General features: G+C 61.7%; 56 protein-coding genes and 4 pseudogenes (2 of these 60 cut by a window edge). 32 read left to right on the forward strand and 28 right to left on the reverse strand.

All coding sequences use genetic code 11. The features are described from left to right. The 3 genes in view from MET49242_RS19375 to MET49242_RS19385 are tightly spaced (at most 52 nt apart) and all read left to right on the forward strand, a layout consistent with a single transcriptional unit that may run on beyond the window. Positions 1-1,206, forward strand: partial view of an ethanolamine ammonia-lyase reactivating factor EutA gene (locus tag MET49242_RS19375; protein WP_036285462.1) — the 3' portion only. It extends 225 nt beyond the left edge of the window; the window shows 1,206 of its 1,431 coding nt (coding positions 226-1,431); its start codon lies off the left edge, out of view; its stop codon occupies positions 1,204-1,206. A gap of 52 nt (positions 1,207-1,258) precedes the next feature. Beyond that, the gene (eutB, locus tag MET49242_RS19380; protein ID WP_036288798.1) at positions 1,259-3,454 is read left to right on the forward strand and encodes an ethanolamine ammonia-lyase; all 2,196 of its coding nucleotides are present in this window, start codon (positions 1,259-1,261) and stop codon (positions 3,452-3,454) included. A 40-nt stretch (positions 3,455-3,494) separates the two neighbouring features. Next, the gene (locus tag MET49242_RS19385) at positions 3,495-4,064 is read left to right on the forward strand and encodes a L,D-transpeptidase (protein ID WP_084679228.1); all 570 of its coding nucleotides are present in this window, start codon (positions 3,495-3,497) and stop codon (positions 4,062-4,064) included. 110 nt (positions 4,065-4,174) lie between these two features. Here MET49242_RS19385 and MET49242_RS19390 read toward each other — a convergent pair whose 3' ends face one another. The 3 genes from MET49242_RS19390 to MET49242_RS19400 all read right to left on the reverse strand — a co-directional run bounded on the left by MET49242_RS19390 (position 4,175) and on the right by MET49242_RS19400 (position 6,272). Beyond that, entirely contained in the window at positions 4,175-4,924 is a 750-nt protein-coding gene (locus MET49242_RS19390) for an SDR family oxidoreductase (RefSeq protein WP_036288804.1), read from the reverse strand. A gap of 145 nt (positions 4,925-5,069) precedes the next feature. After that, positions 5,070-5,888, reverse strand: a complete 819-nt coding sequence (locus MET49242_RS19395; protein WP_036285464.1) for a sugar phosphate isomerase/epimerase — start codon at positions 5,886-5,888, stop codon at positions 5,070-5,072. Positions 5,889-5,915: 27 nt separating this feature from the next. Further along, positions 5,916-6,272 carry a hypothetical protein gene (locus MET49242_RS19400; RefSeq protein ID WP_144259703.1) on the reverse strand — a complete coding sequence of 119 codons (357 nt, stop codon included), beginning with the start codon at positions 6,270-6,272 and terminating at the stop codon, positions 5,916-5,918. On the opposite strand from MET49242_RS19400, the gene MET49242_RS19405 reads away from it, so the two are divergent. Next, the gene (locus MET49242_RS19405) at positions 6,271-8,316 is read left to right on the forward strand and encodes a M3 family metallopeptidase (RefSeq protein WP_036285467.1); all 2,046 of its coding nucleotides are present in this window, start codon (positions 6,271-6,273) and stop codon (positions 8,314-8,316) included. The two genes, MET49242_RS19400 and MET49242_RS19405, sit on opposite strands and share 2 nt — an antisense overlap. Before the next feature lie 88 nt (positions 8,317-8,404). Here MET49242_RS19405 and thpR read toward each other — a convergent pair whose 3' ends face one another. Then, a complete protein-coding gene (gene thpR, locus MET49242_RS23565) occupies positions 8,405-8,950 on the reverse strand; it encodes an RNA 2',3'-cyclic phosphodiesterase (protein WP_244452950.1) in 546 nt (181 codons plus the stop codon). On the opposite strand from thpR, the gene MET49242_RS26270 reads away from it, so the two are divergent. Then, a complete protein-coding gene (locus tag MET49242_RS26270; RefSeq protein ID WP_244452960.1) occupies positions 8,837-9,124 on the forward strand; it encodes a hypothetical protein in 288 nt (95 codons plus the stop codon). The two genes, thpR and MET49242_RS26270, sit on opposite strands and share 114 nt — an antisense overlap. A 24-nt stretch (positions 9,125-9,148) precedes the next feature. Here MET49242_RS26270 and MET49242_RS19420 read toward each other — a convergent pair whose 3' ends face one another. Together MET49242_RS19420 and MET49242_RS19425 are read right to left on the reverse strand one after the other, a co-directional pair. Beyond that, positions 9,149-9,475, reverse strand: coding sequence for a hypothetical protein (locus MET49242_RS19420; protein WP_036285470.1), 327 nt, complete (start codon positions 9,473-9,475; stop codon positions 9,149-9,151). Between the two features lie 511 nt (positions 9,476-9,986). Further along, a complete protein-coding gene (locus MET49242_RS19425) occupies positions 9,987-11,108 on the reverse strand; it encodes a LuxR C-terminal-related transcriptional regulator (RefSeq protein ID WP_036285472.1) in 1,122 nt (373 codons plus the stop codon). A 391-nt stretch (positions 11,109-11,499) separates the two neighbouring features. On the opposite strand from MET49242_RS19425, the gene MET49242_RS19430 reads away from it, so the two are divergent. Continuing rightward, entirely contained in the window at positions 11,500-11,823 is a 324-nt protein-coding gene (locus tag MET49242_RS19430) for a hypothetical protein (RefSeq protein WP_144259704.1), read from the forward strand. 76 nt (positions 11,824-11,899) lie between these two features. Beyond that, complete coding sequence (locus MET49242_RS19435) at positions 11,900-14,359, forward strand: TonB-dependent receptor (RefSeq protein ID WP_036285477.1); 2,460 nt, start codon at positions 11,900-11,902, stop codon at positions 14,357-14,359. Positions 14,360-14,609: 250 nt separating this feature from the next. Here the strand turns inward: MET49242_RS19435 and MET49242_RS25630 are convergent, their stop codons facing one another. Continuing rightward, positions 14,610-14,783: a hypothetical protein gene (locus MET49242_RS25630; protein WP_158497337.1), complete on the reverse strand. Its 174-nt coding sequence runs from the start codon at positions 14,781-14,783 to the stop codon at positions 14,610-14,612. 166 nt (positions 14,784-14,949) lie between these two features. Here MET49242_RS25630 and MET49242_RS19440 point away from each other — a divergent pair, with 166 nt between their 5' ends. Next, entirely contained in the window at positions 14,950-15,762 is an 813-nt protein-coding gene (locus tag MET49242_RS19440; protein WP_036279258.1) for an IS5 family transposase, read from the forward strand. Positions 15,763-15,980: 218 nt separating this feature from the next. Here MET49242_RS19440 and MET49242_RS19445 read toward each other — a convergent pair. Then, positions 15,981-17,167, reverse strand: a protein-coding gene (locus MET49242_RS19445) for an IS3 family transposase (RefSeq protein WP_371212557.1) whose coding sequence is annotated in 2 segments (ribosomal slippage) — positions 15,981-16,915 and positions 16,915-17,167 — 1,188 coding nt in all. Because the reading frame shifts where the segments join, the coding sequence is not laid out codon by codon here. Positions 17,168-17,607: 440 nt separating this feature from the next. Next, entirely contained in the window at positions 17,608-18,201 is a 594-nt protein-coding gene (locus MET49242_RS23570; protein ID WP_144259705.1) for a DUF5681 domain-containing protein, read from the reverse strand. Here MET49242_RS23570 and MET49242_RS19460 point away from each other — a divergent pair. From MET49242_RS19460 to MET49242_RS24475, 4 genes and pseudogenes are all read left to right on the forward strand, one after another. Further along, positions 18,200-18,505: a hypothetical protein gene (locus MET49242_RS19460; protein WP_036285481.1), complete on the forward strand. Its 306-nt coding sequence runs from the start codon at positions 18,200-18,202 to the stop codon at positions 18,503-18,505. The two genes, MET49242_RS23570 and MET49242_RS19460, sit on opposite strands and share 2 nt — an antisense overlap. Before the next feature lie 229 nt (positions 18,506-18,734). After that, the gene (locus tag MET49242_RS19465; protein WP_036285482.1) at positions 18,735-19,457 is read left to right on the forward strand and encodes a thermonuclease family protein; all 723 of its coding nucleotides are present in this window, start codon (positions 18,735-18,737) and stop codon (positions 19,455-19,457) included. Between the two features lie 94 nt (positions 19,458-19,551). Continuing rightward, complete coding sequence (locus MET49242_RS19470; RefSeq protein WP_036285484.1) at positions 19,552-19,767, forward strand: SlyX family protein; 216 nt, start codon at positions 19,552-19,554, stop codon at positions 19,765-19,767. A gap of 248 nt (positions 19,768-20,015) precedes the next feature. Next, positions 20,016-20,294 (forward strand): annotated as a pseudogene (locus MET49242_RS24475) (type I restriction-modification system subunit M N-terminal domain-containing protein); the annotation flags it as partial. 20 nt (positions 20,295-20,314) lie between these two features. On the opposite strand, the pseudogene MET49242_RS19475 reads toward MET49242_RS24475, so the two are convergent. Both MET49242_RS19475 and MET49242_RS19480 read right to left on the reverse strand, forming a co-directional pair. Continuing rightward, positions 20,315-20,748 (reverse strand): annotated as a pseudogene (locus MET49242_RS19475) (DUF932 domain-containing protein); the annotation flags it as partial. 161 nt (positions 20,749-20,909) lie between these two features. Beyond that, a pseudogene (locus MET49242_RS19480) lies at positions 20,910-21,212 on the reverse strand (ATP-binding protein); the annotation flags it as partial. 81 nt (positions 21,213-21,293) lie between these two features. Between MET49242_RS19480 and MET49242_RS24480 the strand changes: the two are divergent. Beyond that, a protein-coding gene (locus MET49242_RS24480) for an IS630 family transposase (RefSeq protein ID WP_144259706.1) occupies positions 21,294-22,242 on the forward strand; the annotation gives its coding sequence in 2 pieces (ribosomal slippage) (positions 21,294-21,629 and positions 21,631-22,242; 948 coding nt in all). Positions 22,243-22,251: 9 nt separating this feature from the next. Here MET49242_RS24480 and MET49242_RS19495 read toward each other — a convergent pair. The 3 genes and pseudogenes from MET49242_RS19495 to MET49242_RS19505 all read right to left on the reverse strand — a co-directional run. Continuing rightward, positions 22,252-22,800: pseudogene (locus MET49242_RS19495) on the reverse strand (ATP-binding protein); the annotation flags it as partial. Further along, positions 22,797-24,335 carry an IS21 family transposase gene (istA, locus tag MET49242_RS19500; RefSeq protein ID WP_051134150.1) on the reverse strand — a complete coding sequence of 513 codons (1,539 nt, stop codon included), beginning with the start codon at positions 24,333-24,335 and terminating at the stop codon, positions 22,797-22,799. The gene istA and the pseudogene MET49242_RS19495, both read right to left, overlap by 4 nt. 392 nt (positions 24,336-24,727) lie before the next feature. After that, on the reverse strand, positions 24,728-25,153 hold the full coding sequence (locus tag MET49242_RS19505; protein WP_036285488.1) for a DUF3617 family protein: 426 nt from the start codon (positions 25,151-25,153) through the stop codon (positions 24,728-24,730). Positions 25,154-25,329: 176 nt separating this feature from the next. Between MET49242_RS19505 and MET49242_RS19510 the strand changes: the two genes are divergently transcribed. After that, positions 25,330-25,962 (forward strand): pentapeptide repeat-containing protein, encoded by a 633-nt coding sequence (locus MET49242_RS19510; protein ID WP_051134329.1) that lies wholly within the window; start codon positions 25,330-25,332, stop codon positions 25,960-25,962. A gap of 157 nt (positions 25,963-26,119) precedes the next feature. Continuing rightward, positions 26,120-26,947 (forward strand): c-type cytochrome, encoded by an 828-nt coding sequence (locus MET49242_RS19515; protein WP_244430855.1) that lies wholly within the window; start codon positions 26,120-26,122, stop codon positions 26,945-26,947. 1 nt (position 26,948) lies between these two features. Here the strand turns inward: MET49242_RS19515 and MET49242_RS19520 are convergent, their stop codons facing one another. Next, positions 26,949-27,758 carry a serine protease gene (locus tag MET49242_RS19520; protein WP_036288824.1) on the reverse strand — a complete coding sequence of 270 codons (810 nt, stop codon included), beginning with the start codon at positions 27,756-27,758 and terminating at the stop codon, positions 26,949-26,951. Between the two features lie 349 nt (positions 27,759-28,107). Between MET49242_RS19520 and MET49242_RS19525 the strand changes: the two genes are divergently transcribed. The 12 genes from MET49242_RS19525 (at position 28,108) to MET49242_RS19580 (ending at position 38,500) form a co-directional block, all read left to right on the forward strand. Further along, positions 28,108-29,982, forward strand: coding sequence for a methanol/ethanol family PQQ-dependent dehydrogenase (locus MET49242_RS19525; protein ID WP_036285491.1), 1,875 nt, complete (start codon positions 28,108-28,110; stop codon positions 29,980-29,982). Positions 29,983-30,079: 97 nt separating this feature from the next. Next, complete coding sequence (gene moxJ / locus MET49242_RS19530; protein WP_036285492.1) at positions 30,080-30,997, forward strand: methanol oxidation system protein MoxJ; 918 nt, start codon at positions 30,080-30,082, stop codon at positions 30,995-30,997. A gap of 36 nt (positions 30,998-31,033) precedes the next feature. Next, positions 31,034-31,606 carry a cytochrome c(L), periplasmic gene (gene moxG / locus MET49242_RS19535; protein WP_144259707.1) on the forward strand — a complete coding sequence of 191 codons (573 nt, stop codon included), beginning with the start codon at positions 31,034-31,036 and terminating at the stop codon, positions 31,604-31,606. An 81-nt stretch (positions 31,607-31,687) separates the two neighbouring features. Then, positions 31,688-31,978 carry a methanol dehydrogenase [cytochrome c] subunit gene (locus tag MET49242_RS19540; protein ID WP_036285493.1) on the forward strand — a complete coding sequence of 97 codons (291 nt, stop codon included), beginning with the start codon at positions 31,688-31,690 and terminating at the stop codon, positions 31,976-31,978. Positions 31,979-32,109: 131 nt separating this feature from the next. Then, positions 32,110-33,141, forward strand: coding sequence for a MoxR family ATPase (locus tag MET49242_RS19545; RefSeq protein ID WP_036285494.1), 1,032 nt, complete (start codon positions 32,110-32,112; stop codon positions 33,139-33,141). Next, entirely contained in the window at positions 33,138-33,983 is an 846-nt protein-coding gene (locus MET49242_RS19550) for a DUF58 domain-containing protein (protein ID WP_036285495.1), read from the forward strand. The genes MET49242_RS19545 and MET49242_RS19550 overlap by 4 nt, the downstream gene beginning before the upstream one ends. Positions 33,984-33,991: 8 nt before the next feature. Further along, the gene (locus MET49242_RS19555; RefSeq protein WP_036285496.1) at positions 33,992-34,873 is read left to right on the forward strand and encodes a hypothetical protein; all 882 of its coding nucleotides are present in this window, start codon (positions 33,992-33,994) and stop codon (positions 34,871-34,873) included. After that, on the forward strand, positions 34,870-35,871 hold the full coding sequence (locus tag MET49242_RS19560) for a vWA domain-containing protein (protein ID WP_036285498.1): 1,002 nt from the start codon (positions 34,870-34,872) through the stop codon (positions 35,869-35,871). Before MET49242_RS19555 ends, MET49242_RS19560 begins: the two co-directional genes overlap by 4 nt. After that, positions 35,868-36,458: an MxaK protein gene (locus tag MET49242_RS19565; RefSeq protein ID WP_036285500.1), complete on the forward strand. Its 591-nt coding sequence runs from the start codon at positions 35,868-35,870 to the stop codon at positions 36,456-36,458. The genes MET49242_RS19560 and MET49242_RS19565 overlap by 4 nt, the downstream gene beginning before the upstream one ends. After that, on the forward strand, positions 36,458-37,447 hold the full coding sequence (locus MET49242_RS19570) for a vWA domain-containing protein (protein WP_036285502.1): 990 nt from the start codon (positions 36,458-36,460) through the stop codon (positions 37,445-37,447). Before MET49242_RS19565 ends, MET49242_RS19570 begins: the two co-directional genes overlap by 1 nt. 11 nt (positions 37,448-37,458) lie before the next feature. Further along, positions 37,459-37,983 (forward strand): SRPBCC family protein, encoded by a 525-nt coding sequence (locus MET49242_RS19575; RefSeq protein WP_036285504.1) that lies wholly within the window; start codon positions 37,459-37,461, stop codon positions 37,981-37,983. A gap of 1 nt (position 37,984) precedes the next feature. Then, entirely contained in the window at positions 37,985-38,500 is a 516-nt protein-coding gene (locus MET49242_RS19580) for a hypothetical protein (protein WP_036285507.1), read from the forward strand. A 9-nt stretch (positions 38,501-38,509) separates the two neighbouring features. On the opposite strand, the gene MET49242_RS19585 is transcribed toward MET49242_RS19580, so the two are convergent. Next, complete coding sequence (locus MET49242_RS19585) at positions 38,510-39,142, reverse strand: response regulator transcription factor (RefSeq protein WP_036285509.1); 633 nt, start codon at positions 39,140-39,142, stop codon at positions 38,510-38,512. Between MET49242_RS19585 and MET49242_RS19590 the strand changes: the two genes are divergently transcribed. Further along, on the forward strand, positions 39,141-40,640 hold the full coding sequence (locus tag MET49242_RS19590; RefSeq protein WP_244430856.1) for an ATP-binding protein: 1,500 nt from the start codon (positions 39,141-39,143) through the stop codon (positions 40,638-40,640). The genes MET49242_RS19585 and MET49242_RS19590 overlap by 2 nt on opposite strands. A gap of 208 nt (positions 40,641-40,848) precedes the next feature. Here the strand turns inward: MET49242_RS19590 and MET49242_RS25255 are convergent, their stop codons facing one another. Both MET49242_RS25255 and MET49242_RS19600 read right to left on the reverse strand, forming a co-directional pair. Continuing rightward, positions 40,849-41,340, reverse strand: coding sequence for a hypothetical protein (locus MET49242_RS25255; RefSeq protein ID WP_144259708.1), 492 nt, complete (start codon positions 41,338-41,340; stop codon positions 40,849-40,851). Positions 41,341-41,588: 248 nt separating this feature from the next. Further along, positions 41,589-41,939, reverse strand: coding sequence for a hypothetical protein (locus MET49242_RS19600; protein WP_036285513.1), 351 nt, complete (start codon positions 41,937-41,939; stop codon positions 41,589-41,591). A 638-nt stretch (positions 41,940-42,577) separates the two neighbouring features. On the opposite strand from MET49242_RS19600, the gene MET49242_RS19605 reads away from it, so the two are divergent. The 3 genes from MET49242_RS19605 (at position 42,578) to MET49242_RS19610 (ending at position 44,776) form a co-directional block, all read left to right on the forward strand. Beyond that, positions 42,578-43,135, forward strand: a complete 558-nt coding sequence (locus tag MET49242_RS19605) for a L,D-transpeptidase (RefSeq protein WP_036285515.1) — start codon at positions 42,578-42,580, stop codon at positions 43,133-43,135. Between the two features lie 156 nt (positions 43,136-43,291). Beyond that, complete coding sequence (locus MET49242_RS25260; protein WP_144259709.1) at positions 43,292-43,504, forward strand: hypothetical protein; 213 nt, start codon at positions 43,292-43,294, stop codon at positions 43,502-43,504. A gap of 459 nt (positions 43,505-43,963) precedes the next feature. Beyond that, on the forward strand, positions 43,964-44,776 hold the full coding sequence (locus MET49242_RS19610) for an IS5 family transposase (RefSeq protein ID WP_036279258.1): 813 nt from the start codon (positions 43,964-43,966) through the stop codon (positions 44,774-44,776). 254 nt (positions 44,777-45,030) lie between these two features. On the opposite strand, the gene MET49242_RS19615 is transcribed toward MET49242_RS19610, so the two are convergent. The 9 genes from MET49242_RS19615 to MET49242_RS19655 all read right to left on the reverse strand — a co-directional run bounded on the left by MET49242_RS19615 (position 45,031) and on the right by MET49242_RS19655 (position 54,559). Beyond that, positions 45,031-45,285, reverse strand: a complete 255-nt coding sequence (locus MET49242_RS19615) for a hypothetical protein (RefSeq protein ID WP_144259710.1) — start codon at positions 45,283-45,285, stop codon at positions 45,031-45,033. A 214-nt stretch (positions 45,286-45,499) separates the two neighbouring features. Beyond that, a complete protein-coding gene (gene epsC, locus MET49242_RS19620) occupies positions 45,500-46,438 on the reverse strand; it encodes a serine O-acetyltransferase EpsC (RefSeq protein ID WP_051134555.1) in 939 nt (312 codons plus the stop codon). A 118-nt stretch (positions 46,439-46,556) separates the two neighbouring features. Then, a complete protein-coding gene (locus MET49242_RS19625; protein ID WP_084679231.1) occupies positions 46,557-48,803 on the reverse strand; it encodes a family 2A encapsulin nanocompartment cargo protein cysteine desulfurase in 2,247 nt (748 codons plus the stop codon). Positions 48,804-48,886: 83 nt separating this feature from the next. Further along, positions 48,887-49,834 carry a family 2A encapsulin nanocompartment shell protein gene (locus MET49242_RS19630; protein WP_036285521.1) on the reverse strand — a complete coding sequence of 316 codons (948 nt, stop codon included), beginning with the start codon at positions 49,832-49,834 and terminating at the stop codon, positions 48,887-48,889. Positions 49,835-49,999: 165 nt separating this feature from the next. Continuing rightward, a complete protein-coding gene (locus tag MET49242_RS19635; protein WP_144259711.1) occupies positions 50,000-51,142 on the reverse strand; it encodes an acyl-CoA dehydrogenase family protein in 1,143 nt (380 codons plus the stop codon). Positions 51,143-51,144: 2 nt separating this feature from the next. After that, the gene (locus MET49242_RS19640; RefSeq protein ID WP_036285523.1) at positions 51,145-51,696 is read right to left on the reverse strand and encodes an OsmC family protein; all 552 of its coding nucleotides are present in this window, start codon (positions 51,694-51,696) and stop codon (positions 51,145-51,147) included. A 25-nt stretch (positions 51,697-51,721) separates the two neighbouring features. Next, positions 51,722-52,555 (reverse strand): ABC transporter permease subunit, encoded by an 834-nt coding sequence (locus MET49242_RS19645; protein WP_036285525.1) that lies wholly within the window; start codon positions 52,553-52,555, stop codon positions 51,722-51,724. Next, complete coding sequence (locus tag MET49242_RS19650) at positions 52,552-53,787, reverse strand: ABC transporter substrate-binding protein (protein ID WP_036285527.1); 1,236 nt, start codon at positions 53,785-53,787, stop codon at positions 52,552-52,554. Before MET49242_RS19650 ends, MET49242_RS19645 begins: the two co-directional genes overlap by 4 nt. 13 nt (positions 53,788-53,800) lie before the next feature. Next, the gene (locus tag MET49242_RS19655; RefSeq protein ID WP_051134332.1) at positions 53,801-54,559 is read right to left on the reverse strand and encodes an ABC transporter ATP-binding protein; all 759 of its coding nucleotides are present in this window, start codon (positions 54,557-54,559) and stop codon (positions 53,801-53,803) included. A 136-nt stretch (positions 54,560-54,695) separates the two neighbouring features. On the opposite strand from MET49242_RS19655, the gene MET49242_RS19660 reads away from it, so the two are divergent. Continuing rightward, positions 54,696-55,379: a TetR/AcrR family transcriptional regulator gene (locus MET49242_RS19660; protein ID WP_051134333.1), complete on the forward strand. Its 684-nt coding sequence runs from the start codon at positions 54,696-54,698 to the stop codon at positions 55,377-55,379. A 40-nt stretch (positions 55,380-55,419) separates the two neighbouring features. Here MET49242_RS19660 and MET49242_RS25265 read toward each other — a convergent pair whose 3' ends face one another. Further along, positions 55,420-55,433, reverse strand: the 3' end of a protein-coding gene (locus MET49242_RS25265; protein WP_144259712.1) for a hypothetical protein. Its footprint extends 250 nt past the window's final position; only the last 14 of its 264 coding nucleotides appear in the window; its start codon lies off the right edge, out of view; the stop codon is at positions 55,420-55,422.

The following is a 55,433-nucleotide window of genomic DNA, read 5'->3' on the forward strand; positions in this document are numbered from 1 at the left end:
CTCACGGAGGCCGGGACTGCGCGCGAGGATATTTTCGCCGGCGGCGCGATCGTCACAGGATTGGCGGCGGAGCGGGAGAACGCCGACGCGCTGAGGGCGACCGTCATTGACTTGCTTGGCGACGCGGTTGTTGCGACAGCCGACGATCCGCGCCTGGAATCATGGCTCGCCTTCATGGGCGCGGGCGCGGCGGTTTCTCGCGCCCATCCGGAACAACCGATACTCAATATGGACATCGGCGGCGGCACGACGAATCCGGCCCTTGGGCTGGCCGGCGATGTCAAGGCTGTCGGGTGCTACTTCATTGGCGCGCGTCATTTCGAGTTCGAGCCGGAAGGCTATCGTCTGGTAAATGTCTCGCGTTTCGGCGCAGCGATGCTCGAGAATTTCGGTTTTGAACATTCGGTCGGGTCCGATCTATCCAGCAAGGCGGTCGCTCGTCTGACGAAATATCTGACGGATGCGTTAGTGGCGATCGTCGAACAAGATCATGAGTTCTTCGACAATCCGCTTGGTCGTCTCATTGCGCCCGCGCCTTGCGTTTACGATGCGTCGATTGCGCCGGCGGTGACATTCTCCGGCGGCGTCGGCGAACTCGTTTACGCTATCAGCGCGGGAGAAGCGTCGCCGGCGACAACCGCCTATGGCGATCTCGGCGTCAACCTTGCTCAGGCTATTGTCGCCGATAAGCGGCTCGCGGCGGATATTCAGCGTTTCGTTCCGGAACATAGGGGACGCGCGACGGTACAGGGCCTCACCTATAACAACACCGAAATTTCCGGCACGACATTATTCCTCGGCGCCGCCGCCCTTCCGCTTCCCGATCTGCCGATCGTGGCGTCGCTCTCCTCGAGGGTTGACGCCCGCACACTGTCGAGAGCGCTGAAACTCGCCGGAGGTTCTCGACGCGGTGTTTGCATCCAGCTTGCCTGGGACGAAACGTCGCCCTGTTACGGCGATGTGAAGAAGCTTGGGTTGACGATTTCGGAAGCGCTCAATGAAGCTAGTCTTCCATCCGACGCGCCGCTCGTGATTCTGACGAACGCTAATGTAGGCAAGGCTCTCGGCAATTACGCGACCGCCTGGAAATCCTCCGCTCGGAGACTGATCGTCATAGACGAAATTCCGACGCGAAAAGCGCAGTTCGTAAATCTCGGAGCAAGGCGAAGCGGCGTGGTTCCGGTTTCCTTCTATGGTATGAACTGAAGTTCGCGCGCGTTGGCGCAAAAGGGTGGAATGGAAGCGGAGGACGCGGGAGATGATTGCGCTTAAGCCATTGTCCGAAATCCATGTCCCGACGCCGATGCCGGACGAGGCGTATGAAATCGGTCTGTTCGACAGGTCTTTCAGGTTCGTGGGATTGAAAGCGCTTTTGGGCGCTGCGGATTTCGACAAGGCTGGCGATCGACTTGCCGCGCTCGCCGCGCAAAACGACGTCGAGAGAGAAGCGGCGCGAAAAATTCTTTCAAATCTTAAATTGAGGCATCTCTACGATCGCCCATTGACCGACGGCCAAGGGCGGGTCGATCAGGTCATGCGGGTAAATTACGATATCGATCTCCCCGTCTTCGCCGAATTCGCCGATCTGACTGTCGGGGAAGCCAAGGATTTCATCCTGCGAAACAAGGCACCGGCAATAAAGCGCTTGGGGACCGCATTGACCGGGGTGATGGCCGCCGCGATCGCAAAGCTCATGGATGTCCACGAACTGGTCTATTCGGCGAAGAAGCTGAAACGCTCCGCGGCCGCGCGAACGACGGTCGGACTTACCGGAACCTTGTCCTCCCGTCTGCAGCCCAATCACCCGACCGACGATCTGTCCGCCGTCACCCTCCTCGTTTATACGGGTCTGAGTCTGGGCGCCGGAGACGCTCTCATCGGTCTCAATCCCGCAATAGACACGGTCGACAACGCCAGCGCAATTCTAAACCATCTCGACAAGCTTCGGCGACAAACCGGCGCGCCGACGCAGATTTGCGTTCTGGCCCACATAAAGACGCAGCTCGCCTGCCTGGAAAGGGGCGATCCGGTCGAAATCATGTTCCAGAGTCTTGCAGGAACGGATCGGACGCTGATCGAGGAGTTCGATTGCACGGTCGATCTTCTCGATCGCGCATATCGCGTCATGCTGGAGCGCCGACCGATTGGCGATGGCGCGAAGCAGTTCATGTATTTCGAGACCGGACAGGGGAGCGAAGTCAGTTACGGAAAGCACAATGGCGCGGACATGACGACGACCGAAGCGCTCTGCTATGGTCTTGCGCGCCGCTACGATCCGTTCATGGTCAATAATGTGACCGGTTTTATCGGGCCGGAAACGCACCGTACAAATGTCGAAATGATCCTGTCCAATCTGCAGGATCATTTCATCGGCAAGCTCCTCGGAATTCCGATGGGGATGGCGCCCTGCTACACCCTTCATTCCGAGATCACCATGGAAGGGCAGCAGATCGCCGCCCAGCTTCTTTCGGCCGCCGGCGCCAATTATTTCATGGATGTCTATCTTGGCGTCGATCGGATGCTCGCCTATTTCGACACCTCGTCGCACGACGATCAGACGATGCGGGAGACATATGGCCTCGAACCGGCGCCGGAATTTGCGGCATGGGCCATGGAGCTCGGAATTTTTCAACGGGACGCCGAAGGCGCGCTCGAACGTGGACCGAACTGGGGCAATCCCCGCATATTTTGCGATTCCGACATGGAATTGCAGAGACTGCGAGAAAATCTACCGGCGGCGTATGGCTGGGAGAATGCAGGGCCACGGCCAGCGAACGCGGTTTCGCGCGACATCAAGGCAAACATCGCGGCCGCCCGCGAAGCAATTTACACCGATATATCGGCGGAGAAACTTGGGTCTTTCGACTTCCGCCGAATTTCGACAAAGGCCGGTTCGAAGGCCGATCATCTGAATAACCCGGACCTCGGCGCGCGACTCGACGGGCAACTGCGCGCAAGGCTTCAGCCCGAAGAGTTTGATGTTCAGATCGTCATTTCAGATGGACTGAGCGCCGAGGCGATTCATCACAACATTGCCGAGTTGTTGCCGGTCCTGATGGATGGACTAGCTCAGCAGCAGATTACCGTCGGAACGCCTATCCTCGCGCCCTATGGTCGCGTAAAACTTGCCGAGGAGATCGGCAATAGCCTGAAGTCGAAGCTGGTGATTATTCTGATCGGGGAGAGGCCCGGCGGCGACGCCATGGCCGCGCGCAGCATGTCCGCCTATCTCGCTTATCGACTCGAAGACGACGAAGTTCGCAATGCGGCGCGCGCCTCGAGCGGGCATGGCGACATCCGCTACGAATATACGGTCATCTCCAATATCTATCGTCAGGGTTTGCCCCCTGTTGAAGCTGGCAGCCTGATCGCCGAACGCGCCGGGCAGATATTGCATCATCGCGCGGCCGGCAACCGTTTGGAGCGTGTGCTGGGGGAAAAAGTCGGGACGTAAATGTGTCGCATTTCCCATCAATCGAGAGGGTCGAACAGCCATGAAATGGCTATGTGCGCTTTGCGCCCCGCGGATTCGTTACAGGCGCCGCTCAGCGAAGACTTGGTCGGTCCTCATTCTTGCATCGTTGATCGCTGGCGCCGTTATCTTCCCTGACATCGGTCGCGCACGGGAAGTCGTCGGGTTTTCGCCGTCAGCGTCGGCAGGCGCGATTATCATAAAGGTCAGGGAGCGCGCGCTGTTTTTTGTTGTCGGCGACGGCGTTGCAATCCGTTATCGGATCGCCGTCCCGAAGCGGGGAAAGGAATGGGCGGGCGCAGCTCATGTCAGCGGAAAATATATCAATCCTGACTGGAGTCCGCCGCCTTGCGTCAAGGCCGACCATCCTGAATTGCCGGATATCATCCCCGGAGGCGCGCCGGGAAATCCGATGGGCGCACGCGCAATCACGCTTGATCGACTTCATATCGCCATTCACGGGACGAGCAGAAAAATGCGCCGGTCGATCGGAACGGCCGCGTCCTATGGCTGCATTCGCATGTTGAACGAGGATGTCATCGACCTCTTTGATCGGGTCAGAATAGGCGCGCCTGTTTTGATGATTCCCTGATCGCGAAAGGATTTCATGTCTGCAAGGAACGCTGGAAGTCGAATGATGCTAAAAACGGTCCCTGTCCGACACATCGTCTTCTCGGAGATTAAAATCCGAATCTCGCCTTGCTAGCTCCTTTTGACAGCAAGGCCAGCGCTGGCCTGACAGGTCGGCATCATTTCAATTCGGTTGATGTTGACGTGATGTGGAAGCGAAACGATCCATGACGCCGTCTCCGCGATATCTTCGGCCGTCAATGGCTGGGTGCCTTCATATACTGCCGCCGCCTTCGCGTCGTCGCCTCCGAAGCGCACCTTGCTGAATTCCGAGCCGCTGACGAGACCCGGCTCGATGTCTGTCACGCGGATATTCCGCCCCACGAGATCTGCGCGCAAATTGAGGGAGAATTGTCGTACGAAAGCCTTGGTCGCGCCATAAACATGCGCGCCGGGATATGGATATTCGCCTGCCGTCGATCCTATATTGAGAATGATCCCGTCATTGCGCGCGACCATCCCGGGCAGGATCGCGCGCGTCATATGGACAAGGCCGGAGATATTGGTGGCGATCATCGTGTCCCAATCCTCTGGCGAGGCCTCCCATGCCGGAGATAGCCCCAGCGCAAGCCCCGCATTATTCACGAGCACGTCGATGTCGCGCCAGCCTTCCGGGAGCGCCGCCAGAAAATCGGTGATGGCGGATAAATCCGTGACATCCAGCTTTGCGGTAAATAAATTCCCGCCGACGTCCGACGCCAATTCCGCAAGACGCTCGGCGCGACGCCCAGTAGCGATGACGCGATGTCCGTCTTTGACGAAGCGGCGAGCGAATGCGGCGCCAAATCCGGAGGTGGCGCCTGTAACGAGGATTGTCTTCATGACGATTCCATATCTGATCTTCGCGATTCCGTCAGCTGCCTTGTCGTCGCGGCGCAAATTGCGTGGAAAGCGTCATTGAGGAATTGGTGGTGCGCAACGATTGCGGTCGTCGCCATTGACGCGACTCGAGATGCATCAGCGCTATTCATATCTCTCGGTAATGCCGCACGGCGATCGACAGAGAACGGACGACGGCGCTTTCGTGCGGTTCATTTTCCGTCGCCAGAAATTCGACGGTCACGACTTGCTCAGGTAAATGCCGCGCGAGGGCCCGCGCCGTCCCGGCATGATCAGCGTCGCCTGCGCCCAAGGGAGCAAGATCCGGCTCACTCGCATGGACATGTCCGATGATGGACGCAAAATCGCTCACTACGGCCGCAGGATCCTCTCGGTTGACGGCGATCGTTCCGGTGTCGAGTTGAAGCCTTATCGCTCGCTCGTTCACCGCGAGGACCATGCGTGCAGCCTCCACCGTCGTTGTAAGAAAATTCGATCCATACCGTGAAGGAATGGGCTCCAGACATATGAATACGCCCCAGGATTGCGCGATCATAGCCAGACGACGGAAAAAGCTGACGGCCATATCGAAAGCCGCTTGATCTCCGAGATGCGCGCGATTTCGATTTCGTATGGAACCAAACACGAGTCGCGTTGCGCCGAGGCCCGCAGCAATGCGGCTCACGGCCGATAAACGCTCCATCGTCGCCCGTTGGCTTTCCGCAGCGCCGAAAATGTTCAGATTCGGTGCGCCGAAAAGCAAGGCCTGCGCGCCAATGATTTCGACGCCATGATCACGCCAGAAATTGCGCAGACGCGAGATGTCGGCGTCAGAGGCTCTGCCGGGATCGGAAAAATATTTGCCCGGCGCGATGTCGATCGCGTCGATACCGAAGCGCGCCAGCAGCGGGGCTATGGGATCGTCTTCGTCGGCGTCCCAAGCAAGGTTTGAAATCGCGACGCGCATGGGTATGTCACAACGTTGAAAGCGGCCTCATGCAGGTTTCCATAGGTCAGCGATGGATTCAATATCGATGGCCGTCGGCGGTATTACGGGGATCGCCTTCTCGAACTTGCGGTCGCCGTCGTCGTGGCTTGCCGTGACCTTGGACTCGAGGCCGTGGTCATGGCCGCAGGATATGTCACGGACACGGCCGCTTCCGTATGGACGACGGGGGCGGAGATCGAACAGATAGCCGAATAATTTTTCCCTCGAGCGGCGCAGATTTACCAAGGTTTGCTGCTTGTGGTTTTTTCGACCGCCGCCGGATTCGATCGTCCGCCGCTCTGGCAAGGAGCGCGACGAGGCAATATTCTTTATGAATCCTATCCCGCTTCGAGGAAAATCCATGTCCCTTGCGCCCAACCCTCTCCTTGCCGTCTGGAGCGCCCCTTTTGGGCTTCCGCCTTTCGGCATGATACGCGGCGAGCATTTCAGAGCCGCGTTCGACGCCGCGCTTTCCGAGCATCGCAAGGAGATTGCGCGTATCGCCGATGATCCGGCGCCCCCCGGTTTCGATAACACGATCGCTGCCCTCGAACGATCAGGCCGGTTGCTGAACGACGTCAGCGCCGTCTTCTGGAACCTGACCGCCACTGACACAAATCCGGAGCTTCAGGAAATCGAACGCGAGGTCTCGGGCGCGCTTTCCCGGCACGCGAGCGAAATTTCCATGAATGCGGCGCTTTTTCGCCGGATCGACGCCCTCCATGCGCAGCGCCAGAGCCTCGCGCTGACGCCGGAGCAGGCGCGCGTGCTGGAGCTTGTCCACAAAAACTTCGTGCGCGCCGGCGCGAAACTGGGGGAAGCAGAAAAAGAACGGCTGGCTGCGATAATGGAGCGGCTCGCGGTTCTTTCGACCCAGTTCTCGCAAAATGTCCTCGCCGATGAGTCGAGCTATTTGCTGTTGCTGGACGAGACCGATCTCGAAGGCCTGTCGCCAGATTTTCGTTCGGCGGCCGCGCGCCTCGCGGCGGATCGCGGCGCGGCTGGCAGATATGCGGTGACACTCGCCCGCTCGAGCGCGGAACCGTTCCTGCAAAGCTCCGCTCGCCGCGATTTGCGTGAAGCTGTCTTCCGCGCCTGGGCGAGCCGCGGCGAAAGCGGCGGCCCTACGGATAATCGCAAGATCATCGCGGAAATTCTCGAACTGCGCGACCGCCGCGCCAGGCTCCTTGGCTATGAGAGCTTTGCCGACTACAAGCTCGACGACACTATGGCCCGGACGCCCGCCGCCGTGCGCGAGCTGCTGGACCGCGTGTGGGAGCCGGCTTTGGCGCGCGCGTGGGAGGAACGCGCTGATCTTCAGGCGATCGTCGACGAAGACGGCGCCAATTTCGCGATCGCGGCGCAGGACTGGCGATATTACGCCGAGCGACAAAGGAAGAATTTATACGATCTCGATCAGACGGCGCTGCGTCCCTATTTTCAACTGGAGAAGATGATCGCGGCGGCTTTCAGCGTGGCGGGGAGGCTTTTCGGGGTTCAGTTCAGGGAGCTGCAAGGTCTGGAGCTCTATCATCCGGAAGTGCGCGCCTTCGAGGTTTTGGATGGAGAGGGCGAGCATGTCGCGTTGTTCCTCGCCGACTATTTCGCGCGGCCATCGAAACGTAGCGGCGCCTGGATGTCGGAATTTCGGTCACAGCATAAGCTTGACGGCAATGTTCGACCGATCGTCGTCAATGTCATGAACTTCACGAAAGGGGCGGAAGGCGAACCGACCCTGTTGAGTCTAGACGACGCGCGCACATTGTTTCACGAATTTGGTCATGCACTGCATGGCATGCTTTCGGATGTGACTTATCCGCTTCTTTCGGGAACGAACGTCGCGCGCGATTTTGTGGAGCTGCCGTCGCAACTTTTCGAGCGCTGGCTGCTGGAGCCCGCCGTGCTTCGCGAATTCGCGCTGCATGCGGAAACCGGCGAACCCATGCCGGACGACCTGCTCGAACGCATCGTCAGATCGCGTCACTTCAACCAGGGTTTCGCAACGGTGGAGTTTTGCGCCTCGGCATACGTCGACCTCGATCTGCATGAGCGCGATACACGAAGCGAACTGGATGTTGGCGCTTTTGAAAAACAGTGTTTGGAAAAGATTTCCATGCCCGAGGAAATCGTGATGCGCCACCGCACGCCGCATTTCAGTCACATCTTCTCGGGCGACGGCTACTCCGCGGGCTACTATAGCTATTTGTGGGCCGAAGTCCTCGACGCCGACGCCTTCGAGGCCTTCAAGGAGGCGGGCGACCCGTTCGCGCCGGAGGTTGCAAGGAAGCTTCGTGATTTCATTTATGCGGCCGGGAGCAGGCAGGATGCGGCGCAGGCCTATCTGGCCTTTCGGGGCCGGATGCCGACCGTCGAACCGCTGCTGCGCCAACGCGGCTTCGCCGACTGAATTCGTCACATGGCGTCAAAGCATGGGTCTCGCCTTGTCTGGTTCCGATGATGGCGCAGATTTCCGCCTGTCCCGGAAATCTGCGCCATCAGGCCTCTGACGCCGCGCGGCGGCCTTCCGTCAGCGGCAGAGACGCGAGGATCTCGTAACCGGTTGCGCCGGGCGGCGGCGAGCGGAAGATCTCGATTGAATCGACCCGCTGCGTGAAGGAAAGCTCCCGATCGATCGGATGTCGCCGTGCGATCGCTCTTCCGTCGCCGCGCAGGCGGGCGAGCGTGACGTGCGGCCGGAATGGCCGCTCGTCGCTTGCGCCGCACGTGTTAAGGAGCTCGGCGCGCAATAGCTCGACTTCGTTCGGTACAACACATTCCGCCCATAACAGACGGGGCCGCTCGGGCCGGGGGCCATAACAGAGGCGCCGAAATGTCAGCGTGAATGGCTCAAAGCGATTTATTGTCGCCCGGATCTTTTCGGCTATCTGCGAGAGTGACGTCTCATTCCATGGCGGCACGAGCGTAAGGTGAATATCGGCGATCCGCACGAGCCGAACGGCGGCATGCTCGAGTTCTCGCGCCAGACCGGCGAGGTCGCCAGCGATCCCTGGCGCGACCTTTACGCCCACGAATATGCGCATTTGCTGGGCAGTCGCGGCATTCTCGCCGGATTTCGCGATGTCGGTTTCCTTCAGCGGCGTCACCATCCGGGGGCCGATCAGATTACAGCTGCGACAAAGACAGCCAGCGGGCGGACGTCGCCCGCATTCCAGTTGGCGAAGACGCCCGGCGCGCCCTTGTCTCGGCCGGGGTAGATCGGCTCGTGCCGGCGTACCGCGTCAGTAAGTCTTATAAACTCTGTGACCGTCGATTGTCTCCGCCGTTCCCAGGGCCCTGCCGTCCGCGTCGGTGAAATACATTGTGCCGCCGATGGTCGTAACACTTCCCAGTTGTCGGCCGGTCGCCGTGGTGTATTCGGTGGTGCCGCCGCCGTAGCTCGAGGTGCCTGACTGTTTCGTGGGCGGATTGGGGTCCGCCTGCTGCGCCTCAACCGCGGGACTGCAGGCGAAGAAAGCGACGAAAAAAGCCACCCATTTCATTTTGCTCGTCTCCATCGCATCGGATTTTGTCGTGTTCGCGCGATCGAGTTGCAATAACCGGTCCATGCGCTGTGGTTATTTAAAATCAGATATTTGTGCGGGGAGGAAACAAGCCGGAAACGCTGAGGCGCCACAAAAACAGGCATTCAGATGCTGTAGCCGTCGCTGGCAGAGCGGAGTGGGCTGACGCCTCATACGCCCGGGGCCGGGGGAAAAGCGACGCCGCGTCCGCGCCTCCCGGCGCGAGGGAGACCCTGACAATGCGGCGTCGATCCCGACGTTCTCTTTCTCGGCTAGCCCTGCCCTTACGTGGCCAGGGCTAGCTTCGTCCGAATCCTCGAAAGCCGAGTGTCCCCTTCAGGTCAGAGTCTGGGGCCCAGCGAAGCTCTGACTGACGCATTTCCAACAGCAACAGGTGGGACGGTCTTACCGAGGCAGTTGCTCAACACGGAGGCCGCACCGTTTGTCAAAGTAACTCGTACATTGTCGATGGACAGCATTGTGTCGTCGAGATTTGGAGCTTGAGTGAGACTCTGAGGCTGGCGGACAGGCTTGGGCGATCGGCGGACAGGGCCATTCACGCGGTCAACTTCTCCCTTGCGCCCGCCCGGAACGGCGATTCGAGCGCAAGTACGAGTTTGACGAGATCGGCCTGACGCGTCGCGCCGGTCTTCTGGAAAATGCTTTTCAGATAGCCTTTGACCGTGCCCTCGCTGAGGCCCAGCGCCTTTGCGGTCGCCGGAACGCCGCCGATCTCGGCGATCGCCAGAAGCACGCTGCGCTCGCGCGCGGTCAGGCCGTATAGATCGGAGACCACGCCGCCGCCGTGGACCGCTCCGAGAGCAAGGCTACGCACGAAGAGTGCCGCGCCACCGTCATGCAAGCGCAAGACATGAATCACGCAGCACCGCTCGTCGCCGCTCCTAAGCATGATTGCAAGGCTTTCGGGGCTCGTCTTGCCGTCGCCGCTCGCGCCGAGCGCCGCCTCTAGCGCTTCCTTTGCGCGAGGGTCGACGATCGTCATCACGCCGTTTTTCGCGTTGAGCGCCGGATGATTTTCGAGCATCTCTTCCGCGCTGCGATTGCGATAGAGGATTCGCATCCCGGCGTCGACGACGAGGACTGGAGCGGCAAGCTCGCCGAACAAATCCAGAAGTTCGTCGCCGAGCGAAGCGCTCGCCGGCCCCTCCTCACTTGCGCGGGCCAGATGCGGAAGGAGGGCGTTCAGGCGAGTTTTGGAAATCTCGTCCGCCGCGCCGCTCGCCTCGTCGCGAAAAGCGACGAACAGGCAGGCGCCGTTCTTTGAGCGATGCAGCACCGCGCCGAGAAAATCCAGGAGCCCATGCGGCGCCATCCATCGATGAAAGGCGGCGCTGCGCTGAAAACGCGCGCTCGACACGAGGTCGGAAGACGAAAAGGCGCGACCGACGCCGATGTCGGCGAAGGCGCGCGCGCGCAAGGGATCGAGCTTCCGATAATGCCGCAGAAATTCAGTGATCCACCCTTTCTCGGCGTGCGGCGAATATTTCAGCTCCAGAAGCGCCGAAGCGCTGTCTTCGAAGATCAGCGCGGCGAAAGAGGCGTTCAGATATTGCGCGATTTCGTTCAATGCGCCCGGCCAAAGGCTCGGGTCTGCGCGCGCGTCATCGATGTTTTTGACGATCGCGGCGCACGCCGCCTTGTCCTGCGCCTGTGTCATGAGATTCTCACCGCATCGTCGCGCCGCGTTTTCGGGCCATCAGACCGGCGTGGCCACGGTCCATGCACGAAAACGCGCGCCTTTCTCCATGGCCTCCAGAAGACAAGAAAAACATCGCCTGTCTCTGCCTTGACAGGATAATCGAACCGTGGCGCCGCTGCAACATCGTGGAGAAATATCGAGATAAGCCGCTCGGCCCCTCCCGATCGGGAGGGGCCGCCGAACGCATTGCACAGCTACACTCATTGTGCATTTGAGGATTCGTCAGCCACGCTGCGAATTTTGCAGGAAATCGTCGAGAAGGTTCTCCAGGATCATGCGGCGCGGAGAAGCAACAGCTCGCAAGCGGTGGAGGGCAGGGCCCGGTCGAGTGACGTTCAGCGCGCTCTTCATGGCTTTTTCGCTCTTCGCGCATCTTGCGCTCACGACTGTGCGCGCGCCTGTCGTCGCAGGCGAATGGTTCTGCATCGAATCCCGAACCGGCGCGCAAACCGCCGATCGCCCCGAGGCGAATCCCGGTCACGCGGACGCGGCTTTCGACCATTGCAGCGATTGCGCCATTGCGACGTCGCCGACGCTGCCCGGCAAAGAGCCGTTCCACTGCGCGCCTCTTTTCGAAGGCCGTCTCGTCTTTTTCCAGCCCAACTGGATCGATCCGTTCAAACCGCGCGGCGCCGGTGAAAAGCGCTCGCGCGCGCCGCCTGTCGCCTCCTGACGCTCTGGCCAAGAAAGTCCCTCGTCACCCAGTCGCTTCGCCGCCACCGTTCCGGCGGATCAGGAGAGCTTTACCCATGTCCCGTTACGCCCTCATGCGCGGCGCCAGCGCCGCCGCCCTTACCCTCGCCTGTATCGCAACAGCGCAGGCCCAAACCCCTCTCCCGAACATCACGATCGGCGCGGCGGCGCGATCCGCGGTGCGGTCCGGGCCGTCGACAGCGGCGCCCGCCCAGGTCGCGGCGCCAACGCCGGCGCCGGCGCCCGAACCCGAGCAGAAGCCGACGCCTGATGAAAAGGTCGTCACGCAGCGGGAGATCCAGCCGGAGAAGCCGCGCTTCACCGACACGGCGAGAGTCATCGCCGAGCAGCCCGGCGTCAGCATGTATACGATGGGCGGCGTATCGGGCCTTCCCGCGATCCGCGGACAGGCCGATGAGCGCATCAAGGTGATTGTCGGCGGCGTGCAGACGACGTCGGCCTGCGCCAATCACATGAACTCGCCGCTGAGCTACACCGACCCCAACACCATCAGCTCCGTCGACATCGTCTACGGCGTTTCCTCCGTCAGCAAAGGCGGCGACTCGACGGGCGGCTCGATCATCGTCTCGCCGCGCGCGCCGATGTTTGCGACCTCGGGCATTCCCGGGCCGGTCTCGCCCATCGTCACGGCCGCCGGCGCCCCGCTTCAGCCGATGCCGTTACTGCCGTGGGACGCGCCGGGCGCGCTGCGTTTCGGCCCCAACAAGGAAGTGCTGGCGACGGGGAGCCTGTCCAGCTTCTTCCGGGGCAACAACAACGGCTGGGGCGTGTCCGGCGTCCTCAACATGGCGACGGATCACTGGAGCGTCCTCTACAACGGCTCCTTCCAGCGCGCCGGCAATTATCAGGCCGGCGGCGGCGCGGGTCAGGTCTATTCGACCAATTTCCAGTCTGAAAACCACGCCGTGACCCTCGGTTATCAGAACGAGGGCCATCTGGTCACCGTGCGAGGCACGTATCAAAACATCCCCTATCAGGGCTTTCCAAACATGCGCATGGATATGACGCGCAACAAGGCCTATTCGATCGAGGCGAACTACAAGGGCGCGTTCAACTGGGGAACGCTCGACGCGCGCGTCTACTGGGCGCAAGTCTATCACAAGATGGGCTTCCTCGACGACCGGTCGACGCTGAACCATGGCATGCTCAACGACGGACGCGACTTCGGCTATTCGATCAAATCAGAGATACCGTTGACGGACAAGGATCTGCTCCGCGTCGGAAACGAGTTCCACGGTCAGCGCCTGCAGGATTACTGGCCTTCCGATTTGACCGGCTTCCCCGGTCTGATGACCCGCCCCTTCAATTTTGTCGTCATCAACGGCGGCCAGCGCAATCGCATGGGCACATATGCCGAGTGGGAGCGCGCATGGAGCCGGGAATGGTCGACGGTGCTCGGCTTCCGGAATGACACCGTCTGGATGGACACCAATAACGTCCAGCCATACGATCCCTTCTCCTTCCGCTATGGCACGCCCTTCGCGCGCGCCAACGCCTTCGCTTCGGTGCTGTTCAACGCCCAGGGCCATGCGCGGACGGACGCCAATTTCGACATGACCGCCATCGCCCGCTACAAGCCGGCGGAAGGCGCGCTTTACGAGGTCGGCTATTCGCGCAAGACGCGCTCGCCGAGCCTTTACGAGCGCTATGTCTGGCCCGTCGCCGGTCCGTTCATGGGCATGTTCAACTGGTTTGGCGACGGCAACGGATATACCGGCAGCCTGAGCCTCGCGCCCGAAGTCTCCCACAATGTTTCGGTCACCGGCACATGGAAGGACATGTCCGGCGAGAACAGGTGGGAGGCGCGGGTTTCGCCGTTCTACAGCTATGTCGAGAACTACATCGCCGGCGGACGGACGGGCGGGACGTTCAACTTCCCGACGGGCATAACGCCCGCCTATATCTTCCAGATCCTGCAGTTCAGAAACTACAACGCCCAGCTCTATGGCGTGGACGGCTACGGAAAATACAAGCTCTTCGACTCGCCGGACTATGGCCGCCTGACCGCGTCCGCCACCGTCAGCTATGTCTATGGCGAGAACCTCGACATCGGCAATCCGACCGGCTGTCTGCCGGGGTCCGGCTTCTGCTCGGTCGCCTCATTCCTCTGGAACAAGGGCGACGGTCTGTGGAACATGATGCCGTTGAACAGCACGATCACGCTGGAGCATCAGATCGGCGGACTGACGCTCGCCGCGGAGGCCAACCTGGTGAACGCCAAGAACCATGTTTCGGCCAATCAGGGCGAGTTCCGCACGCCGGGTTACGCCCTGCTCAACTTACGCAGCTCCTACGAGTGGAGTAATTTCCGGATCGACGCAGGCGTCGATAACATCACCGACGCGCTCTACTCGCTTCCGCTCGGCGGATTCGACCTGACGCAATATTACCGGGCCGCCGCACTGTATGGAAATCCCGCCGCCGGCCTGCTCTATGTGCGTCAGGTGCCCGGTATGGGCCGAAACTTCTATGCGGGACTGACGGTGAAATTCTGATCCGCGCGAGCCTCGCTTGAAAACAGGGCGGCGCTGCGTTGCGCCGTCCTTTTTTCACGAGGCGTTTCGCCTTTTCCATTCAGCGGCCCTGCGTCAGCGCTTTCAGGTCGCGACGGGTTCCGACTTTTGGCGCCGTCACGTCAGCCGACAACTTTCCTGCTGAATAAATATCGATCCATTCGGCGTTCGGATTTCCCGCGCCATCGTCCTTCGAAAGCGGGGGCGAGGAAATTGAAGTCCAGCGGGCGACTTAACCGGATTTGTGGGCCGGGCTGCATTTGACGCAGATGACGACCAGAAGCGCGCCCAGCACCAGAAGGCCTTTTGTAGCTGGGCTCCCCTCGTTGGCGCCGATGAGCCCATGCAGCAGCAAGGCCAATCCGCCCAATTTCCCTACGAAGAGAAGTTTAGGATATGGAAGCATGTAACGGCGCCCGGACGCAGGTTCAAGTCTTCAACATGGCGCGGTTCCATGACATGCGTTTGACCAAAGCTTTTTTGATCGCCGCCAAATTAGCCATTCATTTTCTGACGCGATTTGGCTAGAGGGTGTTATGTACTTTGGTGATTGATTGTCTTAGTAGAATCGGATGTCTCCGATTCGCAAACCTTATCCGTCTGACGTCAGCGACGAAGAATGGTCGCTGGTTGCGCCTTATCTGACGCTCATGGACGAAGGCGCGCCGCAGCGTCAACATTCGCTGCGCGAGCTGTTCAACGGCCTGCGTTACGTGCTGCGCTACGGCATCGCCTGGCGCGCCATGCCCAACGATCTGCCGCCATGGTTCGCCGTGTATCAGCAATCGCAGCGCTGGCTGTCGGCGGGCGTGTTCGAGGCGCTTGCGCAGGATCTGCGCGCCCAGTTGCGCGTCGCTTCCGGGCGGGCGGCGGAGCCGACGGCGGCGATCATCGACAGCCGCACCTTGCGCTCGACCCCTGAGAGCGGCCCACGAGCGGGCTATGACGGCGCGAAGCGAAAGCGCGGCTCGAAGCTGCACATGGCAGTCGACACATTGGGCCATTTGCTGGCGTTGCATGTCACGCCGGCGAATGTCGATGACCGCGCCGAGGTCGGCAAGCTCATCGCAGCCGTGCAGGATGTGACAGGCGAAAGCGTCGAACTCGTTTATGTCGATCAGGGCTACACCGGCGAAAAGGCGTCCGAGGCGGCGAAGGCGCAAGGCGCCGAACTGTGCGTCGTCAAACTTGCCGAAGCGAAGAAGGGCTTCGTGCTGCTGCCCAAGCGATGGGTGGTCGAGCGTTCATTCGCCTGGGCGACGCGATGCAGGCGGCTCGTCAAAGACTACGAGCGCTATGCTCAGACCCTCGCAGGACTCCACGTCGTCGCCTTCGCATGTCTCATGCTCAAGCGCGCAGCAGATTTCATGATCCAAGGTGCATAACACCCTCTAGAAAATCCGGGTCGTAAAGGAGTAGGAAGATGCTCGAAGCCCAGAAAATGTTGATTTCTGCCTGGATTTGACCCGGGGAAGGAGAATTTTCTGCTGAGAATTGACCCATGTTTTGAACCCGCCCTGGCTGTTTTCAGTGGGGGGCAACGGAGTGATAGACATGGGGTTGTTGAGCGTTATTCGCCGCTGGGTGACCTGCCCCTGAACTTTCATCCAGCGGCGGGTTGAGTCCTTCCGGTTGATACGCCCGAGGGCGCGAATGGAGCAACAGGCGATCGGCGGAGTTGGTCCGGGTTGCGCAGCCGATCGCCTGTTGCGGTGAGATTGGCCGCGAAGGCGGCGGGCGTCGCATAGCCGAGGGCCGAATGCGGGCGGCGGTGATTGTAGTCCTGGGCCCAGGCGCTGATCTTCTCCCGGGCATGGTCGAGCCCGAAGAACCGCGTCTCGTTCAGCAGTTCGTCGCGCATGCGCCGGTTGAAGCTCTCGCAGAAGCCGTTCTGCATCGGCTTGCCCGGCGCGATATAGCGCCACTCGATCCTGTTCTCGCTCGACCACGACAGCACGGCGTTCGAGGTGAACTCCGTGCCGTTGTCCGAAACGATCATGCCGGGCCTGCCGCGCCGTGCGATCAGCGCCGACAGTTCCCGCGCCACGCGTTGGCCCGAGATGGATGTGTCGGGGATCGCCGCGAGGCATTCACGCGTCACGTCGTCGACGATGTTCAGGATGCGGAACCGGCGTCCGCAGGCGAACTGGTCATGCACGAAGTCCAAAGACCAACGCGCATTCGGCCGCGCCTCGACAGGAATGGGCGCCCGCGCGCCGACAGCCCTTCGGCGGGCGCGCCGCTTTCTCACCGTCAGCCCTTCCTCGCGATAGAGCCGGTAGATGCGGTTCTTGCCCGACGTCTCGCCCTCCTGCCGCAGCAGCACGAACAGCCGCCGATAGCCGAAGCGCCGGCGCTCGTTGGCGAGTTCCCGCAGCCGCTCCCGTAACGGCTTGTCGGTCGGCCGCTTCGAGATGTAGCGGACGGTCGCGCGATCGACGGCGACAATCTGGCAGGCCCGACGCTCCGACAGAGCCATGGCGGCTCGCAGATGCACAACGGCTGCGCGCTTGGCGGCGGGCCCTACCATTTTTTTGACAAAAGCTCCTTCAGCGCCGCGGCTTCCAGCATCTGATCGGCCAGAAGCTTCTTCAGCCGCGCATTCTCTTCTTCGAGCGCTTTCAACCGCTTGGCCTCGGAGACGTCCATGCCGCCATATTTGGCCTTCCAGTTGTAAAGCGTCGTCTCCGACACAGCATATTTGCGAGCCAGATCCGCCGCCTTCGCGCCCGCCTCGTGCTCCCGCAAAATCCCGATGATCTGCTCTTCCGTGAACCGCTTCTTCTTCATCTCGTCCGTCCCGATATGGCCGGACTCTAATCGCATCTGGTCGAGTTTCTCAGGGGCAGGTCAGCGCCCTGCGTCTCCATGTCGGAAGGACCGACGGCTACGGCTGTCGGCTACACGCGGTTTGGCGCGGTATGGTCCGGCAAGGCGTGGCCGGGCATGGCGCGGTCTGGCGTGGCATGGCATGGGCGGCTTTTTGGCCGCACGGAACGGTTCTCCACTTTTTAGGTGGGGAGCCTTTCCGCATTTGGCGTCCCGTAATCGTCCGCCCCGCCCTTCAGAAGCCCCGCCGGCGCGTCCGGCGGCTGTCCGGGCCCCGGGCAAGGCGTCAAGCTGCTCCAGCGCCGATCGCAAGCCCGCCATGCCGCGCCCGATGCGAATTCCGCTCGGCCCGGCGCGTTCGGCCTCCAGCTTCCTGATTCGTCGGTCGAGACTTCGCAGCCTCACGCCGAACGCTCCGCTTCGAGCTCGGCGACGCGCGCCTCCAGCTTCTCAATACTGCAAAGTTCGAGATAGTTGCGGGCCAAGCGGCTCATATGTTCCGCTTCCGCGCGCGTCAGCTCGCCCAACGTCGCCAGATCCAGCGCCCGAGCGGCGGCCAACTGCGCCGACGCGACGCTGGTGACTTTCGGCATGTCGGCGGCAACCAAGCGCTCCCGCGGCAGCCAACGGTCCAACACGAGTCGCATGGCCTGCACGTCGCCGCCGAGCGCCGCTTGAATGGCCGCCATCAGCACTTTTTTGCCGTCGCGGTCCAGAAGCCGTTTCAAGGCCCCCGTCTTGCGATTAATCGAGCCCGGACGCCGCCCTTTCGGGTTCCCTGACTGGCCCTTTTTCCAGCCGGGGTGTTGCTTTTGTATTGGCGGATTGGCCATTGGCGGCGTTTGACGGACAAGCACGCTGTAGACTGAATTTTCATTGCTTTCAAACATAGTGAGCCTGTTGCCAAATTGTTGATTTGCGTATCGGCCAAAATAGGTTAACCTGCACTTACAGGCAAATTTTACCCATCCGGTAGTGTGTGTCTGTCGCACCATGCGTCCCTCTCCTGAAAACGCCGAGCTGCAAGCCGTGATCGACAAGCTGCGGGCCGCCGGCGAAGCCGAGCGCCGAAAGGTCGAACATCGCCGAGTCCAAGCCGGTTATCGGCAAGCCGGGCGCGAGCCCGTCGATTCCGAAAGCGCGCGCATTGTCGCCGAATACAGGCGGCGCGCGGCCATCATCCGCGCCGCGCGGCCGCCCTATTCGCGGACACAGCTCATCGCCATCTTCGTCCAATACAAGCTGTTCTTCGCTGAGCGCCGGTTGCCGGACGAGCTCGAGACCATTCGTGATCGTTAGCAAATCCAACTTTTTCGGATCGTCCGTGGGATCGAATACTGCCCGACGCCGCGTCAGCCGTACCGCCGTGCGCGCTGAAGCGCCGACCAAGCCGCGGAGGCTGATGATCGACGTTGCACTGGTCGGCCGCTCTGTTGCCGCGACGGTCTGTTACTGCTTATGAGACTGGACGCCAGCGCAAAAAGTTTCTGGGACGACTTGTCAATCCCGGCGCATATGGAGCGAGCCGATGAAAGCCCTGGCTGCCCTGCTACTGTTCCTCGGCTCGGCGGCAATCGCTCAGGAGGCCATGCCGTTGCCGGGCGGTGAGTTCGTCATCCAAGGACGGATCACGCGGGCGCTTACCGGCGCGGACATCGTCATCAACGGAAAGAGCGTTCACCTTGCGGGCGTGCGCGCGCCGAAACGGGGGCGGATTTGCATCCGGGGCGGCGAGAGCGTCGATATCGGGTCTGAGGTGGCTGATGGGCTGGAACATAAGCTGGCAGCCGCTGAGGCCATTATTCAGGGTCGCCTCGACGAAGGTGGGAGGATTGTTGGCCGCGGGACCGTCAACGGTCAGGACATTGGTGAGTTGGCTGTCATGAATGGCTTCGCCGTCACCAAGATTGGGGATGTCACCTACGCCAAACCGGAGCGCGAGGCGCGTAACACGCGTCCCGGCCTTTGGTCATGCAACTCGTTCCCGAAGACGGAGACGCTGCCGGAAGCGGCTGCAGCGGCTCCAGCGCCGCAACTGCCGCCGCCGGTTCAGGTAAGGCCTTGGCCTGAGCCAAAATCCCGCGCTAGCGTCGACTATGCTCCTCCGGAGGCGCGGCCATCCGCGCAGCCTGTCGACCCGGAAGATGACTTCGACATCGTCCTGGATGACGTGGGAGGGTTTTTCGAGGACGTATTCAACGGGATAGATCGAACGATACGCGACATATTCGGCGCCCCGCCGCAGCGATGAACAGGCAGCGTCGGAGGTATCCGAGGCGCGGGCGGGCCCCGCTCGCCCGCGAATTCGCAGCCGATCGAAATCGAAACCTTGACGGAAGGTGGATATGAATGACGCCGGTTCAGAGTTTTCCTCCCGCCTCGATACGCTGGAGGCAAGCGTCGCGCATCAGGAGAAGATGCTCGGAGAACTGAACGAGGTCGTCACCTTGCAATGGCGCAAGATCGACGTGCTGGAACGGTTGGTCGCCCAACTGCGTGAGGAGCTCCAGAACATTGCGCCGCAACGCGAGGCGCCCGAGCCGCCGCCGCCTCATTACTGAGGGATTTGGCCGCGAGGGCCAGCCCGCGCCCTCGAAGCTTTCGCCGCGCTGGGGGAAGAGTTGGCGGGTGTGGGCCTGACAGGCTTTTCGGGTTGAAGGCGCCGGGCGTCGCCAATGGAGCATGCGCCCGCCGGCGCCGTGGCGAGGAATGCGGTCCACCTGACGACGGCTAAGGCTGGCGATATACTACCCGCCAGCGGTGATTTGCCGCCCACCTGGCCCTCCTATTCCGAGAACCCCGCCCACCCATGCTCACCGGCGAAATCCGCCACCAAATCGACCATATCTGGAACGCCTTCTGGTCCGGCGGCGTCTCTAACCCGCTCTCGGTGATCGAGCAGATTACCTACCTCCTTTTCGTCAAGCGGCTGGATGACCTCCAGACGCTGGAGGAGAGCAAGGCCGAGACCCTCGGACTCCCCATGGAGCGGCGCATCTTCCCGGCAGGCGTGGCCGAGCGCGGGCGGGCTTGGGCCGACATGCGCTGGTCGCGGTTCAAGAATTTCGAGCCGCGCGAGATGATGGAAGTGGTCGCCGACCATGTCGTCGTTGGCGCGACAATGTGCTTCCGCGCCGCCTTGAAGCCGTTGATGAAGGTCAAGGGCGAGGAATTGGCGAAGCGGGTTAATTCTCATAGGCCAAGCGCGCGGCGGCGTATTTGGAATCGCGGATCGTGATCTCGTCGAAGTCCTCCACGCCCCAGAGATTGCGGTTCTGGCAGACGGCGCGAAGATAAAAGCTCGCAATTCCGAGAGCCTTCGCGCGGACCTCCGAATTCCAGCAATAGAAGCCTCGAATGAAGAGGTCGGGCGAGCCATCCGGCCGCCGGCCAGTTTCAATCGGGTTCAGATCGTCGACGAGAAAGAGGAAGACGTCACGGTCCGAGGCGTAGAGCGCCGTCGTGTCCTGCTTGACGTCGACATTGGGGTTGAAAATTCCCGTGGACCAGCCGAGCACGCCCGGGACCTTCCAGCGGATGTCGCTCGCGTGTCAATGGCGGGGACAAAATGTGCATGAAGGCGGGGTAAAAGTGTACCGGTCTGGTTTCGAGAAAAGGGCCGCACGGCCCTTGTAGTTTAGTTGACGCGGGCGTTGAGGCGCGCGGAGCGTAGCGCAGCGCGGTTCAACGCGCGCGACGGCGATCAGTTCGTCGTGTCGGCGCCTCCTTTGTCGATTGCGGGCGCGTCGGGGAGATCGCGGTTTCGCCGTTGCGCTTTCTTTGCGGTCGCCAGCCGATAGCTCTCGCCGTTCATTTCCAGAATGTGGACATGATGGGTGAGCCGGTCGAGCAATGCGCCGGTGAGACGCTCGGAGCCAAACACCGACGTCCATTCATCAAAGGGCAGATTGCTGGTCACCAGCGTCGCGCCGCGTTCATAGCGCTGGCTGAAGACCTCGAAGAGCAGCTCTGAGCCGACCGCCGTGAACGGCACATAGAGCATTTCCCTGTATTTCTGAATCGGGAGGGATTCCTGTTTTAGCAGGAGTGTGATTCAAGATGCTGGCTGGGCGGAGGCCAGCATCCAATGGTTCGACCTCTCTCCAATGATCTTCGAGAGCGTGTGGTTGCGTCGGTTTTGGCTGGCGAGAGTTGCCGCGCCGTGGCTTTGCGCTTTGGCGTGGCCGTGTCATCGGTCGTGAAGTGGTCGCAGCGCCAGCGCGAGACGGGCTCGGTCGCGCCGGCAAAAATGGGCGGCTATCGCAAGCGCGTGCTGGAGCCGCATCGCGCTTTCATTGTCGAGCGTCTGGCGCAGACGCCGCATTTGACGTTGCATGGCCTCAAGGACGAGCTGCTGGCGCGCGGGGTCAAGGTTTCGCACAACGCCATTTGGATGTTCCTGCGCCGCGAGGGGCTGCGGTTCAAAAAAAACGCTGCTGGCGCTCGAACAAGGCCGCGCTGACATTGCGCGACGGCGCAAGCGCTGGCAATCGCTGCAAGCGCGCCTCGATCCCAGGCGGCTGGTCTTCATCGACGAGACCTGGATCAAGACGAACATGACGCCGCTGCGCGGCTGGGACCCCAAGGGCAAGCGCTTGCGCGGCCTCGCGCCGCACGGCCATTGGCGCACGTTGACCTTTCTCGGCGCGCTGCGCTGCGATCGTCTCGACGCGCCCTGCGTCTTCGACGGGCCAATCAACGGCGCGTGTTTCCGCGCCTATGTCGAACAACAACTCGTCCCCGCGCTTAAGCAGGGCGATATTGTCATTATGGACAATCTCGGCAGTCACAAGGGCGAGGCGGTGCGACGCGCGATCCGCTCCGCCGGAGCCAGACTGTGGTTTCTGCCACCCTATTCGCCCGACCTCAATCCAATCGAACAGACCTTTTCCAAGCTCAAACACTGGATGCGACAGGCGCAGCAGCGAACCATCGATGAAACCTGGCGACAGATCGGACGCCTCGCAAAAGACATCCAACCACAAGAATGCAGCAACTACTTCACAAACGCAGGATACGCTTCCGTCAAAATATGAAACGCTCTAGCCCAGCTCGTCGACGATCAGCAGTTTGACGGTGTTGAGATGCTTTTGCAGCGCGCGCAGGCGGCGCTCGTCGCGCGCCTCCATCAGTTCGTGCACAAGAGCCGCGGCGGTCGTGAACGCGACGCTGAACCCCTTCTGGCAGGCGGCGAGCCCCAGGGCGAGCGCGACGTGGGTCTTCCCCGTTCCGCTTGGCCCAAGGGCGATGCAGTTCTGTCGCTTCTCGATCCATTCGCACCGCGCCAGCTCCAGCACGAGCGGCTTGTTGAGTGAAGGCTGGGCGGTAAAGTCAAATGTGTCGAGGCTTTTGACCTGCGTAAAGCGCGCCAGCCGGATGCGGCGCTCGACATTGCGCCGCTCGCGATCAATGCGCTCCAGTTCGCACAGGCGTAGCAGATAGCGCGGGTAATCGGCGCGGTCCTGCGCCGACTCCAGCGCCACCTTCTCATATTCGCGCGCGAAGGTGGGAAGCTTCAGCGCCTTGAGATGATTACCCAGCAGCACCTGCGGCGCGACGATCGTCTGCGAACCTGGCTCATGCGAGATGGTCATGCCGGACCTCCCGCGGTCGTCTCCATGACGCCCGCGATGACGCTCGCGCCGGCGACGAGCCCGAGATAGGCGCGCGGATCCGTCGCGCCGACCGTAGCCGCCGGCAGGTAGGGGTAGAATGTCAGATCGAGCCGGGCTGGCCGGTTCTCCAGCCTGGCCAGCAGCAGCATCTTCACTGCGTCAAAGCTGATCGCGCCAAGACGCAGCGCCTCCGCGACCGCCTGTTCGACCTGATGCTGATGAAAGTCCTCCATCAGCCGCAGCACCTGGATGAACTCGCGGCGCCCGCTATTCCCCATGCGCGCCTCCATCAGCCGCCGCAGACGATGCACGCAGTCGGCCAGACGCCAGTCGTCGAGCGGCGCGGCCTGATCGAGCGCGCGGCTCTTGTGTTCGAGCAGGGCGAGATAATGCAGCGGGTTGTAGATGAACTCGGCCTTGCCGTAGCTGCGCGCATGCACGGCGATGGTCTCCCCGCCGCAGACAATCTCGACCCGATCGACATAGCCCTTGGCCAGCGCCTCCCGATGGCCGAAGCGCGTCGGGACCGAGTAATCGTTGTTGCGGTAGCGCACCAGCGCCATCGACGACACGCGCGTCGCGACCTTGTGACAGGCGTCATAGGGAGCCGGCGGCGCCGGCAGGAATGCCGCCATATCCGCCTGCATGCGTTCGCCGATCGGCGTCGACTGGCCGCGCAGGATCGCCCGCCGTCGTTTCGTGCAGGCGTCCAGGAACCTCGCGTTCAGCGCCTCGAAACTCTCCGCCACGGGCAGTGGCGTCATGAAGTTGCGCCGGACATAGCCGACAAGCCCCTCGACCTTGCCCTTGTCATTCCCCTTGCCGGGCCGGCCAAAGCGATCAGCAAAAAGGTAATGGCTCTGGAGTTCCGCAAACATTTGCGAACGCAGACGCTCTCCACCCTTCACGATCCTGGCGACCGCGAGACGCGTATTGTCGTAAAGAATGGACTGGGGGACGCCGCCAAAGAAGGCGAAGGCCGCGACATGGCCGTCGCAGAAGGCTTCCGCCGTCTCCGCCGGATAGGCCTTGACGAAGCAGCCGTCCGAATGCGGCAGGTCCATGCAAAAATAATGAAAGCGGACCTTCCTGCCGGCGATATAGGCGTCCGCCTCGCCAAAATCCGCCTGCGCATTCCCCGGTCGATGGCTGAGTGGAATAAACATCTCGCGCGACCGCAACTGCGCCTGCGCGACATATTCCCGGACGATCGTGTAACCGCCGGAAAACCCTTCTTCGTCCCGCAGCCGTTCGAATATCCGCTGTGCCGTATGACGCTGCTTGGCGTGAACAAGCCGATCATCCGCCAGGACCTTGTCGATCCAGGCCATATACGGCCCCAGCTTCTTCGAGATCGGCCGCTCCCGACGCCGATACCCCGGCGGAACCGAATATTGAAGCATCTTCGTGATCGTATTGCGGTGCACGCCGAAGCGCCTGGCCGCTTCCCGCCGGCTCAGCCCTTCCGCCATCACCGCGCGTCTCACCCGGGCATAGAGTTCCACTGTGAACATCCTTTCGGCCTCTCCATGCCAGTCGATGACATAGAGTTCGGCCTATCAGGACCGGTACACTTTTGCGCCGCCGTCACAGCAGCCCCCAAAGCCGGTTCAGTGGTACACTTTGCCGCCGCTGTTCATAGCTCCGCTCGGTCCGGTCTCGCGAGCGCCTGCAGCGTCGAGAATTTCAACCTGGGTCATGGGGCTTCTCCAAGGCGCGCGCCGAATGCCTCTCTCTCTCTCGATCCTTGATCCGTCACTGAACAAAAACGCGAATTTCCTCTTAATTTCGTCATTCCAGAAATGAGGCCTTTTCGATTAGCACAATTGCCCCCTGATATTCGCATTGATCCCGACTGACGAGGACAATGTTTAGAGCAGGGACCCCTGCTATTTTGCGCCTAGAATCAAGGAGAGCAATCGCCTCCAAGAAATTTGGCGTCAATCGAAAAGCCAGAGCGTTTACCGCCCGAGCTGATCTTGGATTGAGCGCGGTACCATGACTTGAAATCGCCCGTGAACAGGAGACTTTCGACATTACGTCTGTCGCCGACGCCACATTCGATCGTCACGATCACTTGATCCCCTGCGCGCTTGACCGATGGTTGGGAGCAGTCTGCCGCCTGATTTCCAATGATGCTGTCTCCTTCGGCGATGCAGACATTATGAGTATGCATGCCGACCTCGGGGGAAACTGTCGTGATCCTCCACAGACCCCGCTCTCGTTTTGGCAGCTCTGAAGAAGCATCCGCGAACGCCGAATCTCGCGCCAATGCTGCTCCGGCGAGCGCGATGACAGGTATAAGCACGCGTATCCAGGACGGGCTTTTCATGATCTCTGCCTGAGCGTTGAGTGATATCTTCGATTTCCGGCATAGCGATCTCGCCGCGGCGATGTAAAGACGGCTTCCGATTTTTCCCGTCGTCGGGTGAAACTCTCACATTGTGTGGGTCGCCCCAGTGGCTGATTATGACCACCCTTCCAAGGCAATCATCATCGAGGGGGCGGATGTTTTTTCGACTGGGGCTATCCGCCCTCTTCTATTGCTTACTTCCTTTCGTCATCAGCGCGTGTCTCGCCCGCGAGCTGACGCGCGCCGAGATCGAGCGGCGATTGGCGCAGAACAAGGGTGGCGCCGCCGATTTCTCCAATCTCGACCTCTCGGGCGCCGACCTTTCTGGCCTCGACCTGAACGACGCCGATTTCTTTTCATCCAAGCTCGCAGGCGCCAAGTTGAAAGGCGCCCGCTTGGCGTCGGCGAATTTCACGCGCAGCGACGTTCAGAGCGCGGATTTTTCCGGCGCAGATCTTCGCGGGGCAACATTCTATGCGGCGCTGCTCGACGGCGCAGACTTCACGGGCGCCGACATGACGCGCGCAAGGATCATTGGCGGCGGGCGCGGCGTGAAATTCATCAACGCTAAACTCGTCGACGCCGATCTTGGAGCCGACCCCGCCAATCAGGGAATGGTTCCCGTGCGCGCGGAACTCGCAGAAGCGAATTTCGACGGCGCAGATCTGACGCGGGCCAATCTCACGCATGCGGTTTTGACCTCTGCCAGCTTCATCGGCGCAATCGTCACGGGCGCGCGCTTCGACTATGCCGTGCTGGATGGCTCGAACTTGACACTGAGACGATAGCTCCCAGGAAGCTTGCCGGTCTTTCCCGAAATTGATGGGAAACTATGAAGCAGACGCCTTTCTGGCGTTCGATTAGGTAATCAGACGGCAACGTCGCCACGGGACTATTCAGGTCCTTCCCATGATGAAACGAGCATTCGCTCTTGCGGCATTTTGTATGGGAGCCAGCGTCTTTACCGCAGGCGCTTCCCTGGCGGCGGATCAGTCGCGCGGGCAATATCTCGTAGAGGCCCTGGCGGCGTGCGACAATTGTCACACGCCGCGCGGCCCCAACGGCTATGACCTTTCCGCGCGCTTTTCCGGCGGCTCTCAGACTTTCACAGGCAAAGACTATGTCGTGCGCGGCTCCAATATTTCGCCCGACAAGGAGATGGGCGTCGGCGAGTGGAGTGACGAAGTGCTCGGCGCAGCCATCGTCGCCGGAGTCGGCCGCGACGGACAGCTCGCGCCCGCCATGCCTTCCGATTCCTATCGCGTGCTGACGGACGCCGATCGCAACGCGATTATCGCCTTCCTGCGAGCGCAGCCTCCCGTGAAGGCTCACCCTATCGCGCCGGCGCAGCGGCAAGGTAAGTGGTCTCCCCATCCGGCGCCCGGCGCGGAAGCGGCGTTCGACGAGGCGGAGCTTTCCGACAAGGTTAAGCGCGGCCTTTATGTTGCGTCGATCGCCCGCTGCATGGCCTGCCATAGCATGGAGGTCGACGATGCGCCGGAATATGTGAACGGGCTCGGCGCCGGCGGCAAGATCTTCCGAACCCCGGCGGGCGTCTCCGTCGCGTCGAATATTACGCCGCATCCGGAGAAGGGCGTCGGCGCGTGGACGGATGACGAGATCAAGCGTGCGATCACGCAAGGCGTCTCGCGCAAGGGCGAGGCGCTCAAACCGCCTATGTCTACGCTTGCCAAGGCGCACTTCGCCAAGATGTCGTCGGAAGATCTCGACGCGCTGGTCGCCTATCTGCGGACTATTCCCGCAAGGGAATAGGTCATCGCGGCTTCCCAACGGCCTCCCGAATGGCGTTCGCAAGATCGCCCTCGAAGAGAATGGCGGAGCCGTAATGCGTTTCGATGTCGAAGGGACGCGTCCAATTCATGTCGAGCGACGCGCTGTGCAGCGCGATCAGCCGTCCGTCTTCTGAAAAGAGTCCGGATCCAGATCCGCCATAGCCGTCATTGCAGTCATGGCGCGCGCGCCGGACATGCCCTTCCGTGGGCTCGTCGATCCTGTGAATCGCGCAGGATTCCACCGTCGCGGGAAGACGTGTATTCGAATGTCCCGCGGGCGACACCATCGTCACTTTCATGGCCGCTCCCGTCAGTATGTCGCTCGCATCCGGGATCGGCTGCGGCTGGACATTGTCCGGCGTCGGCTGAAGGAGGCGCAGCAGCGCCCAGTCATCCGTGATGTGCAACCCCTTCGACTCGACGGAGGCGCCGATGCGCAGGCTGTCGGCGTCGAAATAGTAATCGCCGCCGCCGATACGGAAGAAGCAGTCCGTGACGGGACGGGTCGGGACCAGCTTGCGATCGACGAAATTATGCGCGTTCAAAACGACGAGGTCATGCGAGCCGATGAGCCAGGCGGCCGCCCCGCGCTCCAGCGTGCCGTAATCGGAATAGCACATCAGAACGCCCGCGCCGGTGAAACGCGCTGTATCAGCTTCGCTCATGAGACGGCGTCCGTCCTCCGGATAGAGCGCAACATTGACGATCTGTGCGTCGAGGCCTTCGAAAGTCGTGAAGAGGAGAGACAGGAGAATGCCGCCGGTGAGGCGGCGGATCACGCGATCGGTCATGTTTTTCTTCTTTTCCAACGCCGTTCGGCGCGAGGAGATACCGCAAGAGCGCGCGCGTCAAGATGTCGTATGCGGCACGAAGCGAGGGGGCCTCGTCAGGAAATAATTGTAGGCGGTATGCCATTTTTTCCCGACGCACATTACCGATAAATCGTGAAGACAGGTCGCGCGCCGTAAATTTATATGCAGGCGGATCGTCTCTCCCATAAAGCGCAGCAAGCGCTACCAAGGAAGCGACCTTCAACGAACCGCGACGACTCCAAAAGATAACGGAGCGTCTTCACGAGGCGACGTCAACCTTTCAAGAAGCCATGAACGGCCTTGCAGGACGTCGCAGGAGGACTCGTCTATGAGGAAATTCATGAATTCCGTTTCCCTGCTGTCAGTCCTGATCGCGGCGCCTCTCGTGGCGGCGTCGGTCGCCCAGGCTGACGATCGGCTGGAGGCGCTCACCAAGAGCGAAAACAACTGGGCGATGCAGGGCAAGAACTACAGCTCGAACCATTACAGCACGCTCACCCAGATCAACGCCGAGAACGTGAAGAACCTGAAGGTTTCCTGGTCGTTCTCGACGGGTCTTCTGAGCGGCCACGAAGGCGCGCCGATCGTCGTCGACGGCAAGATGTATGTGCATACGTCTTTCCCGAACAACACGTTCGCCCTCAATCTCGACGATCCGACGCGCATCCTCTGGCAGCACAAGCCCAAGCAGAACGCCGCCGCGCGCGCGGTCGCCTGCTGCGACATCGTCAATCGCGGCCTCGCCTATTGGCCGAGCGACGGCAAGACGCCTTCGCTGGTCATCAAGACGCTGCTCGACGGCAACGTCGTCGCGCTCAACGCCGAGACGGGCCAGGAATACTGGAAGGTCGAAAATTCCGACTTCAAGGTCGGCTCGACCCTGACCGTCGCCCCGCATGTCTATAAGGATGTCGTGCTGATCGGCAGCTCGGGCGCCGAGCTCGGCGTGCGCGGCTACATGACCGCCTATGACGTGCGTACAGGCGAGCAAAAGTGGCGCGCCTATGCGACGGGTCCGGACTCCGACGTTCTTATCGGCGACGACTTCAACAAGGCGAATCCGCATTACGGCCAGAAGGGCCTCGGCACCTCCACCTGGGAAGGCGACGCCTGGAAGATCGGCGGCGGCACGAACTGGGGCTGGTTCGCCTATGATCCGGGCACCAACCTCGTCTATTACGGCTCTGGCAACCCGGCGCCGTGGAACGAGACGATGCGTCCGGGCGACAACAAGTGGACGATGACCATCTGGGGCCGCGACCTCGAAACCGGTCAGGCCAAGTTCGGCTACCAGAAGACCCCGCACGACGAGTGGGATTACGCCGGCATCAACTTCATGATGCTCTCCGAGCAGAAGGACAAGGAAGGCAAGCTGCGCAAGCTGCTGACCCATCCGGACCGCAATGGCATCGTCTACACGCTCGACCGCACCGACGGCACACTGATCTCCGCCGACAAGATCGACGACACGGTCAACGTCTTCAAGAAGATCGACCTGAAGAGCGGTCTGCCGGTTCGCGATCCGGAATATGGCACCCGCATGGACCATCTCGCCAAGGACGTTTGTCCGTCGGCGATGGGCTATCACAATCAGGGCCTCGACTCCTACGATCCGAACAAGGAGCTGTTCTTCCTCGGCGTGAACCACATCTGCATGGACTGGGAACCCTTCATGCTTCCCTACCGCGCGGGGCAGTTCTTCGTCGGCGCGACGCTGAACATGTATCCGGGTCCGAAGGGCGATCGCCAGAAGGGTGAGGGCCTCGGCCAGATCAAGGCCTACAACGCCATCACCGGCCAGTTCAAATGGGAGAAGATGGAGCGCTTTGCGGTTTGGGGCGGCACCGCCGCGACCGCCGGCAATGTTGTCTTCTACGGAACGCTCGACGGCTTCATCAAGGCCCGTAACAGCGACACCGGCGAGTTGCTCTGGAAGTTCAAGCTGCCCTCCGGCGTCATCGGCCATCCGATCGTCTATCAGCACAAGGGCGTCGAATATGTCGCCATCATGTATGGCGTCGGCGGCTGGCCGGGAGTTGGTCTTGTGTTCGATCTTCAGGATCCGACGGCCGGCCTCGGCGCGGTCGGCGCCTTCAAGCAGCTCGCCAACTACACCCAGATGGGTGGCGGCGTGATGGTGTTCTCGCTGAACGGCCAGGGCCCCTACGACGACGTGAACCTCGGCGAATACAAGGCAAACTGATCTCCTCCCCGCTTGAGAAAGCGACTGTGAGACGATTGCTCGGGCGCATAGCCATGCGTCCGAGCAATGCCCGATCAAAATCACGGAACAAGCAAAGATGTCGCGACTTACCCGCTCGTCTATCTGGCTCGAAACCGTCGCTGCTGCGGCGCTCCTCGGCGCCGCGACGGCGACCGCTGCTTCTCTTGGCGTCTCGAGCGACGCCGCCAACAATGCGGCGCCGTCCTCGACGCAGACGCCGTCGCAATCCACCGACTCGAACTCCCTGCGCATTTGCGCGGCAAAGAATCAGCCGCCGCTGTCGATGGAAGACGGCTCGGGCCTTGAGAACAAAATCGGCGTCGCGCTGGCGGACGCCATGAAACGCAAGGCGCAATTCGTGTGGTCCGAGCGGCCCGCGATCTATCTCGTCCGCGATTATCTCGACAAGAATCTCTGCGACGTGATCATTGGCCTCGATACGGGCGATCCGCGCGTCGCAACTTCGAAGCCTTATTATCGAACCGGCTATGTCTTCGTGAGTCGGGCCGATCGTAATCTCGACGTGAAGTCCTGGAACGACGCGCGGCTGAAAAAGCTGGGTCACATCGTGGTCGCCTTCGGCTCGCCCGGCGAGGCGCTGATGAAGGATATGGGCGTCTACGAAGACAATATGGCCTATCTTTACTCGCTGGTGAATTTCAAATCCGCGCGCAACCAATATACGCAGATCGATCCTTCCCGCATGGTGGGGGAGGTCGTGAATGGCGCAGCCGAAATCGCCGTTGGTTTCGCGCCTGACATCGCGCGATACGTGAAGGCCTCCGCCGTCCCCCTGCGGATGACCTTGATCGAGGACGACGCGGCCAAGAGCAATGGCGAGAAGGTTTCTCAGCGATTCGATCAGTCGGTCGCCGTTCGCCGCGACGACAAGGCCCTGCTGGCTGCGGTCGATGCAGCGCTCGTCGCTGCGAAGCCAAAAATCGAGGAAATCCTCAAGGCGGAGGGCGTGCCCCTTCTGCCAGTCACCCAGTAGATGTGCGGCGCTTACCGAGCAGGAAGAAAAAACGTGTTGAACCAGAAGAAAAAGGCGGCCAGCGCTATCGTTGCCGCAGTTGGTGCTTTCGTGGCCGTCTCGGCGCTCGCGCAGTCAGCGATCACGTTCCGCAACACTATCACCGGCGAGGTTCTGAATTTCAGCGACGCGCTGCCTGAAGGCAAGGACACCCCGGCTGTCAAGGAGTTCATGACGACGGGCAAGAATCCCTACAACGAGGATATGAGCTGCCTCAAACAGGGAGAACAAATCTTCCTTTCCGCCTGTTCTGGCTGTCATGGCCATATCGCCGAAGGCAAGATCGGTCCGGGCCTCAACGACTCCTATTGGACCTACCCGCAGAACGAGACCGACGAAGGCCTGTTCTCGACGATCTATGGCGGCGCGCAGGCGTCGATGGGTCCGCAGTATCAAAATCTTCAGCTCGACGAGATGCTGAAGGTGATGGCCTGGATTCGCCACCTCTTCAAGGAAGAGCCGGAAAAGGCGACCTGGCTGACGGAAGTGCAACGCAAGTCGTTCAAGCCCTATCCGGGCCATGAGACTCTGCCGGACAATCCGCCCGGAAAGTGCCAGGCCAAGAAGTAAGGCCCGGGAATAAAGTTCGCCCCCATCGGCCGGAGGCGCAAACAAAGAGGCTGACGCCTCGCACAAATGGAGGAACCAGGGATGCGTAAAATGCATTTCGCCGCGGCGCTCGCTGTCGGCTTCATGTTCACCGCTGGCGGCGCTTTCGCCTATGACGGCACCAAGTGCAAGGCGCCCGGCAATTGCTGGGAGCCCAAGCCCGGATTCCCGGACAAGGTCGAAGGTTCGAAATACGATCCCAAGCACGATCCGAAGGAACTCGCCAAGCAGGGCGCTTCCGTCCAGGCGATGGAAGAGCGCAACAAGAAGCGGGTCGAGAACTTCAAGAAGACCGGCAAGTGGGAATATGACGTGAGCAAGATCGCTCAGTAAGGTTTCACCGCGCGGCAACGCGGTGAATGTGAAGCGGCCACGATCTGGAATCGATGTTATTCAACAACAGCGCATCGAGTCCTTTTCCCGAGATCGTGGCCGCCTTTTTGTCGATAGCGTAAGGTCAAGCCTTGAACGAGGTCTCCAAATCCGAGCCTAAGCTCGCCGAATGGCGCGAACGCGCGATCGCCTTCGAGCAGGAAATCCAGAAAGCGGTTGTCGGTCAGGACCGCGTCATCCGCCTCGTTACGATCGGCGTCTTCGCGCGCGGCCATGTCATGATCGAAGGCGATGTCGGCGTCGGCAAGACGACTCTGCTGCGCGCCGTGTCTCGCGCCCTGGGCGGCGATTTCGCCCGTGTGGAGGGCACGGTCGACATGATGCCGAGCGACATTCTCTATCACACCTATCTCGGCGACGATGGTCGTCCCCGCGTTGACCCCTCCGAACTTCTGCGCCTCGCCGATACACTGCCGGTCTTCTTCTTCAACGAGATCAATCGCGCGCGCCCGCAGGTGCATTCGCTGCTCCTGCGTCTGATGGCTGAAAGAAGCGTCACGGCGTTCAACCGTCTGTATCACTTTCCCTATCTCCAGGTCTTCGCCGACCGCAATATGGTCGAGCGCGAAGAGACCTTCGAACTCCCCGCCGCCGCGCGCGACCGCTTCTTCATGGAAATCTCCATGGCCGCGCCAGCCGATCGTGAGACGAGGCGCAAACTTGTTTTCGACCCCGCCTTCCAGGATGTCGACACGCTGCTCAAGCGCGTCAAGCCGGGCACGGTGGATTACCGTGAGATTGGCGGTGTTGCTCGCACGATCCAGGAGACGGTGAAGGCGAGCGCGACTCTCGAAAGCTACGTGCTGAGTCTCTGGCAGGGCCTGACCCAACCTGCCTCAGCCGGGATATCCCTCCCTGATGTCGATGTCTCAACCCTTGTCAAAGGCGGGGCCAGTCCACGCGGTCTCGCGACGCTGGCGCGCGCGGCGCGAGTGCGCGCTTGGCTGGATGGTCGAGACTATTTAACGCCCGACGACGTCAAGGACGTCTTCTTCGAAGTCATGGCGCATCGCATTTTTGTCGACCCCATTCATGCGCTGCGGGGCGACGAGCCCGTCAGGCAGTTATGTCACGCCGTTTTTGACGCTACGCCGGTGCCATGAAGACGCCCGCCGACATCCTATATCGACCGCGCGGTCGTTTCCGGGCCAACCATGTTGGCGCCCACATGTCGAGCGAAGTCGGCGGCTTCGGCGTGTTTCGCGATCAGGCGCCCTTCCTGCGCTATCCAGACGCAAGGCGCATTGACCTGCGCGCCACATTGCGCGATCCCTTTGGCGAGACGCATGTCCGACGCTTCGAGCAAAGGAGCGCGATCGAGGTCTATGCGATCGTCGACCTGTCGGCGTCCATGGGTTTTGTCGGGGCTGTCGATCGCTTCGCTGTCGCCTGCGATATTTGTGCATCGCTCGCATTTTCGGTGACTCGGATCGGCGACCGCTTCGGCCTCATCGCGGGTGGCGCCGGATTGCGCGACGACCTCTTCCTCCCCGCGACGCGTTCGAGAAGCGGGGCGATGCGCGCCGTCGAGCGGTTGGCGAACATACGACCCGCCAGCGCCCAAGCCGAAAGCCTGGCTAGCGCAGCGGAGCGTCTCGGCGCCGGTCGAAAGCTCGTCCTTCTCATCTCCGATTTTCGCTGGGCGTCGCCGTCGATTGAGAGCGTCTTCAACTCGCTCGTCCTTCACGACGTTCTCCCTGTCGCGCTCGTCGACTCCGTCGAATTTGATCCGCCGCGCTGGGGTCTGCTTGAATTGCGTGACGCGGAGACCGCCCGCCGGCGCCTGATGGTGATGCGCCCGGCCCTGCGAGACAAATGGATCGAGGCGGAGACGAAGCGCCGCGAAGAATTGATCCGGATGGTGAGCGGGCGCGCGCGGCCACCGATCTTCATCGAAGATCGCTTCGACCCGCTGTCTCTCAGCTCGCGCCTGATGGCGGCGTGAGGCGCGTCATGCGTGTCGCCCTTCTCATCGTCCTCTCGCTGCTCTGGGCGCTTCCCACGCGAGCCGGCGACGCGCGCGTGACGATCCATTCTGCGCGGCCCTTCGGCTATTTCGTTGGCGATCTCATCCGCGCGCGCATCGAAATCACCACGTCGGCGGATGCGACTCTCGCTGCCGCTTCGCTGCCGCGCCCCGGTCCCCTCAGCGTTTCTTTGGATCTCAAGGCGGTCGAGATTCATGCGACGACGATCGGCGCCGAAAAGCGTTGGGACCTCGATCTCGTCTACCAGAATTTCTATGTCGCGCTCGATGCACGCAATATCGAAATCCCGGGTTTCGAACTGCATTTCGGGGACGAGACGGTCCTAATCCCCGCTTGGAGCGTCGGCGTCGCGCCCTTGCGCGAAATCGCTCCCGCGAAGCAGGATCGACCCGAAGATTATTTGCGTCCCGATTCGCCAACGGTCTTCGCCAATGAGACGCAACCCGAGCGCCTCGCGATCACCTTCGGAGCGCTTTCCATTTTCGTGCTTGGAGCCGTCGCACGGGATCGCGCTTGGCCGCCATTCCAGAGAAGACGCGAACGCATTTTCAATGCGCTCGCGCGGGAACTAGCCGCGAAGGCGCATGCTGGACACGACGCTCTCCCGGGAGCCATCCAGCGCATGCATCGAACAATCGATCGCGCCAATGGAGGAACGCTGCTCGGAGAAGACGTCAGCACATTTTTGGCGCGGCGACCCGAATTTGCGTCGTTGCAGTCTTCCTTCGACCGCTTCTTTGCCGCCTCGCGCGGCGAATTTTTCTCGGAGGGCAAGGCCGACACTTACGGATTTGCGGAATTGCTGGATTTCGCGAGAGCGCTCGCCCGGCAGGAACGCGCACTATGACGCTCCCCGGCTTCGATCATCCGGGACTGCTGTTACTTGCGCCAGTCGCCGTCGCGCCCTTGCTGCGATCCGCTTTGCGCAACTCCACAGTCCCGTCGCTTGATTGCGCCCCGGAAGATAGTCTTTCGGAAATCCTCGGCGTGACGCTCAAATTTCTCGGCGTGGCGGCTCTTCTTGCCAGTCTGTTGGGAGCGGCCGGGCCCTTCTTCCCCGGTGAGGAAGTCGAGCGTCTCGCCGAGGGCGCGCAGATCGTCATGCTGATCGATCGCAGCGGTAGCATGAACGAGACCTTCGCGGGGAGGAACCCGTCGGGTGGCGAGGAATCCAAGGCGGCGGCCGCCAAGCGCATCCTTAAGACCTTTGTCGACAGCCGCGGGCGCGATCTTGTCGGCGTAGCGGCCTTCTCGACGTCCCCCATGCTGGTGACGCCCCTTTCGGATCACATCGACGCGACCAAGGCGGCGATCGACGCCATGGATCGTCCGGGGCTCGACTACACCAATATTGCGCGCGGCCTCGCAATGGCGCTGTCGATGTTTCGCGCAAGCGACGCCGATCATTCGCGCGCAATTCTGCTCATCTCCGACGGCGCCGGCGTCATCGATCCAAAAATTCAGGACGATCTTCGCGCCGACTTCAGGAAGAACCGGGTAAATCTCTATTGGCTGTTTCTGCGAACCGAAGGAAGCCGTGGAATTTACGGAAGTTCAGAAGCTGAATCCGAGTCGCCGCAAGCGGCGCCGGAACGGCATCTCGACCTTTATTTCAAATCGCTTGGCGTGCCCTATCGCGCCTTCGAAGCGGAAGGGCCGAAGGCGACGGAGGATGCGCTTCGGCAGATCGACCGGCTCGAACGTAAGGCTATCCGCTATTTCGAGAAGCTGCCGCGCCGTGACCTTGGGGGCGCTTTCTTCGCCGCAGCGCTGTTTGCGGCCTGCCTGCTTATCTTCGCAAAGGTGGCGGAGGTCCGCCTCTCACCCTCGAGAGGCGCGTCATGATCGGGCGTCCGCGCAAAGCAATCCCCCATTTCTGGCGCACGCAGCGCTCCCTTCTTCTCGCCGCCACCGCATTCGGCTTGGCCCTTGCCGCGCTCTTCGAAGGCGTCGCGTGGCGGCGCGCGGTTGCGACGAATGACGCTATCGAGGCGCTTCGCGCCGGGCGGGACATTCCCATCGATATTGAGGCGCCACCCGAGGGGCTTTTCGCCCGCATCGCCTATCTGGCAAAGCGCGATCGTCTCGACCAGGCGCGCGGCTTCCTCGAAGCGTTGGATCGCCGCGGGAACGCCTCAATGCGTGCGCGCGCCCATTATCTTGTCGCGAATGCGCTACTTCGCACTGCGCTAGAGCATATCGAGAAATCCGAACTCGAACCCGCGGGGCCCTTCGTCAATCTCTCGAAACGCGAATATCGTCGTGCGCTCCAGCTCGATCCTGAATTTTGGGACGCGAAGTTCAACATGGACGTCGCGGCGCGGCTCGTGCGCGATTTCCCGGATTTCGAGAGAAAAAGCGGCGACGAACTCAGCGCGGACCCCAAGAAACTCTGGACCGACATTCCCGGCAAGCCGAAGGGCCTTCCGTGATGCGCCCCGACCTGCGTGATCCTCGCTTGATCCTGCTGGCCTTGGCAGCGGCTCTGCTCGTCACGACATTTGGCGCGCCCGCGGTGCAGGTGACGCGCCCGGGCTATGATCTGCTTGCGATCGTCGACATCACTGGAAGCATGAATGTTCGCGACTATGTCGCGGGCGGGAAGCCGATAAGCCGGCTGGAAAAGGTCAAGGCTGCCTTACGGAATTTGATTGTCGCGCTGCCTTGCCCCTCGCGCGTGGCGCTCGGCGTCTTCACCGAGCGGCGACCTTTTCTGCTCTTCGAGCCGATCGACGCCTGCGCCAACTTTTCTCCGCTGGAAGGGGCCGTCGAAGCGATCGACTGGCGCATGGCGTGGGAGGGCGACAGCCGGATTTCGGCGGGCCTGTTCCGCGCCGTGGATATGGCGCGTGAGCTGAAGACCGATCTCCTGTTCTTCACCGATGGCCAGGAAGCGCCGCCGCTACCCGCCTCGGGCGGTCCCGTGTTCGAGGGGAGAGCCGGCGAGACGCGTGGGCTGATTGTCGGTACGGGCGGCTATGAACTCTCGCCGATCCCGAAATTCGATGACAGAGGCCGTGAGGTCGGCTTTGTCGCAATCGACGAAGTGCCGCACGAAAGTCGCTTCGGACTCCCGCCCAAAGGCGCGGAGCAACGCGAAGGCTTCAACGCGCGTAACGCGCCCTTCGGCGCGACGGCCACAGTCGGCGTCGAGCATCTGTCCTCGGTGAAGGAGGAATACATCCGCATGCTCTCGGAAAAGACCGGCCTCGGATACTTCCATCTCGATGACAAGGCGAGCCTGCTCGACGCCTATCGCGCCGCTGGGACGGCGCGCGCCCGCGCTGCTGTGCTCGATATACGCCCCTATCTTGGCGGCTTGTCCGCCGCGTGCCTGTTCGGAGTCTTCTGCATCGCCCCGCTTTTGGAACGCCTTGCGCGTGAACGGCAAAGCAAGCGTTTCGCCTGGAAACATCAATGAGGGAGTATCAAATGAAAAAGGCGTTGTCGCTGATGGCCTTCCTGTTCGCTGCGCCGGCCCTGGCGCATGGGCCAACGCCCATCAAGGTCGACGAGACGATCGTCATTGCCGCCGACCCCAAGGCCGTGTGGGCGGTCGCGGGCAAATTCGACGGACTCGCCGTCTGGCATCCAGACGTCCAGTCGGTGAAGGCCACAGGCGGCGACGCCGCGGGCGCGGAGCGCGAGGTGACACTCAAGAAGGGCGGCGCGCTGAAGGAGGGTCTGGACGAATATGACGCTGCCGCGCACAAGCTCGCCTGGCGCATGTCCGACCCCAATCTCGACGCGATGCCTGCGAGTTCCTATTCGCTTTCCTTCTCTGTCGAACCGGCCGCAGGCGGCGGCAGTCAGGTGAAGTGGTACGGCCGTCTCTATCGCGGCGATACGAGCAACGAGCCGCCGGACAATCTCAATGACGATGCGGCGCGCACGGCGATGGCGGCCTATCTTCACAACGGGCTGGAGGGCCTGAAGAAGAAGATCGAAGGCAAGTAGCATGAGGCTGCTTCGCGTCTCGAAAGCCGGAGTTGCGCTCGTTGCGTGCTTCCTCTGCGTCGCTTGCGGCAAGGAGGAACGTGCGCATGAGACGAACGACGTGATCGAGACGCAGGACGAGAAAAGCAGCGCGATTTGGCTGCGCGCCAACGAGCATGTCGATCCTGCGCTTTGGCTCGCGAGCCGGGAAGCCGGCCGCGAGCTTGCGGAGAGCGATCCAGCCGTCGACAAGATGCGCGAGGCGATCGTGGCGGCGCGCGCGCATTTCCTCGAATCCCACCGCATGCTCGCCAACAGAACGGCGCAAATTGGCAAGATGCTCGCCGAGGACGGGCGAGCGGAGGATTACGCCGGCATCCTTTACGAACTCGCCGATATCGCGAAAGCCGCGGGGCAGACGCAGACCTATGGCGAGCTTTGCCAGCACTATTACAATCTGCGTCACAAAGGCGCGACACGGGAGGGGGCTTTAAGCGTGCTTGCCGAGCGCTACAAAACGCAAAAGCAATTCAGATAATGGAATGATCTAGACCAACCGCATCGCGACCTTGTTTTCGACGGCGATGCGCAAAAGATCGGCCTTCGACCTGGCGCCAAGCTTGCGCTTCAGCAGGACGCAGTTGTTCGCGACAGTCTTGTAGGAGATTTTCAGAATATACGCGATCTCAGCCATATCTTTGCCATTGGCGAGATTGCGGAGGATTTCTATTTCCCGGCTGTTGAGCGCGTCGAGTGGATTCCTGGTCAGGCTCTGATCTCCAAAGGCAAGCTTGAGCGCCAGATTGCCGGAGAGATAGCGTTCTCCGGCGCCGACGGATCGGATCGCCTTGATGAAGGCCTTGGGGTCCTCGCTCTTCGCCAGATAGCCTCGCGCGCCACGTTCGATCGCGCGCGCCGCGAAGACCGGATCGTCATTCATCGTGAAAACGATGATCTTTGCGTTGGAGTTTCGCTTCAACAGAAGGCGCAGCAGCTCGAAGCCGGAGACCCCGGGAAGGTTGATGTCGAGAACGATTACATCCGGCGCGAGCGAGGCGAATTTTTCGAGGGCCTCGTCGGCGTTGTGAGCTTCGGACACTTCGATGTCCTTCTGCCCCGAGAGCATGCCTCGGCAGCCTTCGATCACCATCGGATGGTCGTCGACGATAAGAACGCGCATGACGATTTTCTTGTTGTGGACCTCGATCTTTGTTGTGAAAAGCGTGCGCGGTGTCAATGATCTTGTGGCTTCGCAGCCATTCTTTCCCGGGCGGCAAACGATGATTTCTCTGAAAGCGGGGCTGAGCTGGCTGATTGGCATGGTTCTTCTCGCCACCCTGCTGATCAATCTCGGGATCCAATTGATGCACGCAGGGCCGCGCGTTCGCGCCGAGGCGGGAAGTAATCTCCGTCTTGCTCGGGAATTCGTCCTGACAACTATTGCAAGTCTTCCCAACGCCGGGAACCCAACGCCGACTCTGCGCAGACTTTATGCAAACCTCGGCAGCTTGCGCCACGTCGACATCAAGATACTCGATCGTGGAGAAGCCCCGCCGGCGCATTGGTCAGCGGGAGATCACGCCTCCGACGCCGATCCACCAATCTGGTTCGTCAAGCTGGTCGACGTGCCCCCGCCACGGGTCATCCTTGTGCCGATCCGCGTCCATGAAAGCGATTACGGCAACGTGGCGATCATTTCCAATCCACTCGACGAATTGGAGGAGATCTGGTCCGACATGACGTGGCTTGCGTCAATCAGCCTTGTTGTGACGCTCGCGATCATCGCTCTCGTGCTTCTCCTTGTCCGCTATTCCTTGACGCCTTTTGGCGCGTTGCAAGCCGGCCTCGCCGACCTCGAAGCGGGAAAAAGTGGGATCCGGATTGCCCCCCGCGGCGCGTCGGAGTTTCGCAGCATTTCAAACGCACTCAATTCGTTAGCGACGACGCTCGACCGCGTGCGACAGGAGAACCGCGATCTCGTCAATGAGCTCATCGAGATCCAGGACAGCGAGCGCAAGGAAATCGCGCAAGATCTTCACGATGAGGCGGGCCCCTGTCTCTTTTCAATCCGCGCGGCGGCGGCCTCGCTGCAAGAAGCAGTGGCGCATACGGCGCCAGATCCCGAAAGGCTGAGGCAGATCAGCACAATTGTGGACCGCGCCAGCGAAGCGCTTCAGTCTTTGTTTCGTGGCCTGTTGGAGCGCTTGCGGCCGAAGGGCCTGACAGAACTTGGGCTCGAATCGGCGCTTAAAAGTCTCTTTGCCTCTTGGTCGCTGGGTCATCCAGAGGTTGAATTGCGGCTGGTCTCGCCTCACGACTTATCATCGCTCGACGAAACGACCGCCCTGACTGCGTACAGGGTCATTCAGGAGAGCGTCACGAATATTTTTCGGCACGCCAAGGCGAATTGGGCTGAGGTCTCAGTGACGTTCGGGTGGGATTTGGTCTGCGACACGGGAGGGGGCGAAGTAGAAGAGGTTCCGACACTGACATTGGTCATCGAGGACAATGGGATCGGGATTGCAGAAGAGCATCGCTCGGGAATGGGCCTGCTCGGCATGCGAGAACGCGTGCGAGGGCTCGGCGGATCGATGAAGGTGGAGCGTCGCGCGGGAGACGGCACCAGGGTTATCGTTTCGCTCCCGATCCGAGATGAAGAGGAGTTGGGTGGCGATTAGCTCGACTCCGCCGTCAGTGGATGCATCGCTCGGGAATTTTTGGCATGCTCGCGAGGTAAATTTTCTGGCTGTGTTAGGCGCGGTCGATTGCTGCGTTGTCAAGTGGCGTCATCTGTGGCCTCGATTTAGGAGGAAATAGTCATGACTTGGTCGCGCCCGATGAGCGTTGAAGCGTGAGTCGGTATGGAAATCACACGCTACGAATCGTCTAAAGTCTTAGACGATATGAAAGCGTGCCGTTTCGCGGGCGGCGTGGCTTTGAGTCGCGTCGCGGTGATTCGACGAGGGCGCACGTCATTACTGGAATAATCCAGCTTGGGCGCCGCGTTCGTTGACCGACGCGATTTTGCTCCAGCGGTTCCGCGACCTTGGGAAAATTCTTCAGGCGCGCCCAGTTCCGCCAGCGCGGATTGTCGCGGCTCGGTGGCGTGCGGCGGTTTATTCGACGCTGCTTCATGCGGCCGCTCGTTCGTCTCTCTCTCTCTCTCTCTCTCTCTCTGTCAATCGTCGTCCTTCGTCCTGCCCGTGAGGCGCGCAACAGGAGCGCCAAGCCATTCGCGCCGGTCAACGATTCAAATTGCGCCGACAGCATCGCAAACGCCTGGCGCCGCTCGCTCAGATATTCGTGACGCTGATACACCCCGACAATGCCTCGAAAGCTGCCCGAGATGTGATTCAACCGCTTTTCGACGATATACACGCCGCCGCCAAGTGACTGCAAAGATTTCGCCGCCGTGCGGCGCAAATCGTGCGCCGTTCAATGCGCGAGCGGCGCATCTATCAATATCGTTTCGATTCAGCGTCGGGACAGCTCAGGTGTCTGGTGTCGCTTGTGAACAAGGCCGCGTTCTATCAGGTCGCAAACAGGGTCAACCTGACCTACGCGCCGCCGTTCAGGATCAAACTCACTCAGTGACGTCGCTCGCCGTCGTCGGCATGATCGGTAAGCTACTTTTCAGGTGACGGCGGCCGGCTCGCGGGCTTAGCCGCGCGGCCGTCGCCCGCCGGCTGGCTGCACATTGTCTGACGGACAGCGCGCAGTTTCTGCACGGCCTTCTCCACGAAGCTTTCGCCGCCGTCCATGACGAGCGACGGAACGCCGCCGCGCTGCGCCTTCGCCCGCGCCCATGAGAAGGCGAGACAGCGCGACCTGCTCCAGCCGTGCGACGCCATAAGGCGAAGCTGACGATGGGCGTCGGACATGATGGCGGCGCGATCGAATGCGCCGGCGGGCGTGAGAAGGGGACGGCGGGCGGCGAGGGACGCGCCGGGGGGAGGGACGGCTTTGGGCGTGGCCATGGTCAATCCTTTCGAGATTGATCGTCCGCCGAATGCGCGTCGCGAGGGGCTGTGAAGGGCTTCCGAAAATTCCGAGTGTTACGTCAGTGCATACATCAGCTCGGATTTACTTCGGATCAGCAGCCAAAAAACCAACCTAACTCGTTGATTTTGTTGGTGAGCGCGCTAGGGCTCGAACCCAGGACCCCCTGATTAAAAGTCAGCGTAAATCGGTTGAAATCATTGACGATTTTTCCCAACTGCGTCGAAAAATGGGTAATAAGAATCAATGCCTTATGGAAAGCTTTCCCAACTGACTTGAACGATTTGATCGTGCGTCGGGTTGCAGGGAAATGCGCTCCTCGGCGGGCATCCAGCCGCCGTCCGAACCAGGCATATGGCGACTGCGCGGAACGGCGACCGGGTCATGGACTGGCTTGCGGCCGTGAGCGATCTACGGCGTTGCGCGTTGTGAGGCTACAGTGAGGGGCGTTTTCCTGGCCGGTCCCGCCAAGCTCTGCCATTACGACCTTTATAGCGTAGCGTCGGGCGAGCATCGATCGCACTCTGCTGACCAGCACGTGTGTAGCCGCACAGGCGCGCCTGTCTCGCGTCGCTACCTTCCCTCCATCGAACGACGCAATTTCCTGGAGGGGACAATGATCAATCTTCGCAAATTCGTCGCCGGCGCAGCCCTGGCGATCATGATCGGCTCCACGATGGCCGCGACGCCCGCCGCCGCCAATGTCTCCCAGAGCCGAGCCACGGCCCCGGGCGGCGCTGTCGTCGAATTCGCGACGGACGTGGAGCCCGGCGCGATCGTCATCAGCGCCAGCCAGCGCCGGCTGTTCTATGTCGTCGGCAATGGCGTCGCCATCAGCTATCCTGTCGCCGTGCCGAAGCGCGGCAAGGACTGGTCGGGCGTCACCTCTATCAGCTCCAAGCACGTCAATCCGGACTGGACGCCCCCGGCGGCGGTGAAGGCCGACCATCCGGAACTGCCCGACCTCATTCCCGGCGGCGCGCCGAATAACCCGATGGGGACGCGCGCCATGCTGCTCGATCGCGGCGAGGTCGCCATCCACGGCACGACGAACAAGATGCGCGCCTCGATCGGAACGGCCGCCTCTTATGGCTGCATCCGCATGCGCAATGAAGACGTCGCGGATCTCTTCGACCGCGTGAGCGTCGGCGCGACGGTCATCATGCAGCCCTGAGGCGCATTTCGTCCGAGGAACCGACGCGCCGACCGTCCCCTCCTGACTTCTCCGGCGCGCAGTTCGAAGGCTGTCAGTGAAACGCTGGCGGCCTTCGTCATTATCGGCAGACCGTCTTTTCATGCCGGACGCGCAAATCTGAGCGGCGATTCCTGCATGAAGGGTGAAATCGCTTACGACGATCGCCTGCCTGCAACACGGGTCGGAAAACTCGGCCTGACTACGGTCTTAATTCTCGTGATCGTCATCCCAGTCATCCCCGTCCTGCTGTTCATCACCGCAAGGGGCGATGGGCATGAATGTGGACCCGCGGCCGGAAAACCGACGGCGGCTTCTCGGCGCTCCGCATCTGTGAACCGCTGGACTTGAAGCATAGCGTCGACTTCGAGCTCACGCCGTCGCACTCCACCCTTACGCGTCATGACTACCCAATATTCCGCCATGGGCAGGTTAAAGCCCCCAATGGGGCGAGGAAGAACTTTTCCCTCGGGGGAATCCGTAGCCACGTCGACTTTCGTTTGGCGCGAAGTCCTAGAAAACGCGTCGAATGCTGATGGGGATGCAGCCGGGGAACATGGCTCCGTCGCCGTCCTGCCCTACCGCCATGGATTTTTTGTCCGCGCAGGCCCTGAGGGCGACGCCGCTGCTGATTCAACACCGTGGACGCGAGTTATCATTTGATTAGGATGAATGTCGACATCGGGTGATTTTCGTCGCTTGTCACGAACCAGACAAGCGGTCTCCTATCAAAACCGCTCGTATCCGGCGGCGGCGAAGAACCTAGAGGGTGTTATGTACTTTGGTGATTGATTGTCTTAGTAGAATCGGATGTCTCCGATTCGCAAACCTTATCCGTCTGACGTCAGCGACGAAGAATGGTCGCTGGTTGCGCCTTATCTGACGCTCATGGACGAAGGCGCGCCGCAGCGTCAACATTCGCTGCGCGAGCTGTTCAACGGCCTGCGTTACGTGCTGCGCTACGGCATCGCCTGGCGCGCCATGCCCAACGATCTGCCGCCATGGTTCGCCGTGTATCAGCAATCGCAGCGCTGGCTGTCGGCGGGCGTGTTCGAGGCGCTTGCGCAGGATCTGCGCGCCCAGTTGCGCGTCGCTTCCGGGCGGGCGGCGGAGCCGACGGCGGCGATCATCGACAGCCGCACCTTGCGCTCGACCCCTGAGAGCGGCCCACGAGCGGGCTATGACGGCGCGAAGCGAAAGCGCGGCTCGAAGCTGCACATGGCAGTCGACACATTGGGCCATTTGCTGGCGTTGCATGTCACGCCGGCGAATGTCGATGACCGCGCCGAGGTCGGCAAGCTCATCGCAGCCGTGCAGGATGTGACAGGCGAAAGCGTCGAACTCGTTTATGTCGATCAGGGCTACACCGGCGAAAAGGCGTCCGAGGCCGCAAAGGCGCAGGGCGCCGAGCTTTGCGTCGTCAAACTCGCCGAGGCCAAAAAAGGCTTCGTGTTGCTGCCCAAGCGCTGGGTGGTCGAGCGTTCATTCGCCTGGGCGACGCGATGCAGGCGGCTCGTCAAAGACTACGAGCGCTATGCTCAGACCCTCGCAGGACTCCACGTCGTCGCCTTCGCATGTCTCATGCTCAAGCGCGCAGCAGATTTCATGATCCAAGGTGCATAACACCCTCTAGCGCAATCTTGGGGAAAGAACTCTTCGATCAGGTCGCCAATCCTGTCCCAAAGAGCGTCGACACTATGCTCGGCGACTTTGCGTAACCGCGCCCCGAGTTTCGAGAAGAGCTTCTAGAATGGATTGAGGTCGGGACAATAGCGCTCCCGCGTCCCGCTACCTCAAGACCGAATTTCTCATCGGCAGGTTCAAGCGTTTCAGATGATTCATTCCATGCTGCAATGGGTGACCTCGTGCGCACCTCATCATTGCGCGGCCAACCGAAGCGAAAGTCCGAGGTTCAGAACGAACGCCGCCGCGGCGAGTCCTGCGCCAAGGGGTATCTCCTGCTCCAGCGCGCAGAAGACGAGCGAGGGGATGACGAGCCATATGAATATGAAGTCGAAGAGCATCGGCCCGCCGCGCGGGCCGCTCGTAACGCCGAGCCAGAAGAGCAACTCGGCCAACGCGGTCGCCAGAACGATGGCGCGGACGAGGGGCGGGGTCGGTCGATGCGACATGTCGAATGCCTCCCGCGACAGCGCCGCCCCTGATTTCACTGTTGCTGCATACCCTCGAAGATCGCGCCGTCCGCGAAGAATTTCCTCTGCGCTGACGGCCTGAGGAAACAGGCGAGGACGACTATTTCGCGGATGCCGAAGCCTTTTCTCATTTCTAACGTTCCCTGCGTATCGTGAGCGCCCGTCGGAAGAAGGACGCGCCTCCACGACTGGGCTAGATTCCGCCGCCGTCGAAAAAGGCTTCCGTGCGCGCCTTGGCCTGCGTGACGTTGCTTCCCGGCGGCACGCTGTGGGTGAGCCACACATTGCCGCCGATCGAGGAGCCGCGGCCGATGGTGATGCGGCCGAGCACGGTGGCGCCGGCGTAGATCGTGACCTCGTCCTCGATGATCGGATGCCGCGCGCCGCCCTTGGCCAAGGCGCCGTTCTCGTCGATCTCGAAGCGCTTCGCGCCCAATGTGACGGCCTGGTAGAGCCGGACGCGCCGCCCAATGACGGCTGTCTCGCCGATGACGACGCCCGTGCCGTGATCGATGAAAAAGCCTTCCCCGATCTCCGCGCCGGGATGGATGTCGATGCCCGTCTCAGAATGCGCGGATTCGGCAATGATGCGCGCGAGGAGAGGAACGCCGAGGCGGTAGAGCAGATGCGCGAGGCGGTGCCGGATGATCGCTGCGACGCCGGGATAGCAGAAGACGATCTCGTCATAGCTTTTCGCGGCAGGATCGCCTTCGAAGGCCGCGCGAATATCCGTGTCGAGCAGCGCCCGTATTCCCGGCAGGCTTTCGATGAAGACATGGGTGATCTGGGCGCTGCGCTTCTCCGGATCGTTATCGAGGCCGTCGGGCAAAAGCAAAAGCTCCCGGAGCGCCTGCTCGCGCAGCAGTCGGGAGGTCGCCTCCAGCGACTTCGTCAGGAAAAGGTCGAGATCTTCGGCCCTCAGCCCGGGCGGGCCGAAATGTCGGGGATACAGAACGGCGACGAGCCGGCTGATGATTTCCGTCGCCGCTTCGCGCGAGGGTAGTTCGGGCAGGCGGCCTGCGCCATATTTGTGTTTCTGGAAGCTCGCGCGGATCTTTCCAAGTTCGGCGACGACGCCGTTGATATCGAGCGCGCGGCCGGCGGTCGGCGGCAGTTCGAGCAGTTGGGTCACGCTTGGCCTCTTCCTGTCATCCATTCGTTGGACTGCCTGAGTCCGTCGCTGGTTCGAAGGCCGCGGGGTCATCGGCAAGCCCGCGGCCTTCTGTTGCGCTCGGCCCGCCGCCTGGGGTCTAGATCGCGCGCGCCTGTCCGCTCTGCAGCCGCAGCAGGGCGGCTGCGAGCGCGTCGACGTCGACGCAGGTGTTGTAGAAGGCGAGCGACGGGCGCACCGTCGCCTCGAGACCGTAGCGACGCAGGATTGGCTGCGCGCAGTGATGTCCCGCGCGCACGGCGATTCCCTCGCGGTCGAGCGCCTTGCCGACGTCGCCCGGCTCATGGCCCTGAAGCACGAAGGACAGCACCGAGGCTTTCTCGGGCGCCGTGCCGATCAGGGTCAGGCCCGGCACCGCGCGCAGCTTCTCGGTCGCGTAGACGAGCAGCTCATGCTCGTAGCGCGCGATGACCTCCATGCCGATCGACTCGACATAGTCGATCGCGGCGCCGAGCCCGACGGCGTCGGCGATATTGCCGGTGCCGGCCTCGAAACGCTCCGGCGGGCCCTGATAGACCGTGCGCTCGAAGGTCACGTCGGCGATCATGTTGCCGCCGCCCTGCCACGGCGGCATGTGCTCCAGAACTTCCTTCTTGCCGTAGACAACGCCAATGCCTGTCGGCCCGAAAACCTTGTGGCCGGAGAAGACGAAGAAGTCGCAGTCGATGGACAGCACGTCTACCGGCATGTGCGAAACCGATTGAGCGCCGTCGATCAATACGCGCGCGCCGTGGCGATGCGCGATGGCCGTGATCTCGCGCGCCGGCGTCACCGTGCCGAGCGCGTTGGAGACATGCGTCACCGCGACGATGCGCGTTCGCAGATTGATGAGCTTCTCATATTCTTCGAGAATGATCTGGCCGCGGTCGTCCACCGGCGCCACGCGCAGCCGCGCGCCCATCTCCGCGCAGAGCTGCTGCCAGGGCACGATATTGGCGTGATGCTCCAGCCAAGAGACGACGATCTCGTCTCCCTCCGTCACATTGCGGCGGCCCCAGGCCTGCGCGACGAGATTGATCCCTTCCGTCGCGCCGCGCACGAAAATTATGTTTTCTGCGTCGGGGGCCTTCAGAAAGCGACGCACCTTCTCGCGCGCGGCCTCATAGGCATCGGTCGCGCGCGCGGCGAGCGCGTGAGCGGCGCGATGGATGTTGGAGTTTTCATATTCGTAGAAATGCGTCAGCCGGTCGATGACCGACTGCGGCTTCTGCGTCGTCGCGGCGTTGTCGAGCCAGACGAGCGGCTTGCCGTGCACCTGCTGCTGAAGGATAGGGAAGTCGCGCTTGACGCGATAAGGGTCGAAGATCTGCGGCGCCGGCTCGACGCTCGCGAGCTGCGGCGCATATGACGGCGCCCGCTCGTTTGGCTGCGCGGGAAGAGTCCCGGCCGCGCCCTGATGTCCGCCCTCGTGAGCGGCGAAATAGAGCGCGTCGCTGGCGGCGGGGCCGGCCGCGCCAGGCGCCGCATAGCGATCCGCGCCGCCGGGGAATTGCACGCCGCCGGGAATGACGGGCGTCGCGAGCGACGCCGAGTCGGACAGGCGATGCGGATCGGCCGCGGAGGGACCGGGGAGAATGAAGCTTTCCGGCGACTCGCCGGGGAGGGGAGAAGGGCTGGCGCCGGGGATAGCGCCAGGAGAGGCCGACAGCGTCGGGGCGTCCGGTTCGAACGGCGCGAGGGCGGGCGTCTGCGCCGGATAGGCGGCCGCGGGCGCCTCGAAACCTTGCGCCGGCGCGCGCTCGTGCAGGAAATAGAGATTGTTGTTGTGCGCCGGGACGCTCCCGCCGGGGAGGGAGCCGACGTCGGAAACGACGCCAGGCGCGTCGGCGTGACCGCGCGGCGCGAGCGACAGCTCGTCCGCCAGCAGGCGCGGCAGGAGGCTGTAGTCGATCTCCGCCGGCGTCGCCGCGCCGCCCAGCGAAGCGCCGGGCTGCGGAATATTCTCGAATCCCAGCGGATGGGTCGAGGATTGCAGTCCCGACGGCGCGGATGGCGCCGGGATATTCGGCGTCGGAACGACAGACGGGATCGTCGTTTGCGGCACATCCGGCGGGCCATAGGGCGGCCGCGCGGGAACGACGGGCGCCGCCGTGGTGACGACGGAAGGCGCCGGCGCGTCCGGCAGGTTCGGGGTCGCCGCGGGAGGCGCGAAGGGAAGCGGCGCGGCGAAGGACTGACCGGGCGGCGCATGGAAGAAGGCGTTGGCGAGACGCGCGATCATGTCTGGATCGAGAAGCAGCGGCGCGGCTTCCGGGACGACTGGACCCTCGATAGGCAGGTCGGCGACGGAGCCGTGGGACGATTGGGCGGCGGGGGCGGGCGCCATGATCGCGTGTTCCTTTTTCGGTCGCGGACCGGCGGCGCGTGGCCGCCGGCCCTGAAATCGCTGGTCAGAAGGGTAAGCGCCGGTCAGACATATTTGTCGTCGTAGCGGTGGTATTTGCCGACATCGACATCCTCGAGCACGCCGAGGGCGTCATGTGTCAGCACAGCGGCCGAGCAGTAGAGCGAAATGAGATAGGAGCCGATCGCCTTGCGGTTGATGCCCATGAACCGAACCGAAAGGCTCGGCGCCACCTCGCCCGGCACGCCCGGCTGGAACAGGCCGATGACGCCCTGTTTCTTCTCGCCCGTGCGCAGCAAGAGGATGTTGGTTTTGCCGTTCTCGTCGACATAGAGCTTGTCGCTCGGCACCAATGGCAGGCCGCGCCAGGTGAGGAAGGGCGAGCCGAACAGCGTCACCGTCGGCGGCGGCACGCCGCGGCGGGTGCATTCGCGCCCGAAGGCCGCGATGGCGCGCGGATGCGCAAGGAAGAAAGCCGGCTCTTTCCAGACCTTCGAAATCAGCTCGTCGAGATCGTCCGGCGTCGGCGCGCCGCCGCGCGTCCTGATCTTCATCGAGGGAGCGGCGTTGGCGAGGAAGCCATATTCCGCATTGTTGATCAGCTCGGCCTCCTGCTTCTCCTTCACCTTCTCGGTGAGGAGGCGCACCTGCTCCTGAATCTGGTCGTAGGGGTGGTTGTAGAGGTCCGATACACGCGTCTGCACGTCGAGCACCGTCGTCACCGCATTCATCGAATATTCGCGCGGCGCGTCCTCGTAATCGACGAAGGTCTCGGGCAGGTCCGCGTCGCGGTCGCGCGCCGGGCTGCACTGCACGTCGGCGTCGGTGAGGGCGGAGGCCTCCTTGACCCGGTTGAGGCGATAGATGCCCGCCTCGACCGGCACCCACGGCAGGAAGGACACGAGCCAGCGTGGGGTTATCCCCGACCACTGCGGCCGGGTCTTGGTGGCGTTCGCCAGCTGTCGGGCAGCCGATTCGCTGAGCGTTCGCCGGAATTCGGGTTCTGTCGTCATACTGATTTCCTCAAGGGCGACATCTAGTTTATCTTTTTAATAGACTTTATAAACCAGATCGGCTTTTTCCTGTCAATGCGCGAAGGACGCTGCCTTCGGGAATTCACACGATCAGGGGGATCACGAGTGGCGCGACGCGCCGGGGCGCTTGTCGTCCGGCCGGCGCTATTGCGAGCGCGACGCGCGTTTTATGGCGGCAAGATCCATGAGAAGATGTTTCGTCGCGGGAGTGACGATCGCGATGAAATAGCTCTCCCGCAGCCGCCTGCTGTAGACCGAACCCTTGATATAGGCGCGGGCGCCCGCATGCAGCATCAGCGCTTCGCTCGCCGCGAGCGCAAGGCTTGATCCTGCGAGCCGCGCGCGAAGCACCCGCTCGACATATTCCCCGTCTTCCTCGAAAGGCGTATCCGCCAGCAGCATGACCTCATGCTCCAGCTCCTCGAGCCGATCCTCGATTTCGACGGGGCCAACCGACAGGTAGGCGTTGAGCAGCTGGCTGCGCGCGGTTAATTCGCGCATGAGGCGCGCGCAATTTCGCGCCAGCCCAACCGCCATCCCCGTTTGAAGCAGGATGAAGCCCGCCCTGATGCGTTTGGCAAAATCAGGCAGCGATTCCGAAAGGACGAAGTCGTCCGGCACGAACGCGTCCTTGAAGGCGACGGCGCGCGTCGCCGTGCCTTCGAGCGCGATAAACGCCGCGCCCTTGCGGCCAAACACGCCATTGACGCCGAGCTGCGCGAGGGCAGCGATTCTGCGCGCGCCCTGCGCGTCGGCGTCGAAACAGACGCCGAAATAATGGCCGTCCTCGATGTTGGACACCCAGGGCAACAGGCCGTTGACGCGATAGCCGCCCGCGACTCTTTCGCCGCGCAGTTTCATCGTTTCTATGCCGGACAAGGTCTTCATCGGATTGGAAAGACCCGTTCCGCCGATGACGGCGCCGCGAGCGGCGGCCGCCTGCAATGTCTCCCGCAGCGAGGAATTTTCCGTGTTCTGCAAATACCAGCCGAACGCGTCATGGCACCATGTGCAGAAGGCCGTCGAGAGGCATTCCTCCGCGACGATGCTCATGGCGCGAATGGCCAGGCCGACGTCGACGGCGTCGCTTTCGCCAAAACCGGAATGATGCTGCGAGAATGCGCCGGCCTCGCCAAGTTTTTTCAGCACGTTCAAAGGATAGAAGCCCTTTTCGTCTATCCACGGGACGACGGGGCGAAGATCCCTCTCGGCGATTTCACGAATGCGTTCGAGCGCACCTTTCTCTGGCGGCGCGATGGGCCGCAACGACGTTGCCACGAGGTTCATTGCTATGCTCCGCTATTTTCCGCGCTCGCCACGACGAGCGTGACCGGCTTGGCGATGGTGTTGGCGACGGGCGACCATCTCTTCGCATGAGCGATCAGCGCATCGAGTGTTTCGCGCGGCGCGTCCGCGTCGAGTTCGACGGTGACGCGGATCGCATCGAAGCCAACGGGCTTGGGCGAGATGTCGCCGGTTCCCCATACCGATGTGATGTTGATGTCGGCCTCGAGATTGAGGGCGAGCGAATGGATCACAATATTCTGCGCGACCGCATTGGCGTGTATGCCGACAGCGAGACAGGAGCCGAGCGCGGCGAGCAGAGCCTCTGATGGATTGGGCGCCGTGTCGTCGCCGAGCAAAACCGGAGGCTCGTCGACGACATGTGGCGGCAAGTTGCGAATGAAATTGAGGTGGCGGAAGCGGCCTTCCGCGATTGTGCGGCATTTGACCGTCTTGATCGCAGCGGGATTCTTTTTACCGGAAGCAATGAGCGCGTCCAGCCCCTCCTTGCTGATGGGCGCGAGGCACGAAGTCAAAACCGGGGCGTCTGTGGGCATGTCCAATCTATCCTTGGTTTCTGCGTTAGTCATGATGCGTCCAGGAGACGCGCGAGATCATCGCGAGAAGGACGCTGTCGAGAAGAAATCCGATCACGCCTATGATGACGACGGTCGCGGCGAGACGGTCGTATTCGAGCGTGTCGCGCGCATCGTTGATCGCATAGCCGAGGCCGCTCGTGACGCCGAGATATTCCGCCGGGACGAGAACGATCCATGCGACGCCGAGCGCGAGGCGCACGCCGGTCAGCATGTCCTGCGCCGTCGCGGGGACAATGACAGCGGACAGAATCCGCCAATTGCTGGCCCCGAGATTGTGAGCGAGGCGGAACCAGTCGGGGTCCAGCTTCTTCAACCCATGCGCGGTCGAGAAGATGATCGGCCATATTGACGCGGCGACGATGAGAAAGACGATGGCGCCGTTCCATGTCGGAAAGACGAGGATCGCGATCGGCATCCACGCCAGCGGACTCACCATTCTGAGCAATTGAAACGGCAGATGCGTCGCTCTGCGAAAGACCTCTTTCCGTCCAACGAGCACGCCGATCGGGACGCCCATACAGATCGCAATGGCGAGCCCGCCGGAAATGCGCGCGAGACTCGGCAGGCAGGCGGCAAGCGCCGCCCCGTCGAGAATCATCGAGAAGAGGCGCCGCAATGTGGGGACGGGCGCAAATCCCGCAAATGCCGCTGTGGCCGGATTCCTCTCGATGAGCCATCCACAAACGATCCAGACGCCGAGGAGCAGCGCGAGGCCGCTCAAGTCGATCAGGATGTTTTTGACGCGCTTCTTCATCGTGGGAAAGCGCGCCGCAATATTCGGGCTGCGGACCCGCACGATCGTCAGAGCCTCGGTCATACCGAAAGAATCTCCTTGCGATCGTATGGATCTGCGCCGCTGACGCTCCGGTCGCGCCTCCACTCCGGATGGCGTTCGATGGCCTTTTTCACGAAAGTGTAATCCACGAGATCCTTTGCGACGAAGTCGGGATCGAGCTTGTCGAGAAAAGCGCGGTCACCCTCGAGCTTCGTTTCCTTGAGCAGCGAAACGATGAGTCGGGTCGCGGAAGGATAGGGCCAGGGCTGGAAGTCGATCCTGCCGTTGCGCCAGTCGGCGTGGCGGATAACGCCGCTGTTCCTGTAGGAAGGATCGTCGGAGTAGGCTGTCATGGCCCTTTGCACGACATTCGCCGGAACCGGCAGATAGCCCGCGCCGTCGCGCGACAGAAGCTGCGCGACCTCTTCCTTGTGCTGCGAGGAATAGACTTCCGCGCGCACGATGGCGTTGAGGACTTTCTGCGCCCATTCCGGCTTCTTCTCGATGAGCGGCTGCAGCATCGAGACAACGCAGCACGGATGATTCTTCCAGATGTCGCCGGTGAAGCGCAGCACGCGTCCGCCAGCGTTGAGTTCGCCCAATGCGTCGAAAGGCTCGGCGACGATGTAGCCGTCGATCTTTTTGGCCGCGAGCGCCGGCGGCATGTCCGGCGGCTGCAGGATTTGCAGATTGACTTCCTTCGCGCCGAGCGGCGCGCCCTGCTGCTTGATGACCGGCGTCAGCCCGCTCTTCCGCAGCGCATATTGCAGCACGATATTATGCATCGAATACCAGAAGGGAACGGCGAGCTGCTTTCCGCCGAGGTCGGAGAATGTCCTTATCTCGCTGTCGCCCTGAACGACGAGCGCCGACCCGTTGGTGTGCGCCCAAGCGACGATCCTGACGGGGACATTGTTATTGTAACGCAGCCAGAGCGCCGTCGGTTTCAGCAGATGCACGAGATTGAATTTGCCGGCGGAAAAGCCCTCGATAAGGGGCGCCCAACCGCGAATGAGCGTGGGCTTTGCGACCTTCAGTCCCTCCTCGTCGAAATATCCTTTGGCGTGCGCGACCAGCAGGGGCGTCGCGTCGGTGATCGGCAGATAGCCGATGCGCACGACGTCATCGTCGACTTCTTCAGCCCATGATTTCCTTGGCGTCGCGGCGAGCAGGGCCGCCATTCCGCCCATGGCGAGCTGGTCGAGAACATGCCGGCGCGAAACGCTCGCGGCGCCCGCGTAACTCACTCCATAATCATCGCAAAGCTTGCACATGTCGCTTCTTTCTTCAGGCGCTGAGGGGAAGGGAGGCGGGTTCCGGTTCGAGGGAGTCGAGGAGACGCCGACGCAGCTCCGCACGCATTTCTTTGGTCATATCGGCGGGAAGCTCGATTTCGCCGATAATGCGTCCGGGCTCCGAAGCCATGACGATGACCCGCTCGGCCAGATCGAGCGCGTCGTCCACGTCATGTGTGACAAGAACCAGAGTTATTGCTGTTCTCTTCTGGAGCGCGAGCAATTCGCTGCGCAATTGGGCGCGCGTCGACGGATCAAGGGCCGAAAAGGGCTCGTCGAGGAGAAGGACGTCAGGATCAACCGCAAGGGAGCGCGCAAGCGCGGCGCGCTGCTGCTGCCCTCCTGACAATTCCCGGACATTCGACCCGCCGCGACCACTCATGCCCACCTGCGCGAGGAGTTCCTCGACCCGCTTGGCCGATTCCTTCCCGCGGCCATCGAAACGCAGGGCCAGCGCAATGTTTTCCGCGACCGTGAGCCATGGAAAAAGCAGCGGCCGCTGAAACATGAGCGTGCGACGCACGCGCCTGTCATTGTCGCGGCTCTCGCCGAAGAGAATATGCCCGGATGTCGGCTTGGTCAGACCCGCCAATATCTGAAGAAGGGTCGACTTTCCGCAGCCGCTTCGGCCGATGATTGCGACGCGTTGGGCGGCCGGCACGCATAGGCTGACATCCGACAGGGCTGGCGTGGGGCCATGACCATAACGATGCGTCACGCGCTGTAATTCGATGAGGGAATGGCCTTGCACGTATCGGCTCCGATTTTTGTCTTGAAAAGACTATCAAATAAGTAGAGTTTATCAAGATTAGAGAAAATGTCGCCTGAAAGCGCGATAATCTTTGTAGAAACAAAAACCTAGCAGCTAGGGAACGGTCGGCGATAGAATGAACGATCTAGAAAAAATTGGAGAAGGACGATCCGGTCCCGCCGTGAAGCGAAAAAGCAGGCTTTCCCCGACCGCCGCCGCGAAACGCGGCGCCAGGAGCGGACGGCCTCCGAACGAAGCGGTGGCCAGGGTCCGATTGCTCGAAGCGGCGATCGGCCTTTGTTGCCGCAAGGGGATTGCGTCGACGAGCGTCGATGAGATCATTGAGGAGTCCGGCGTCGCTCGCATGACGCTCTACAATCGTTACGGCTCGAAGGATGCGCTGATAAACGCCGCGCTCGCGCATGAGGCGAGCGTGTGGCGGGCGTGGTTCTTTGCGCGCGTGGCGGAGACCGCCGGTTCGCCTTGCGAGCGATTGATCGGCGTCTTCGATATTTTGGACCAATGGTTTCGCCGGGAGGATTATTTCGGCTGCGCGCTCATGAACGCTGCGATGGAGTGCCGCAACAGGGATCCGAAACTCGCGGAAATCATCGGAAACCACAAAAGTTACGTGCTGGAGCAGTTGCGCGCGCTTGTCTCCGCGGCTGGCGTCGAAGACATCGAACTGGTGACGCAGCAATTCGACCTTCTGATGGATGGCGCTATTGTAAAGGCGGCGATCAAGAAGAGTCCCGCGCCGGCGTCGGAAGCGAAGCGAATCGCTCAGGCGCTCCTGCTGCATGCGGGGAGAGAGGAATAGAACGCGTGCGCCGTTGCGCGATCGCCAAACGATTGCGCGATCATATTGGCGCAC

The sequence above is a fragment of the Methylocystis sp. ATCC 49242 genome, assembly GCF_000188155.2.
In the GTDB taxonomy this organism is placed as follows: Bacteria; Pseudomonadota; Alphaproteobacteria; order Rhizobiales; family Beijerinckiaceae; genus Methylocystis.

Excerpts from the sequence above, each read along its gene's own strand:
- eutB (WP_036288798.1), top strand. The coding sequence starts at position 1,259 with ATGATTGCGCTTAAGCCATTGTCCGAAATCCATGTCCCGACGCCGATG.
- MET49242_RS19385 (WP_084679228.1), top strand. The coding sequence starts at position 3,495 with ATGAAATGGCTATGTGCGCTTTGCGCCCCGCGGATTCGTTACAGGCGC.
- MET49242_RS19390 (WP_036288804.1), bottom strand. The coding sequence starts at position 4,924 with ATGAAGACAATCCTCGTTACAGGCGCCACCTCCGGATTTGGCGCCGCA.
- MET49242_RS19395 (WP_036285464.1), bottom strand. The coding sequence starts at position 5,888 with ATGCGCGTCGCGATTTCAAACCTTGCTTGGGACGCCGACGAAGACGAT.
- MET49242_RS19405 (WP_036285467.1), top strand. The coding sequence starts at position 6,271 with ATGTCCCTTGCGCCCAACCCTCTCCTTGCCGTCTGGAGCGCCCCTTTT.
- MET49242_RS19400 (WP_144259703.1), bottom strand. The coding sequence starts at position 6,272 with ATGGATTTTCCTCGAAGCGGGATAGGATTCATAAAGAATATTGCCTCG.
- thpR (WP_244452950.1), bottom strand. The coding sequence starts at position 8,950 with ATGCGCATATTCGTGGGCGTAAAGGTCGCGCCAGGGATCGCTGGCGAC.
- MET49242_RS19420 (WP_036285470.1), bottom strand. The coding sequence starts at position 9,475 with ATGGACCGGTTATTGCAACTCGATCGCGCGAACACGACAAAATCCGAT.
- MET49242_RS19425 (WP_036285472.1), bottom strand. The coding sequence starts at position 11,108 with ATGACACAGGCGCAGGACAAGGCGGCGTGCGCCGCGATCGTCAAAAAC.
- MET49242_RS19430 (WP_144259704.1), top strand. The coding sequence starts at position 11,500 with ATGGCTTTTTCGCTCTTCGCGCATCTTGCGCTCACGACTGTGCGCGCG.
- MET49242_RS19435 (WP_036285477.1), top strand. The coding sequence starts at position 11,900 with ATGTCCCGTTACGCCCTCATGCGCGGCGCCAGCGCCGCCGCCCTTACC.
- MET49242_RS25630 (WP_158497337.1), bottom strand. The coding sequence starts at position 14,783 with ATGCTTCCATATCCTAAACTTCTCTTCGTAGGGAAATTGGGCGGATTG.
- MET49242_RS19440 (WP_036279258.1), top strand. The coding sequence starts at position 14,950 with ATGTCTCCGATTCGCAAACCTTATCCGTCTGACGTCAGCGACGAAGAA.
- MET49242_RS19460 (WP_036285481.1), top strand. The coding sequence starts at position 18,200 with ATGCGTCCCTCTCCTGAAAACGCCGAGCTGCAAGCCGTGATCGACAAG.
- MET49242_RS23570 (WP_144259705.1), bottom strand. The coding sequence starts at position 18,201 with ATGGTGCGACAGACACACACTACCGGATGGGTAAAATTTGCCTGTAAG.
- MET49242_RS19465 (WP_036285482.1), top strand. The coding sequence starts at position 18,735 with ATGAAAGCCCTGGCTGCCCTGCTACTGTTCCTCGGCTCGGCGGCAATC.
- MET49242_RS19470 (WP_036285484.1), top strand. The coding sequence starts at position 19,552 with ATGAATGACGCCGGTTCAGAGTTTTCCTCCCGCCTCGATACGCTGGAG.
- istA (WP_051134150.1), bottom strand. The coding sequence starts at position 24,335 with ATGTTCACAGTGGAACTCTATGCCCGGGTGAGACGCGCGGTGATGGCG.
- MET49242_RS19505 (WP_036285488.1), bottom strand. The coding sequence starts at position 25,153 with ATGAAAAGCCCGTCCTGGATACGCGTGCTTATACCTGTCATCGCGCTC.
- MET49242_RS19510 (WP_051134329.1), top strand. The coding sequence starts at position 25,330 with ATGTTTTTTCGACTGGGGCTATCCGCCCTCTTCTATTGCTTACTTCCT.
- MET49242_RS19515 (WP_244430855.1), top strand. The coding sequence starts at position 26,120 with ATGGGAGCCAGCGTCTTTACCGCAGGCGCTTCCCTGGCGGCGGATCAG.
- MET49242_RS19520 (WP_036288824.1), bottom strand. The coding sequence starts at position 27,758 with ATGACCGATCGCGTGATCCGCCGCCTCACCGGCGGCATTCTCCTGTCT.
- MET49242_RS19525 (WP_036285491.1), top strand. The coding sequence starts at position 28,108 with ATGAGGAAATTCATGAATTCCGTTTCCCTGCTGTCAGTCCTGATCGCG.
- moxJ (WP_036285492.1), top strand. The coding sequence starts at position 30,080 with ATGTCGCGACTTACCCGCTCGTCTATCTGGCTCGAAACCGTCGCTGCT.
- MET49242_RS19540 (WP_036285493.1), top strand. The coding sequence starts at position 31,688 with ATGCGTAAAATGCATTTCGCCGCGGCGCTCGCTGTCGGCTTCATGTTC.
- MET49242_RS19550 (WP_036285495.1), top strand. The coding sequence starts at position 33,138 with ATGAAGACGCCCGCCGACATCCTATATCGACCGCGCGGTCGTTTCCGG.
- MET49242_RS19555 (WP_036285496.1), top strand. The coding sequence starts at position 33,992 with ATGCGTGTCGCCCTTCTCATCGTCCTCTCGCTGCTCTGGGCGCTTCCC.
- MET49242_RS19560 (WP_036285498.1), top strand. The coding sequence starts at position 34,870 with ATGACGCTCCCCGGCTTCGATCATCCGGGACTGCTGTTACTTGCGCCA.
- MET49242_RS19565 (WP_036285500.1), top strand. The coding sequence starts at position 35,868 with ATGATCGGGCGTCCGCGCAAAGCAATCCCCCATTTCTGGCGCACGCAG.
- MET49242_RS19570 (WP_036285502.1), top strand. The coding sequence starts at position 36,458 with ATGCGCCCCGACCTGCGTGATCCTCGCTTGATCCTGCTGGCCTTGGCA.
- MET49242_RS19575 (WP_036285504.1), top strand. The coding sequence starts at position 37,459 with ATGAAAAAGGCGTTGTCGCTGATGGCCTTCCTGTTCGCTGCGCCGGCC.
- MET49242_RS19580 (WP_036285507.1), top strand. The coding sequence starts at position 37,985 with ATGAGGCTGCTTCGCGTCTCGAAAGCCGGAGTTGCGCTCGTTGCGTGC.
- MET49242_RS19590 (WP_244430856.1), top strand. The coding sequence starts at position 39,141 with ATGACGATTTTCTTGTTGTGGACCTCGATCTTTGTTGTGAAAAGCGTG.
- MET49242_RS19585 (WP_036285509.1), bottom strand. The coding sequence starts at position 39,142 with ATGCGCGTTCTTATCGTCGACGACCATCCGATGGTGATCGAAGGCTGC.
- MET49242_RS19600 (WP_036285513.1), bottom strand. The coding sequence starts at position 41,939 with ATGGCCACGCCCAAAGCCGTCCCTCCCCCCGGCGCGTCCCTCGCCGCC.
- MET49242_RS19605 (WP_036285515.1), top strand. The coding sequence starts at position 42,578 with ATGATCAATCTTCGCAAATTCGTCGCCGGCGCAGCCCTGGCGATCATG.
- MET49242_RS25260 (WP_144259709.1), top strand. The coding sequence starts at position 43,292 with ATGAAGGGTGAAATCGCTTACGACGATCGCCTGCCTGCAACACGGGTC.
- MET49242_RS19610 (WP_036279258.1), top strand. The coding sequence starts at position 43,964 with ATGTCTCCGATTCGCAAACCTTATCCGTCTGACGTCAGCGACGAAGAA.
- MET49242_RS19615 (WP_144259710.1), bottom strand. The coding sequence starts at position 45,285 with ATGTCGCATCGACCGACCCCGCCCCTCGTCCGCGCCATCGTTCTGGCG.
- MET49242_RS19625 (WP_084679231.1), bottom strand. The coding sequence starts at position 48,803 with ATGGCGCCCGCCCCCGCCGCCCAATCGTCCCACGGCTCCGTCGCCGAC.
- MET49242_RS19630 (WP_036285521.1), bottom strand. The coding sequence starts at position 49,834 with ATGACGACAGAACCCGAATTCCGGCGAACGCTCAGCGAATCGGCTGCC.
- MET49242_RS19635 (WP_144259711.1), bottom strand. The coding sequence starts at position 51,142 with ATGAACCTCGTGGCAACGTCGTTGCGGCCCATCGCGCCGCCAGAGAAA.
- MET49242_RS19640 (WP_036285523.1), bottom strand. The coding sequence starts at position 51,696 with ATGCCCACAGACGCCCCGGTTTTGACTTCGTGCCTCGCGCCCATCAGC.
- MET49242_RS19645 (WP_036285525.1), bottom strand. The coding sequence starts at position 52,555 with ATGACCGAGGCTCTGACGATCGTGCGGGTCCGCAGCCCGAATATTGCG.
- MET49242_RS19650 (WP_036285527.1), bottom strand. The coding sequence starts at position 53,787 with ATGTGCAAGCTTTGCGATGATTATGGAGTGAGTTACGCGGGCGCCGCG.
- MET49242_RS19660 (WP_051134333.1), top strand. The coding sequence starts at position 54,696 with ATGAACGATCTAGAAAAAATTGGAGAAGGACGATCCGGTCCCGCCGTG.